At 70.2% G+C, this 56,253-nt stretch carries 52 protein-coding genes, 1 tRNA gene and 1 riboswitch (2 of these 54 running past the window's edge); of the genes, 28 read left to right on the top strand and 25 right to left on the bottom strand.

Features of this window, described 5'->3' with window-relative positions; all coding sequences use genetic code 11:
• Positions 1–236 carry the 3' end of a LytR C-terminal domain-containing protein gene (locus AC4D12_RS14320; RefSeq protein ID WP_490950604.1) on the top strand. It extends 427 nt beyond the left edge of the window, so 236 of the gene's 663 nt are visible here — the last part of the coding sequence; its start codon lies off the left edge, out of view; the stop codon is at positions 234–236.
• Between the two features lie 370 nt (positions 237–606).
• Entirely contained in the window at positions 607–2,241 is a 1,635-nt protein-coding gene (groL, locus tag AC4D12_RS14315; RefSeq protein ID WP_490950603.1) for a chaperonin GroEL, read from the top strand.
• A gap of 116 nt (positions 2,242–2,357) precedes the next feature.
• Here the strand turns inward: groL and AC4D12_RS14310 are convergent, their stop codons facing one another.
• The 6 genes from AC4D12_RS14310 to AC4D12_RS14285 all read right to left on the bottom strand — a co-directional run bounded on the left by AC4D12_RS14310 (position 2,358) and on the right by AC4D12_RS14285 (position 9,542).
• Positions 2,358–2,648: a WXG100 family type VII secretion target gene (locus AC4D12_RS14310; protein ID WP_490950602.1), complete on the bottom strand. Its 291-nt coding sequence runs from the start codon at positions 2,646–2,648 to the stop codon at positions 2,358–2,360.
• 63 nt (positions 2,649–2,711) lie between these two features.
• Positions 2,712–4,298 (bottom strand): sensor histidine kinase, encoded by a 1,587-nt coding sequence (locus AC4D12_RS14305; RefSeq protein ID WP_490950601.1) that lies wholly within the window; start codon positions 4,296–4,298, stop codon positions 2,712–2,714.
• An 8-nt stretch (positions 4,299–4,306) separates the two neighbouring features.
• Entirely contained in the window at positions 4,307–5,017 is a 711-nt protein-coding gene (locus AC4D12_RS14300; RefSeq protein WP_490950600.1) for a response regulator transcription factor, read from the bottom strand.
• Positions 5,018–5,076: 59 nt separating this feature from the next.
• Positions 5,077–6,732: a DNA repair helicase XPB gene (locus tag AC4D12_RS14295; protein WP_490950599.1), complete on the bottom strand. Its 1,656-nt coding sequence runs from the start codon at positions 6,730–6,732 to the stop codon at positions 5,077–5,079.
• A complete protein-coding gene (locus AC4D12_RS14290) occupies positions 6,725–9,181 on the bottom strand; it encodes a helicase-associated domain-containing protein (protein ID WP_490950598.1) in 2,457 nt (818 codons plus the stop codon). The genes AC4D12_RS14295 and AC4D12_RS14290 overlap by 8 nt, the downstream gene beginning before the upstream one ends.
• A gap of 70 nt (positions 9,182–9,251) precedes the next feature.
• Positions 9,252–9,542, bottom strand: coding sequence for a hypothetical protein (locus AC4D12_RS14285; RefSeq protein WP_490950597.1), 291 nt, complete (start codon positions 9,540–9,542; stop codon positions 9,252–9,254).
• A gap of 195 nt (positions 9,543–9,737) precedes the next feature.
• Here AC4D12_RS14285 and AC4D12_RS14280 point away from each other — a divergent pair, with 195 nt between their 5' ends.
• The 3 genes from AC4D12_RS14280 to AC4D12_RS14270 are packed head-to-tail and all read left to right on the top strand — an operon-like array spanning position 9,738 to position 12,111.
• A complete protein-coding gene (locus tag AC4D12_RS14280) occupies positions 9,738–10,121 on the top strand; it encodes a cold-shock protein (protein WP_490950596.1) in 384 nt (127 codons plus the stop codon).
• Positions 10,122–10,130: 9 nt separating this feature from the next.
• Complete coding sequence (locus AC4D12_RS14275) at positions 10,131–10,796, top strand: DUF3027 domain-containing protein (RefSeq protein WP_490950595.1); 666 nt, start codon at positions 10,131–10,133, stop codon at positions 10,794–10,796.
• A gap of 31 nt (positions 10,797–10,827) precedes the next feature.
• On the top strand, positions 10,828–12,111 hold the full coding sequence (locus AC4D12_RS14270) for an MFS transporter (protein WP_490950594.1): 1,284 nt from the start codon (positions 10,828–10,830) through the stop codon (positions 12,109–12,111).
• Positions 12,112–12,122: 11 nt separating this feature from the next.
• Here AC4D12_RS14270 and serC read toward each other — a convergent pair whose 3' ends face one another.
• Complete coding sequence (gene serC / locus AC4D12_RS14265) at positions 12,123–13,289, bottom strand: phosphoserine transaminase (RefSeq protein WP_490950593.1); 1,167 nt, start codon at positions 13,287–13,289, stop codon at positions 12,123–12,125.
• Positions 13,290–13,510: 221 nt separating this feature from the next.
• On the opposite strand from serC, the gene AC4D12_RS14260 reads away from it, so the two are divergent.
• The 7 genes from AC4D12_RS14260 (at position 13,511) to AC4D12_RS14230 (ending at position 19,153) form a co-directional block, all read left to right on the top strand.
• On the top strand, positions 13,511–14,209 hold the full coding sequence (locus AC4D12_RS14260) for an iron-dependent transcriptional repressor DtxR (RefSeq protein WP_490950592.1): 699 nt from the start codon (positions 13,511–13,513) through the stop codon (positions 14,207–14,209).
• Between the two features lie 159 nt (positions 14,210–14,368).
• Positions 14,369–14,521: riboswitch (cyclic di-AMP (ydaO/yuaA leader) on the top strand.
• Positions 14,522–14,526: 5 nt separating this feature from the next.
• Positions 14,527–15,351 (top strand): NlpC/P60 family protein, encoded by an 825-nt coding sequence (locus AC4D12_RS14255; protein WP_490950591.1) that lies wholly within the window; start codon positions 14,527–14,529, stop codon positions 15,349–15,351.
• A 23-nt stretch (positions 15,352–15,374) separates the two neighbouring features.
• Positions 15,375–16,211, top strand: a complete 837-nt coding sequence (locus tag AC4D12_RS14250; protein WP_490950590.1) for an NlpC/P60 family protein — start codon at positions 15,375–15,377, stop codon at positions 16,209–16,211.
• A gap of 245 nt (positions 16,212–16,456) precedes the next feature.
• Positions 16,457–16,954, top strand: a complete 498-nt coding sequence (locus tag AC4D12_RS14245) for an HNH endonuclease (RefSeq protein ID WP_490950589.1) — start codon at positions 16,457–16,459, stop codon at positions 16,952–16,954.
• Positions 16,951–17,598, top strand: coding sequence for a molybdenum cofactor guanylyltransferase (gene mobA / locus AC4D12_RS14240; protein ID WP_490950588.1), 648 nt, complete (start codon positions 16,951–16,953; stop codon positions 17,596–17,598). Before AC4D12_RS14245 ends, mobA begins: the two co-directional genes overlap by 4 nt.
• 17 nt (positions 17,599–17,615) lie before the next feature.
• Positions 17,616–17,900 carry a DUF6457 domain-containing protein gene (locus tag AC4D12_RS14235; RefSeq protein WP_490950587.1) on the top strand — a complete coding sequence of 95 codons (285 nt, stop codon included), beginning with the start codon at positions 17,616–17,618 and terminating at the stop codon, positions 17,898–17,900.
• Positions 17,897–19,153 (top strand): molybdopterin molybdotransferase MoeA, encoded by a 1,257-nt coding sequence (locus AC4D12_RS14230; protein WP_490950586.1) that lies wholly within the window; start codon positions 17,897–17,899, stop codon positions 19,151–19,153. Before AC4D12_RS14235 ends, AC4D12_RS14230 begins: the two co-directional genes overlap by 4 nt.
• On the opposite strand, the gene AC4D12_RS14225 is transcribed toward AC4D12_RS14230, so the two are convergent.
• A complete protein-coding gene (locus AC4D12_RS14225) occupies positions 19,150–21,474 on the bottom strand; it encodes an FdhF/YdeP family oxidoreductase (RefSeq protein ID WP_490950585.1) in 2,325 nt (774 codons plus the stop codon). The genes AC4D12_RS14230 and AC4D12_RS14225 overlap by 4 nt on opposite strands.
• An 89-nt stretch (positions 21,475–21,563) precedes the next feature.
• Here AC4D12_RS14225 and fdhD point away from each other — a divergent pair, with 89 nt between their 5' ends.
• Complete coding sequence (fdhD, locus tag AC4D12_RS14220) at positions 21,564–22,391, top strand: formate dehydrogenase accessory sulfurtransferase FdhD (protein ID WP_490950584.1); 828 nt, start codon at positions 21,564–21,566, stop codon at positions 22,389–22,391.
• Positions 22,392–22,447: 56 nt separating this feature from the next.
• Here the strand turns inward: fdhD and AC4D12_RS14215 are convergent, their stop codons facing one another.
• The 3 genes from AC4D12_RS14215 to AC4D12_RS14205 all read right to left on the bottom strand — a co-directional run bounded on the left by AC4D12_RS14215 (position 22,448) and on the right by AC4D12_RS14205 (position 24,747).
• Entirely contained in the window at positions 22,448–23,212 is a 765-nt protein-coding gene (locus AC4D12_RS14215; protein ID WP_490950583.1) for an amino acid ABC transporter ATP-binding protein, read from the bottom strand.
• The gene (locus AC4D12_RS14210; protein WP_490950582.1) at positions 23,199–23,858 is read right to left on the bottom strand and encodes an amino acid ABC transporter permease; all 660 of its coding nucleotides are present in this window, start codon (positions 23,856–23,858) and stop codon (positions 23,199–23,201) included. The genes AC4D12_RS14215 and AC4D12_RS14210 overlap by 14 nt, the downstream gene beginning before the upstream one ends.
• A gap of 67 nt (positions 23,859–23,925) precedes the next feature.
• Positions 23,926–24,747 (bottom strand): amino acid ABC transporter substrate-binding protein, encoded by an 822-nt coding sequence (locus AC4D12_RS14205; RefSeq protein ID WP_490950581.1) that lies wholly within the window; start codon positions 24,745–24,747, stop codon positions 23,926–23,928.
• Positions 24,748–24,963: 216 nt separating this feature from the next.
• Between AC4D12_RS14205 and AC4D12_RS14200 the strand changes: the two genes are divergently transcribed.
• Positions 24,964–26,865, top strand: coding sequence for an ABC transporter ATP-binding protein (locus tag AC4D12_RS14200; protein WP_490950580.1), 1,902 nt, complete (start codon positions 24,964–24,966; stop codon positions 26,863–26,865).
• Here AC4D12_RS14200 and AC4D12_RS14195 read toward each other — a convergent pair.
• From AC4D12_RS14195 to AC4D12_RS14170, 6 genes are all read right to left on the bottom strand, one after another.
• A complete protein-coding gene (locus AC4D12_RS14195; RefSeq protein ID WP_490950579.1) occupies positions 26,862–27,281 on the bottom strand; it encodes an NUDIX hydrolase in 420 nt (139 codons plus the stop codon). The genes AC4D12_RS14200 and AC4D12_RS14195 overlap by 4 nt on opposite strands.
• Positions 27,278–27,688 carry a hypothetical protein gene (locus AC4D12_RS14190; protein WP_490950578.1) on the bottom strand — a complete coding sequence of 137 codons (411 nt, stop codon included), beginning with the start codon at positions 27,686–27,688 and terminating at the stop codon, positions 27,278–27,280. Before AC4D12_RS14190 ends, AC4D12_RS14195 begins: the two co-directional genes overlap by 4 nt.
• 2 nt (positions 27,689–27,690) lie before the next feature.
• Positions 27,691–29,322 (bottom strand): WXG100 family type VII secretion target, encoded by a 1,632-nt coding sequence (locus AC4D12_RS14185; protein WP_490950577.1) that lies wholly within the window; start codon positions 29,320–29,322, stop codon positions 27,691–27,693.
• Positions 29,319–30,098, bottom strand: a complete 780-nt coding sequence (locus AC4D12_RS14180) for a hypothetical protein (protein WP_490950576.1) — start codon at positions 30,096–30,098, stop codon at positions 29,319–29,321. Before AC4D12_RS14180 ends, AC4D12_RS14185 begins: the two co-directional genes overlap by 4 nt.
• 79 nt (positions 30,099–30,177) lie before the next feature.
• Positions 30,178–30,251: transfer RNA gene (locus AC4D12_RS14175), tRNA-Arg, on the bottom strand.
• A gap of 32 nt (positions 30,252–30,283) precedes the next feature.
• Positions 30,284–30,907, bottom strand: a complete 624-nt coding sequence (locus AC4D12_RS14170) for a hypothetical protein (protein WP_490950575.1) — start codon at positions 30,905–30,907, stop codon at positions 30,284–30,286.
• 120 nt (positions 30,908–31,027) lie between these two features.
• Between AC4D12_RS14170 and AC4D12_RS14165 the strand changes: the two genes are divergently transcribed.
• The 8 genes from AC4D12_RS14165 (at position 31,028) to AC4D12_RS14130 (ending at position 41,548) form a co-directional block, all read left to right on the top strand.
• Positions 31,028–32,584, top strand: a complete 1,557-nt coding sequence (locus AC4D12_RS14165) for an alanine/glycine:cation symporter family protein (RefSeq protein WP_490950574.1) — start codon at positions 31,028–31,030, stop codon at positions 32,582–32,584.
• A 121-nt stretch (positions 32,585–32,705) separates the two neighbouring features.
• The gene (pcrA, locus tag AC4D12_RS14160) at positions 32,706–35,174 is read left to right on the top strand and encodes a DNA helicase PcrA (protein ID WP_490950662.1); all 2,469 of its coding nucleotides are present in this window, start codon (positions 32,706–32,708) and stop codon (positions 35,172–35,174) included.
• 85 nt (positions 35,175–35,259) lie between these two features.
• Positions 35,260–35,934 carry a hypothetical protein gene (locus AC4D12_RS14155; RefSeq protein ID WP_490950573.1) on the top strand — a complete coding sequence of 225 codons (675 nt, stop codon included), beginning with the start codon at positions 35,260–35,262 and terminating at the stop codon, positions 35,932–35,934.
• Positions 35,935–36,079: 145 nt separating this feature from the next.
• Positions 36,080–37,246, top strand: coding sequence for an ADP-forming succinate--CoA ligase subunit beta (gene sucC, locus AC4D12_RS14150; protein ID WP_490950572.1), 1,167 nt, complete (start codon positions 36,080–36,082; stop codon positions 37,244–37,246).
• Between the two features lie 10 nt (positions 37,247–37,256).
• The gene (gene sucD, locus AC4D12_RS14145; protein WP_490950571.1) at positions 37,257–38,159 is read left to right on the top strand and encodes a succinate--CoA ligase subunit alpha; all 903 of its coding nucleotides are present in this window, start codon (positions 37,257–37,259) and stop codon (positions 38,157–38,159) included.
• Positions 38,160–38,424: 265 nt separating this feature from the next.
• Entirely contained in the window at positions 38,425–39,846 is a 1,422-nt protein-coding gene (locus AC4D12_RS14140; protein ID WP_490950570.1) for a sugar porter family MFS transporter, read from the top strand.
• Between the two features lie 73 nt (positions 39,847–39,919).
• Positions 39,920–40,975: a zinc-dependent alcohol dehydrogenase family protein gene (locus AC4D12_RS14135; protein ID WP_490950569.1), complete on the top strand. Its 1,056-nt coding sequence runs from the start codon at positions 39,920–39,922 to the stop codon at positions 40,973–40,975.
• Positions 40,976–41,080: 105 nt separating this feature from the next.
• Complete coding sequence (locus AC4D12_RS14130; RefSeq protein WP_490950568.1) at positions 41,081–41,548, top strand: SRPBCC family protein; 468 nt, start codon at positions 41,081–41,083, stop codon at positions 41,546–41,548.
• Here the strand turns inward: AC4D12_RS14130 and AC4D12_RS14125 are convergent.
• Positions 41,545–42,642: a VIT1/CCC1 transporter family protein gene (locus AC4D12_RS14125; RefSeq protein ID WP_490950567.1), complete on the bottom strand. Its 1,098-nt coding sequence runs from the start codon at positions 42,640–42,642 to the stop codon at positions 41,545–41,547. The genes AC4D12_RS14130 and AC4D12_RS14125 overlap by 4 nt on opposite strands.
• Positions 42,643–43,025: 383 nt before the next feature.
• Between AC4D12_RS14125 and AC4D12_RS14120 the strand changes: the two genes are divergently transcribed.
• Entirely contained in the window at positions 43,026–44,756 is a 1,731-nt protein-coding gene (locus tag AC4D12_RS14120) for a long-chain-fatty-acid--CoA ligase (protein ID WP_490950566.1), read from the top strand.
• Positions 44,753–46,126 (top strand): AI-2E family transporter, encoded by a 1,374-nt coding sequence (locus tag AC4D12_RS14115; protein WP_490950565.1) that lies wholly within the window; start codon positions 44,753–44,755, stop codon positions 46,124–46,126. The genes AC4D12_RS14120 and AC4D12_RS14115 overlap by 4 nt, the downstream gene beginning before the upstream one ends.
• A 62-nt stretch (positions 46,127–46,188) precedes the next feature.
• On the opposite strand, the gene AC4D12_RS14110 is transcribed toward AC4D12_RS14115, so the two are convergent.
• The 6 genes from AC4D12_RS14110 to AC4D12_RS14085 all read right to left on the bottom strand — a co-directional run bounded on the left by AC4D12_RS14110 (position 46,189) and on the right by AC4D12_RS14085 (position 50,873).
• Positions 46,189–47,196, bottom strand: a complete 1,008-nt coding sequence (locus AC4D12_RS14110; protein ID WP_490950564.1) for a hypothetical protein — start codon at positions 47,194–47,196, stop codon at positions 46,189–46,191.
• A 45-nt stretch (positions 47,197–47,241) separates the two neighbouring features.
• On the bottom strand, positions 47,242–47,595 hold the full coding sequence (locus AC4D12_RS14105) for an LPXTG cell wall anchor domain-containing protein (RefSeq protein ID WP_490950563.1): 354 nt from the start codon (positions 47,593–47,595) through the stop codon (positions 47,242–47,244).
• 138 nt (positions 47,596–47,733) lie between these two features.
• A complete protein-coding gene (locus AC4D12_RS14100; RefSeq protein WP_490950562.1) occupies positions 47,734–48,303 on the bottom strand; it encodes an NUDIX hydrolase in 570 nt (189 codons plus the stop codon).
• 43 nt (positions 48,304–48,346) lie between these two features.
• The gene (locus AC4D12_RS14095; protein WP_490950561.1) at positions 48,347–48,883 is read right to left on the bottom strand and encodes a hypothetical protein; all 537 of its coding nucleotides are present in this window, start codon (positions 48,881–48,883) and stop codon (positions 48,347–48,349) included.
• Positions 48,880–49,332, bottom strand: coding sequence for a hypothetical protein (locus AC4D12_RS14090; RefSeq protein WP_490950560.1), 453 nt, complete (start codon positions 49,330–49,332; stop codon positions 48,880–48,882). The genes AC4D12_RS14095 and AC4D12_RS14090 overlap by 4 nt, the downstream gene beginning before the upstream one ends.
• 29 nt (positions 49,333–49,361) lie before the next feature.
• On the bottom strand, positions 49,362–50,873 hold the full coding sequence (locus AC4D12_RS14085; RefSeq protein WP_490950559.1) for a sodium:solute symporter family protein: 1,512 nt from the start codon (positions 50,871–50,873) through the stop codon (positions 49,362–49,364).
• A 92-nt stretch (positions 50,874–50,965) separates the two neighbouring features.
• On the opposite strand from AC4D12_RS14085, the gene AC4D12_RS14080 reads away from it, so the two are divergent.
• Entirely contained in the window at positions 50,966–51,541 is a 576-nt protein-coding gene (locus AC4D12_RS14080; RefSeq protein ID WP_490950558.1) for a cupin domain-containing protein, read from the top strand.
• A 7-nt stretch (positions 51,542–51,548) separates the two neighbouring features.
• On the opposite strand, the gene AC4D12_RS14075 is transcribed toward AC4D12_RS14080, so the two are convergent.
• Positions 51,549–53,501 (bottom strand): amino acid permease, encoded by a 1,953-nt coding sequence (locus AC4D12_RS14075; RefSeq protein WP_490950557.1) that lies wholly within the window; start codon positions 53,499–53,501, stop codon positions 51,549–51,551.
• A gap of 200 nt (positions 53,502–53,701) precedes the next feature.
• Between AC4D12_RS14075 and AC4D12_RS14070 the strand changes: the two genes are divergently transcribed.
• The 3 genes from AC4D12_RS14070 to AC4D12_RS14060 all read left to right on the top strand — a co-directional run.
• The gene (locus AC4D12_RS14070; RefSeq protein WP_490950556.1) at positions 53,702–54,508 is read left to right on the top strand and encodes a hypothetical protein; all 807 of its coding nucleotides are present in this window, start codon (positions 53,702–53,704) and stop codon (positions 54,506–54,508) included.
• 89 nt (positions 54,509–54,597) lie between these two features.
• Positions 54,598–55,608 (top strand): agmatinase, encoded by a 1,011-nt coding sequence (gene speB / locus AC4D12_RS14065; RefSeq protein WP_490950555.1) that lies wholly within the window; start codon positions 54,598–54,600, stop codon positions 55,606–55,608.
• Positions 55,608–56,253, top strand: partial view of a thiamine pyrophosphate-binding protein gene (locus tag AC4D12_RS14060; RefSeq protein ID WP_490950554.1) — the 5' end (the start) only. The gene runs 1,046 nt beyond the window's last position; the window shows 646 of its 1,692 coding nt (coding positions 1–646); the start codon lies at positions 55,608–55,610; the stop codon falls past the right edge of the window. Before speB ends, AC4D12_RS14060 begins: the two co-directional genes overlap by 1 nt.

The raw sequence follows: 56,253 nt of genomic DNA, 5'->3' as shown, positions 1-56,253 counted from the left end.
GGTCGCCCGGACTCGCCACCGTCGCCGCCGGGCGGCTCGCGGCGGCCGGCTGGACGTCGGCGGTCCCGGGCAACTGGGCCGGAGCGCCTCTCGACACCTCGGTGGTCTTCTACAACGGCGAGGTGCAGCGCGCAGGTGCGGAGGCCGTGGCCGAGGATCTGGGGATTACCGACGTGGTCGACAGCCCCGATGTGTCGCCGGACATCTCCGTGGTGCTCGGGCCCGAGTTCCAGTAAGCCCTGATCGTCCGGGTCGGGGCCACGACGGTTGGTCCTGCCGAGGAACCCCGCAGCGAGGCCCCATAGGGCACGCGCCGAGCACGTCCCGCGGGCCCTCGAGCAGGGGAGTGGACGCGTCCGTCGAGCGTCGCCCGAGCGCATGAGGAGGTTGCACTCGGTGGGTGTGAGTGCTAATTATTGAGTTAGCACTCGCGCGCGCAGACTGCTAAGGCTGAGCGTGACGGGTGAAGCAGCGAACCTCTGTGGTGGGGGTGCGTCCGGAGCGTGAAAGAGATCGCCCCGGATTCATCCGGCCGTCGCGGGCACCACGCACAGGCGAGCAAACACGAGCTTCAGATGCAACCGTCCCGAAAGGACCTACGCCGTTATGGCCAAGATCATTTCTTTTGATGAAGAGGCCCGCCGCGGCCTCGAGCGGGGACTCAACATCCTCGCCGACGCCGTCAAGGTGACCCTCGGCCCCCGTGGCCGCAACGTGGTGCTCGAGAAGAAGTGGGGTGCCCCCACCATCACGAACGACGGCGTCTCCATCGCCAAGGAGATCGAGCTCGACGACCCGTTCGAGAGGATCGGCGCCGAACTCGTCAAGGAGGTCGCCAAGAAGACGGACGACGTCGCAGGCGACGGAACCACCACCGCCACCGTGCTCGCCCAGGCCCTCGTCAAGGAAGGCCTGCGCAACGTCGCGGCCGGAGCGGACCCCCTGAGCCTCAAGCGCGGCATCGAGAAGGCCGTCAAGGCCGTCATCGACGAGCTCCTCGCCTCGGCCAAGGAGATTGAGACCAAGGAGCAGATCGCCGCTACGGCGTCCATCTCCGCCGGCGACACGCAGATCGGTGACCTGATCGCCGAAGCGCTCGACAAGGTGGGCAAGGAAGGCGTCATCACCGTCGAGGAGTCGAACACCTTCGGCCTCGAGCTCGAACTCACCGAGGGCATGCGCTTCGACAAGGGCTACATCTCGGGGTACTTCGTCACCGACGCCGAGCGCCAGGAGACGGTCCTCGAGGATCCGTACATCCTGATCGTCAACTCGAAGATCAGCAACGTCAAGGATCTCGTCGCGGTCCTCGAGAAGGTCATGCAGTCCGGCAAGCCGCTGCTGATCATCGCCGAGGACGTCGAGGGCGAAGCCCTCGCCACGCTCGTGGTGAACAAGATCCGCGGCACCTTCAAGTCCGTGGCCGTCAAGGCCCCCGGCTTCGGTGACCGCCGCAAGGCACAGCTCGCCGACATCGCCATCCTCACCGGTGGCCAGGTCATCGCCGAGGAGGTCGGACTCAAGCTCGAGACCGCCACCCTCGACCTGCTCGGTACCGCACGCAAGGTCGTCGTGACCAAGGACGAGACCACGATCGTCGAGGGAGCCGGCGAAGCCGACGCCATCGCCGGCCGCGTGGCCCAGATCCGCGCCGAGATCGAGAACTCCGATTCCGACTACGACCGCGAGAAGCTGCAGGAGCGCCTGGCGAAGCTCGCCGGCGGCGTTGCGGTCATCAAGGCCGGAGCGGCAACGGAGGTCGAGCTCAAGGAGCGCAAGCACCGCATCGAGGACGCCGTCCGCAACGCGAAGGCTGCCGTCGAGGAGGGCATCGTCGCCGGTGGTGGCGTGGCCCTCATCCAGGCCGGCGCCAAGGCGTTCGCCAACCTCGAGCTCACGGGTGACGAGGCGACGGGCGCGAACATCGTCCGCGTCGCCATCGACGCCCCGCTCAAGCAGATCGCCTTCAACGCCGGCCTCGAGCCCGGCGTCGTCGTCGACAAGGTCCGCAGCCTCCCGGCCGGTCACGGCCTCAACGCCGCCACCGGTGTGTACGAGGACCTGCTGGCCGCCGGCGTCAACGACCCCGTGAAGGTCACCCGCTCGGCCCTGCAGAACGCAGCGTCGATCGCAGGCCTCTTCCTCACCACCGAGGCCGTCGTGGCCGACAAGCCGGAGAAGGCAGCACCTGCCGGCGGCGGCGACGACATGGGCGGCATGGGCGGGATGGGCGGCTTCTAGCCCCCACCTACCGCTGACCGCGCACGTCCGCTCAGCACGACACAGCACGACAAGGGCGGCACTCCCGGAAGGGGGTGCCGCCCTTGTGCGTTCGGCGACGGGCGTCGGCGGACGAGTCAGCTCATGAACATCCGGGCGTTGCTCTGCTCCGCCTCGGCGTACTGCTGCGTCGCGACGTTCAGGGACTCGTTGATGCCCGTCAGCGACTCCTCCACCTGCTGCTGGGTGGCACGCCACTGCACGATGAGCTGCTGGAAGTTCGTGGCCGCCTGACCGGTCCACAGGCCCTCGAGCTCCCGCAGTCCGGCCTGCATCGAGTTCACCTCCGCCTGCAGGCGCGCGATGGTGCCCTGGACCTGGGTGCTCTTGGCGGCCAGGCTGTCGGTGTCTACGTTGAAGAAGGCCATGATGTACTCCCGTGTGCTCGCGGTTCCTTGACGCTTCCGACGCTAGGGCACCCGCCGCGCGGGTCAGCGGCTGTCGGCTCTTCTGTGGATAATCGGGCGCGACGACGGAGGCTGTGGAGGAGTGATGCCCCCGGCGGTGGGAGGCCGCTGGTCCGTCGCCGTGCTCCCGCCGGATGCGGACCGGACACCGTCGCCCGTCACGGCGCCCTCTAAGACGGGCGCCTCGGGAGGCACGTGCGGCAGCCGGATGGACAGGGTGGCCCCGCCGCCGGGCGTCTCCTCGAGCCGCACGGAGCCGTCGTGCTGGGCCACCAGGGCCGCCACGATGGCGAGTCCGAGTCCCGTTCCCCCGGTCTCGCGCTGCCGGGAGGTGTCGGCGCGGTAGAAGCGCTCGAAGACGCGTGCGCCGTCCTCCTCGGAGATGCCGGGGCCGTGGTCACGCACCTCGAGGACCGAGTCGCTGTGACCGTGGAGCACGGGCGCCACGCCGACGGCGATCTCGATGGGCGTCCCCGGAGGTGTGTAACGCAGCGCGTTGGTCATCAGGTTGGCGACCACCTGCCGCAGACGGGCCTCGTCGCCCATGGTGGGTGCGCTCGAGGGTTTCCCGCCGTCGAGCCCCACCACGGTGACCGAGCGGTCCGGCGCCGTCGCGCGGGCATCGAAGGCCGCATCGTGACCGAGGGCCAGAAGGTCCACGGGCCGCACTTCGGGGGGCCGCTGCTCGTCGATCCGTGCGAGGGTGAGCAGGTCCTCGACGAGCTGGCCCATCCGGATGGCCTCGCTCTCGATCCGGCTCATCGCCGCGGCGACGTCCTCGTCCTTCTGTAGCGCGCCATGCCGGTAGAGCTCCGAGTAGCCCCGAATGGTCACGAGGGGGGTGCGGAGTTCGTGCGAGGCGTCGGCCACGAAGCGGCGCATCTTCGTCTCGGACGCCGTCCGGGCGGCGAAGGCGCGTTCGATGTGCGCGAGCATCGCGTTCAGTGACCGGGAGAGCCGTCCGATCTCCGTGGCGGGGCGTTCCACCGTCACGCGCCGCGAGAGGTCCCCGGCCGCGATGGCCGACGCCGTCCTCTCGACGCGCGCCAGCGGCGCGAACTGACGCGTCACCAGGCCGAAGGCGATGAGGGACGCGAGGGCGATGGTCACCAGCCCGGAGGTCGTGACGATCTCACCTGCCTCCTGCAGGGAGTCGTTGACCGTGCTGAGACGGGAGGCCATCACGAGGTGACCGTCGGTGTTGCTGAACGGGAAGACCCGTACGCGCCACCCCTGGCTCCCCGGGGCCGTGCCGGCGACGTCGAAGCCCGCGGTGTCCAGCTCGTCGATCCGCTGCTCGGAGAGACCGTCGAGGTTCGGCGCATCCTCGGACCCGGAGGGCTGGCTGGTGAAGACGACGCCACCGTCGGCGTCCACCACGGCGGCGTAGAACCGCAGCAGGGAACCGTCCGACGGCGTCTCCTCGCGGTAGATCTCCCGCGCGACGCTCTCGGCGTTGCTCTCGAGGTCCTGGTCCAGCCGGTCGATCAGACCGTCGCGCAGGAGTGAGACCGTCGCGAGACCGGTGACCCCCACGGCCACAATCATGAGCAGCATGATGATCGCGACGAGCTGCGAGCGGAGCGATGCCGCGTTCCAGCGCCTGATCAAGGCCGTGGCTACCGCTTGTCGGCGGTGCGCAGGAGGTAGCCCACTCCACGCTTGGTCTGGATCAGGGCCACGGCGTCCGTGGCGCGGTCGATCTTGCGGCGCAGGTAGGAGATGTAGGACTCGACGATCGACGCGTCGCCGTTGAAGTCGTACTCCCACACGTGGTCGAGGATCTGCGCCTTCGACAGCACGCGGTTCGGGTTCATCATGAGGTAGCGCAGCAGTTTGAACTCCGTCGGCGAGAGATCGATCACCTCGCCGCCACGGCGGACCTCGTGGGCGTCGTCGTCGAGCTCGAGATCGTCGACGCGGATGACGGCGTCGTCCTCCTCGAGCGGATGCGTGCGGCGGAGGACCGCCCGGATCCGCGCGACGACCTCGTCGAGGCTGAAGGGTTTCGTGACGTAGTCGTCGCCGCCGACGGTCAGGCCGGTGACCTTGTCGTCGGTGTCGTCGCGTGCGGTCAGGAAGACCACGGGGAAGTGCTTGCCGGCCGCCCGGAGCCTCCGGGTGACGGTGAAGCCGTCCATGTCGGGCAGCATGACGTCCAGCACGGCGAGGTCCGGATTGTGGGTCTCGGCTGCGGCGAGGGCGTCACGGCCGTTGGCGGCGGCGACGACGTCGAAGCCGGCGAACCGGAGGGAGGTCGAGAGGAGCTCTCGGATGTTCGGTTCGTCGTCGACGACCAGCAGTTTCGCTTCGGGGCCAGTTTTTTTCACGCTGTCAGTATCCGCACGTTGTCTGTGAATTGTCTGGACCCGCCCTTCACGTGTCCTCTCTAGTCCCTGGGTTCGAGATCGCCGATCGAGGAGGCGTCGAGGATGCGGTAGGCGTACCCCTGCTCGGCGAGGAAGCGCTGCCGTTTGGCGGCGAAGTCCTGGTCGAGCGTGTCCCGTGCCACGACGGTGTAGAAGCGCGCCGCACGCTTGTCGGCCTTGGGTCGCAGCAGCCGCCCGAGGCGCTGCGCCTCCTCCTGCCTCGATCCGAAGGAGCCGGACACCTGGATGGCCACGGAGGCCTCGGGCAGGTCGATGGAGAAGTTCGCCACCTTCGAGACCACCAGCACGGTGATCTCACCCGCCCGGAAGGCGTTGAACAGCCGCTGGCGTTCCTTCACGGACGTCTCACCCTTGATGACGGGCGCATCGAGCCGTGCCGCGAGATCGTCGAGCTGGTCGATGTACTGGCCGATCACGAGCAGTTGCTCGCCCGCGTGTGCCGCGACGAGCTGCTCGACGACGTCGGACTTGGTGTCCGACGTCGCGCAGAGGCGGTACTTGTCGCCGTCCTCGGCCATCGCGTAGGCGACCCGCTCGTCCCGCGGCAGGTCGACCCGCACCTCGACGCAGTCGGCGGGGGCGATGTAGCCCTGCGCCTCGATGTCCTTCCAGGGGGCGTCGTAGCGCTTGGGGCCGATCAGCGAGAAGACCTCACCCTCCCGGCCGTCCTCGCGCACGAGCGTGGCGGTGAGCCCGAGCCGGCGGCGTGCCTGGAGGTCCGCGGTCATCTTGAAGATCGGGGCGGGCAGCAGGTGGACCTCGTCGTACACGATCAGGCCCCAGTCGTTGGCGTCGAGCAGTTCGAGGTGCGGGTAGAGGCCGCCGCGCTTCAGGGTGAGGACCTGGTAGGTCGCGATGGTCACCGGGCGCACCTCCTTCGCGGCGCCGGAGTACTCGCCGATCTCGTCCTCGGTGAGCGAGGTCCGCTTGAGCAGCTCGTCCTTCCACTGCCGCGCGGAGACGGTGTTCGTCACGAGGATCAGGGTGGTGGTCTTGCTCGTGGCCATGGCGGCCGCACCGACGAGGGTCTTGCCGGCCCCACAGGGCAGGACGACGACGCCGGATCCGCCCGACCAGAAGTTCTCCACGGCGAGCTGCTGGTACGGCCGGAGGGTCCAGCCGTCCTCCAGCAGCGCGATCGGGTGGGGTGTGCCGTCGACGTAGCCCGCGAAGTCCTCGGCGGGCCAGCCCAGCTTGAGCAGCAGCTGTTTCAGCTGCCCGCGCTGGGAGGAGTGCACCACCACGGTCTCGCCGTCGATCCTCGGACCGAGGAGCGGCTGGATCTTCTTGGCGTGCATCACCTCCTCGAGCACCGGGTAGTCCGTGGTGCGGAGCACGAGCCCGTGCTGGGGATCCTTCTCCAGCCGCAACCGGCCGTACCGCGACATGGTGTCCTCGATGTCGATCAGCAGGGCGTGCGGCACGGGGAAGCGCGAGTACTTCAGCAGGGTGTCCAGCACCCGCTCGGCATCGAGACCGGCAGCCCGCGCGTTCCACAGACCGAGCGGCGTCAGGCGGTAGCTGTGCACGTGCTCGGGAGCGCGCTCGAGTTCCGCGAAGGCCGCGATGGCGTGGCGCGCCTCGGTGGCCAGCTCGTGGTCCACCTCGAGCAGGATGGTCTTGTCGCTCTGGACGATCAGTGGTCCGTCAACCATCGGCGGCACTCCCTTCGAGGATCTCCACGTCCATGACGCGGTGCACGGACACTACTTTCTCCACCTGGTGGTCGGGATCGAACACCCGCAGCCTGCCGCCCGACACCGAGAGGGGAACGAGAACCTGCCGCACCTGATTCCCGTCGCTGTCCGCCGTGCCGAGCCGGATGCGGCTGCGGGTGCGGATCGCGGAGCGCAGGGTCTCGAGCCCGAGGAGGGTCTCGCTGTCGGCGGCCGCCGCGGCGTCGACGAATCCGGTGCGGGCGGAGCGGAGCGTGACGAGCTGCGCGTCGATCTCCTCCTCCGCGACCGACCACGGGTTCAGGCGTGAGCGGAGCCGGTCCGGCGCCACCCGGCCGGCCTCGGCGGGCACGGGCGGCACCGGGGCAATGACGCCGGTCGTCGGGTCCGTCGCCGCGGCGAACCCGAGGTCCTTGAGGAGGGAGGTCAGCTCCTGGGGGGACGCGGGAGCCACGAGGACCGTCGGCGCGATCTGGACGACGCCGAGGAGGTCCGCTCTCGGATCGGCGAGCACGGCGGCCACGACGGCGTCGTCCTCGGTGCGGAGGTAACTGCCGGCGCGTCCGACGCGCACGCTGCCGTAGCGCGCCGCGGTGTCCTCCACGAGGTACGTGAGCGCCTGGGGGATCTCGGTGGCGGAGTGCGTGCCGAGGAACGCGAGGATGGACGCCGCGTCATCACCGGCGTCGAGCGCGGAGCGGATGGACGATGCCGAGAACCGGTACGTGGTGGCCGGGCCCTGGCCCTCCGGCGTGGCCATGCGCGCGAGCCCGCGGGCGACGTCCGGCGTGAGGTAGCCGGGCGCGACGGCGGTGAGATCGGCCTGCAGCACCACGCGCGAGACGGGCTCCGGAAGGGCTTCGCGGACCCGTGCCGCGGCGTCCTCGAGGTGCCCCTCCCCGACGAGGCGACCGGGTTCGGTGAGCGCACCGCCGCCTGTCAGCCCGAGCGCGGCCGCTTCCCGCAGCATTCCCGGGACGAGACGCGCGAAGCGCCGGTGCAGCCGGGGCTGGTGCCAGCCGGCGACGTCGATCAGGGACTGCTCCGTCAGGACGGGCACCGAGCCGGCCTGCGCCGGACCCGCTGGCACCGAGCTCGCCGCCGCCGAGCCGGTCGGCGCCGCGGACGTGCGGTCCCCGGCGTCGTCGGGGGAGGAGAGGTGCAGCGCCACGGCGATGAGGCGCCGGCGGACGAGCGGCGCGTCGGGGCGCGAGGCCTCCGCGGCGAGCGCGTTGATCGCCGACCCGTCGGGCGTCCTCGACCCGACGAGCGCCGGTGCGCGGTCCACCGCGAGCCAGCCCTCGACGAGCAGGAGCCACTGGGCGTCTCGTTCGAGCGCTTCCCACACCCCGAGGCGCGTGGCCTTCCAGCGGGAGTCGTCCGGGTCGAGCGTCAGGAGGCCGGCTGCGGCGGCGAGCTCGAGCAGCCAGGCCGCATCGATGTCGCTGCTGCGCAGGACCTCGCGGACGCGCCGCAGTTCGCGCACGCCCACTCCTCCCGATCGCAGCGTGGAGATCGGCTGCCCCGCTGCGGAACCGAGCAGCGCCGTCATCATCCGGAGCGTCTCGGCGATGGAGCCGTACGCCGCGTTGTCACGGAGGCTCTGCCGCGTGGTTCCGCCGTCTGCCCGTGGCGGCGTGGTGTCGAGCTGTCCGAACACGGCATGGCCGCGCACCGCCATGCCGACTCCCCGCGGCAGTTCCACATGGAGGGCGTCGAGCGGTGCCAGGAGGCATCGGTCGAGCAGCCAGCGCACGGCGGGGGACGCCGCGCCGTCGCCCCCGGTGGCGGTGGAGCCCACGGGGCTGTCGCGCAGGCGGGTCAGCAGCGGTACCACGCCATCGGGTGCCTCGGCCAGGAGGTCGGACCACGCTGCCGCGTCCGCCGTCACGCCCTCCAGCAGGCGCGCCGCAGCCGGGGGCGTGAGCGCGGGGGAGGCGGAGCCGGGCAGCAGGACCGCGACGGCGTCCACGAGGGCCGCGCCGAAGCGTGGGATGGAGCGGGCAAGGGCGCGGAACGGCCGGCCCAGCCCGGCGGGATAGGGACCGAGGGCGTCGGACAGGGCCCCCACCGGGAGGAGGCCACCCTCTCCGTCGTCGACGACCAGAGCGCGGTCGATCACCTCGTCGATGACCTGCAGCAGGGCCTCACCGGCCGGGTCGGCGAAGGCCGAGGCGAGCATGTCCCGGGTGGGTGCGGTCCCGTGGTCCTCGCTGAGGACCACGAGGGCCTCCAGGACCTGCAGGTGCGGGCGGGCGAGGGCGTCGAGCGCGCGCTGCAGGCTGGCGCGGGTGGAGGCACGTGCCGCGAGCGCGGAAAAATCGGGCACCGGAGGGAGGACGAGATCGGGCCGGACGGTGAGGAGTCGGCGGAGATCGTCATCGCTCCGGCTCGCCACCTGGTCGGCCAGTGCTCGGATCGCGGACATCGTTGACAAGGCTACCGTTCCCCTCCGACAGAGCGCCGCCGCCGGGGTCGGAGGGGGCGCCCGGTGGGAGTCAGGACCGACGGCGTGCGAGGAACGACCGGACCACGAGGGAGACCATCAGCAGGAACGCGACGGGGAGGCAGACGTAGGTGGCGAGGACGAAACCCGGCCACACCTCTCCCTGCAGGAACGCGGTCAGGAGGATCGCCGCGAGGGAGAGGAGCCCGACGGCGGCCAGCCCGACGGCCGCGACCATCACCGCGAGGCGTACACCGGACGCGTGGTCGGCACCGCTCTGCGGGACGCCGGTCACAGGGGCCTGGTCGGGGTGGGCTCCGCCCACGGATTCCTCGGGATTCATAGCGGTCCAAGACTACAAGAGCGCCGACGGACCGACGCCGGGGAGCCTATATCCTAGAAGACCCGGACTTCACGGGAGGAGCGGCCCGTCACGGGTGACGCGGTGATCCCCGCCCCGCACCGGCGCGCTCCACCGGAGCATCAGCCCGACCCCGCCCGACACCCCGGGCGGCCCAGCCAAGAAGAGGTAGACGACGTGCCCATCGGCAAAGTCAAGTGGTTCGACACGGACAAGGGCTTCGGCTTCCTGGCCACGGACGACGGCAAGGAGGTGTTCCTGCACGCCTCCGCCCTCCCCGCGGGCGTGAGCGAGGTCAAGGTGGGAACGAAGATGGAGTTCGGTGTGGCCGACGGGCGCCGGGGGCTCCAGGCGCTGTCCGCCCGCATCCTCGAGCAGGCTCCGTCCGTGGCGAAGGCGACCCGCAAGAGCGCGGACGACATGGCCATCATCACGGAGGACCTCATCAAGCTCCTCGACGCCGTCTCCAACGGGTTGCGCAAGGGCCGCTACCCCGAGAAGTCCCACGCGACGAAGGTGGCCGCCGTGCTCAGGGCGGTTGCCGACGACCTCGACGCGTAGGCTGCCACCATGATGCCGAGCACCCGGAACGCCGCCCCCGAGACCCTGTGGGAGCCCTCAGTGGAACCTGCCACGGACCTCGACGTGCCCGCCGACGGAGCGTCGGAGACGCCCGAAGCTCCGCGCAGGCCCCGTGCCGCGCGGCGCGTGCCGAAGTCCGACGCCGTCCTCGAAGCAGCCGTGGAGAGAGCCCGTCTCGGCGTGCTCGAGGTGGCGCCCGAGGCCCAGGTGGGCCGTCACGTGTCCGCCGTCGTGGACGGTGAGCGGCTCGTCACGCACCGGTTCGAGGCCTTCGTGCCCGGGTACGGGGGATGGCAGTGGTACGCGACCGTGGCACGGGTGGCCAGGAGCAAGGACGTGACGGTCTGCGAGGTCGGTCTGCTGCCCTCCTCCGCCGCACTGCTGGCGCCCGAATGGCTACCGTGGTCCGAGCGGGTGCGGCCCGAGGACACCCAGACCGAGGATGCGCAGGGCGAGCATACCGGGCCCGAGCAGGCGGAGTCCGCGCACACGGAGGACGCGCAGCCGGCAGGCGCTGAGTCCGCAGGCGCGGAGCCCGACGGCGGGGATGTGGACACGATCCACGACGATCCGTCCGACAGCACTCCGCTCGACCGTGACCCGTCCGGCCTCGATCCGCTGCACGACGACACCGGGCGGCCCGACGCCGGGTGACCGGTCCGCGGAGCCGAGAAGGGAGCAGGGCATGGTGAGTACGTTCCGTTCCCTCGGTATCCACAACTACAAGCTGTGGTTCATCGGTGCGCTGATCTCCAACATCGGCACCTGGATGCAGCGGACGGCCCAGGACTGGCTCGTCTACGACATCCTCACGGAGCAGAACGCCTCGGCCCTCGGCATCGTCATGGCCCTACAGCTCGGGCCGCAGCTCGTGATCGCCCCATGGGCCGGACTCATCGCCGACACGGTGGACCGCCGCGCTCTCCTCATCGCGACGCAGGTCGCGATGGCCCTGCTCGGCGTGGGCCTCGGCGTGATGGTGATCATGGACGTGGCCCTCCTGTGGCACGTGTACGCCTTCGCCCTCGCACTCGGGATCGTCTCGGCGTTCGACGCACCGGCGCGTCAGGCCTTTGTCTCCGACCTGGTGCGCGACGATCACCTACCGAACGCGGTGGCCCTCAACAGTGCGTCCTTCAACGGCGCGCGCCTGGTGGGACCGGCCGCGGCGGGGCTGCTCACCGCGGGCGTCGGCCCGGGCTGGGTCTTCATGATCAATGCGCTCACGTTCGGCGCCATGGTCTACGTCCTCCTGGTGATGCGCAGGTCCGAGCTCAACCGGCAACCGCGGCAACCGGCGGGCAAGGGCCGCATCCGCGCAGGCTTCCGCTACGTGCGCGGACGTCCGGACCTCATGGTGGTGATGCTGGCCATCTTCATCGTGGGGACATTCGGGCTGAACTTCGCGGTATTCATCGCGGCGATGGCCCGGACCGAGTTCGGCCAGGACGCAGGCGTCTTCGGCGTGCTCTCCTCGGTCATGGCGGTCGGCTCGGTGGCCGGCGCCCTGCTGTCCGCGCGGCGGGAGCGGCCGCGCCTCCGCTTCATCTTCGGGGCGTCGGCGGCCTTCGGCCTGGCCTGCGTGCTGGCCGCCGTGGCACCGAACCTCTGGCTGTTCGGGCTCGCGCTCATGCCGGTCGGCCTCTTCGCCCTGACCCTGATGACGAGCGCCAACGCCTACGTGCAGACCACCACCGAGCCCGCGATGCGCGGGCGCGTGATGGCGCTCTACTTCGCGATCTTCCTCGGCGGGACGCCCCTCGGGGCGCCCGTGGTGGGGTGGGTGTCCGACGCCTTCGGTCCCCGGTGGAGCCTCGGGGTCGCCGCGGCGTCCGGTCTCCTGGCTGCGGCGATCGGGATCTTCTGGGCCTGGCGGTACCACGAGGTGCGGCTCCGGTACGACCGCACCGCCCCGCGCCGCCTCCGGATCGAGCACGAGGCGGGCGTCGAGGAGAGAGCCGCCGAGTAGGCGGCCACGGCCTACCCGAGCAGGTGCTCCACCGTGTGGTCGATGCACGCGATCAGCGCCGAGACGTCGTCCGGCTCGATCGACACGAAGGTGGCGATGCGCAGCTGGTTGCGGCCGAGCTTGCGGTACGGCTCGACGTCCACCACTCCGTTGGCGCGGAGGATCGCGGCCACACGTGCGGCGTCCACGGTCTCCTCGAAGTCCACCGTGACGATCACGTTCGAACGGTCCTCCGGCCGCGTGACGTAGGGGGACGCGACCGATGAGGCCTCGGCCCAGGCGTACAGGCGCCCTGCAGAGTCCGCGGTGCGCGCCGTGGCGAACGGCAGTCCGCCCTCGGCGTTCAGCCACTGCACCTGGGCGTCGAGGGTCACGAGGGTGGAGAGCGAGGGCGTGTTGTAGGTCTGGTTCAGGCGGGAGTTCTCCACCGCCGTCTGCAGGTCGAGGAAATCGGGGATCCACCGCCCGCCCGCCCTGATACGCGCCACGCGGTCGAGCGCCGCGGGGGAGAAGAGCCCCAGCCACAGCCCACCGTCGGAGGCGAAGTTCTTCTGCGGGGCGAAGTAGTAGACGTCCGTCTCGGCGACGTCCACGTGCAGCCCGCCGGCCGCGGAGGTGGCGTCGATGACCGTCAGGGCGCCGTCGTCCGTCCCGTCCACGCGCCGTACGGGCGCCGCGACGCCGGTCGAGGTCTCGTTCTGCGGCCAGGCGTAGGTGTCCACGCCCGCCTCCGCGACGGCATCCGGACGAGCGCCCGGAGGGGACGTGATGATGCTCGAGGGCTCGAGGAACGGGGCCTTGTCCGTGGCCGACGCGAACTTCGATCCGAACTCACCGAAGGAGAGGTGCTGCGCCTTCGCCTCCACGAGACCGAACGCCGCCGCGTCCCAGAAGGCTGTGGATCCGCCGACGCCGAGGATCACTTCGTAGCCCTCGGGGGCGCCGAAGAAGGTCATGAGGCCCTCGCGGACGTCACCCACGAGGTTCCTGACGGGCGCCTGGCGGTGCGAGGTGCCGAGGAGCGTGCTGCCCGCGCGCACGAGGGCGTCCAGCTGCGCGCCGCGCACCTTGGACGGGCCCGCGCCGAAGCGGCCGTCGGCGGGCAGGAGGTGGTCGGGGATGCGCGGCAGGTCGGTCAAGGATGCTCCAGGTGGTCGGCGGCGGCGTGTGCCCCTCATTCTGCCCCAGCCCGGGCACGCGGCCCCTGTCCGTGACGGGCCCGCGACGGCGGCGCGGTACCCGCGCGGGACGGCGCCGCAGGCGCGCGCGCACCGGCCCTGCCCGTCGCCATGGGTTAACCTTGGGAAGCGTGGCGAGGCGCAGGCTGAGGCGGACCTGACCGCCGGCCGCGCGCGGCCCTCCAGCCGCGAACCCGCACCGCACCAAGGAGCTGAACCGCATGACGGACCTCATCGACACCACCGAGATGTACCTGCGGACCATCCTCGAGCTCGAGGAGGAGAACATCGTGGCGCTCCGGGCACGGATCGCCGAGAGGCTGCGGCACTCCGGGCCCACCGTCTCGCAAACGATCGGACGCATGGAGCGCGACGGGCTCGTGGTGGTCTCGGGGGACCGGCATCTCGAACTCACGGAGGTGGGACGCCGCCGGGCCACGGAGGTCATGCGCAAGCACCGTCTGGCCGAGCGCCTGCTCAGCGACGTGATCGGCCTCGACTGGGCGTACGTGCACGACGAGGCCTGCCGGTGGGAGCACGTCATGAGCGAGCGCGTGGAGCGCAGGCTCTACGAACTGCTGGGCAAGCCCTCGCAGTCCCCGTACGGTAATCCCATCCCCGGCCTCGAGGCGCTCGGTGGCGTCCAGACCGAGCAGTTCACCGACGGCGTCGTGACGCTCCTGGCCGCCATGGGCACGTACTCACCCGAGAGCGCCGTGACCCTCGTCCGGCTCGCCGAGCCCATCCAGGTGGACCCGGAGCTCCTCACCCAGCTCGACGAGGGCGGCCTGCGACCCGGCGCGAGCCTGAGCCTGGAATCGGTGGGCGGCTACGTGTCGGTCCGCGTCCCCGGGGTCGAGGGCGCCCTCGAACTGCCTCCCGAAGTGGCCTCGCACGTCTTCGTGTCGGTCGACGCCTGACCCTTCCCGGGAGCGCCGCACGGTGGCCGGAAAGGCAAGCAGCCTGAGGACCGTGACCAGAACGTGACATACCGCTGGTTCTCGGGTAGCCTTCATCCCGTGCCAAATTCGCTCTAGATCCGGCACCCTCCTGCAAATCGCCTAGCTCTGCCATTGCTCGAGGTCCGTTCGCACCATTCGCATGGCAGAGGCGGGGGAACCAATTTGTGGACTTCTTTCGAGAGGTCCTTGGGGTTAAGTCGCTGCTCGCAGCGGCCGGGTGACTCCCATCCGAATCCGACAGCTCACCTCGCAGGCGTTGGGAGAGGTAATCCAACGTGTCCACCAGCACCACGCTGGGCCGCCACCGCGCGCCCCAAACCGTCAGCCCGCTGACCGCACTGTCCGCCGCCGTCTCGTCCAACGCAGGATCAGTCGGCCGCCAGGCAGCCGTCATCGTCGCAGCGTCGGGTCTCGTGCTCACCGCCGGTCTGCCGGCTCACGGAGCGGCTTCCGCCGAGCGTGAGGCCCAGGCCTCCACCCTCACCGTCTCCCGCGTCGTCACCGCCGAGGTCACCGTCCCGGCCACGGCCGAGGTCGCGTTCGAGCTCGTCCCGGTCGCCGTCGAGAAGGCGCCGGAGAAGGCGCCGGAGCCGGCTCCCGTCGTCGTCGAGGCGCCCGTTGCCGCGCCGACTCCGGCACCCGTGGTCGTGCAGGCGCCGGCGCCCGTCGCCGTGCAGGCTCCGGCACCGGTCGCCGTGCAGGCTCCGGCACCCGTCGCCATCGTCGCCGCCCCGGCTCCCGTCGCCGTGGCGCAGCCCGCTCCCGCGCCGGCCGCCCCCGTCGCCGCCGCCTCCGGTGTGGCCGACGGGCTCGTCGGCAGTGCCTACGCGCAGATCGGCGTGGCGCAGGACTGCACGGCCATGGTCGAGAAGGCACTGCGCTCGGTCGGCAAGTCGGTCGGCGACCTCGCACCGGGTCAGTTCTTCCAGTACGGCGATGTGGTGGGTTCGCCCGCTCCCGGCGATCTGGTCATCACCGGCGGCCACGTCGCCATCTACGTCGGTAACGGCCAGGTCATCAGCGGCGGTCTGAACGGTATGAACACCGGTCTGCACAGCCTGTCCGACCTCCCCGGCGCCAGCTTCGTCCGCGTCCGCTAAACCCCTCATACCCGGAGACCTTCATGACACGCGCCACGATCGCCCGCCACCGCGGGGACACGCAGAGTTTCTCGGACCTCGCGAGGGCCGTCACCAGCAACGCCGGCGGCATGGGACGGCAGGCTGCGGTCATCGCCGCAGCCTCCGGTCTCGTCCTCACCAGCGGCGTCGCCGCCAACGCGGCGGACCTCCAGCCGCAGCGTGAGGTCGCTACCACCAAGCTGACCGTCACCGTCGAGCGGACCGCGGTCGTCGCGGCGAACACCACGACCGTCGCCTTCAACCGGACGCCTGTCAAGGTCCAGGCCGCTCCCGTGGTCGTCCCTCCTCCGGCACCCGCTCCCGTGGTCGAGGCTCCGGTTGCCGCCCCGGCGCCCGCTCCGGTCGTCCAGCCCGCAGCGGTTGCACCGGTCGTCGCTCCGGCTGTCGTGGCTCCTGCTCCCGTGGTCGCAGCGCCCGTCGCCGCTCCGGTCGCGGCGCGCGTCGCAGCTCCCGCTGCTCCCGCAGTTGCCCCGCCGGCCGTTTCCTCGGGAGTCGCGGCCACCATCGCCGCCGCGGCCCAGGGCCAGCTCGGCGTCATGCAGGACTGCACGCGACTGGCGAGCAACGCGCTGGCCGCCGCCGGCATCAACTTCCACGGCTGGCCCGCCGGCTACCTCTCCCTCGGCCGCACGGTCAGCGCGGGCGAAGCCATCCCGGGTGACCTCATCTACTACGCCGACGGCGGCATGGGCATGGCTCACATCGCGGTGTACATCGGCGGTGGCCAGGCGGTCCACGGCGGCTTCAACGGCAACACGACGGTGATCGCACCGGCCGAGCTCGGCTCCGGCGGTGTCTACATCCGCGTGGGCGGCTGACGCTTCCGCACCGACGCTTCACGAAAGGACCGGCCACCCGCCGGTCCTTTCGCGTTCAACAGACTGCCGTCCCGTGAGCCCGTGCATGCCGAGGGGCGGAACGACACCTGCAGCCCTGCGGAGCCGCGTGATTAGCGGCTGCCCCGTGTCCGGCTTACTCTTGCAGTGTCACTTTCGAAGCTCTTCTCCCGTCGTCCCGACTGGCAACCGGTAGCGGGGAACAGGTCAGCGATGAGGCTCGTCGAATGCGCACACTCGTTCTGAATGCTGGGTACGAACCACTTGCGGTCGTCACGTTCCGCAGGGCGCTGGTGCTTGTGCTGACGGGGAAGGCGAGTGTGGTCGCGGAGGACGACGAGCCCGTGGTCGGCCCCACGGACGTTCTCGGCAGACCCTCCGTGATCCTGCTCAACAGGTACGTGAAGATCCCGTACCGCCATGACGTCACCGCCACGCGCCGCGGCGTGCTGCGCCGCGACAACCACATCTGCGCGTACTGCGGGAAGGCGGCCTCGACCATCGACCACGTCATGCCGCGCTCGAGGGGCGGCGCCGACTCGTGGGAGAACCTGGTGGCCTGCTGCCTGAAGTGCAACAACGCCAAGGGCGACAAGACCCTCAGCAGCCTGGGGTGGAAGCTGCGGGTGGTGCCGTTGCCCCCACGCGGACCGCAGTGGCAGATCCGCGAGCTGGAGAAGCCGGCTCCGCAGTGGAGCGCCTTCCTGACCGAGACCGCCGCGTGACCCACCCCGAACCACTGTTCGATGCCGTCGTCCTGGCGGGCGGACGGTCCTCCCGCCTCGGCGGGGTGGCGAAGGCCGGGCTCGTGCTCGACGGCGAGACCCTCCTCCAGCGCACGTGTCGCGCCCTCGTCGGCGCGCGGTCGCTGACCGTCGTCGGGCCGCGACCGGACGGGGCGGGGGAGGTCGAGCTCGTGCTGCGTGCCGCTGCGGAGGACGGCGCGCGTGCGGTGCCGCGGCTGGCCTTCGTCCGCGAGGAACCGCCGTTCGCCGGACCGGCGGCGGCCCTCGCCGCCGCCTTCGCGCTCGGGGTGGGCGAGCGCTCGCCCTGGAGCGTCGTCGTGGCGTGTGACATGCCGGGCGTCCCCGGGCTGCTCGACGCCCTGCTCGAGGAGGCACGCAACCGTGCCGACACCTCGCTGGTCGCGCTCGACGGCGGCCGCGAACAGCCCCTCGCGGCGCTGTACCGCACCGGGGATCTCGTTGCCGCGATCGACGGCGTACTCGCCGGCGGCTCCGCCGCGAACCTCTCGATGCGCAGCCTCCTTGCTAGTGTGAGGACGAGGCAGGTCCCGGTCCCACCGGGCACAACGCACGACGTCGACACCTGGGCTGATGCACGAGAGCTGGGTGTCGCCGTTCCCTAGCACCCCCGGAGGATCCCATGGACGATCGCCAGAAACTGCTGCACGAATGGACGCGGAAGCTCGTCGAGGCCTTCGAGATCGAGGGGACGGACGTGGACATCGACGCCGTCCTCGCCCTGGCCGGCAAGGCGGCGCACGGGGTGGTGCGGCCAGCCGCACCGCTGACCACCTTCGTGGCGGGATACGCCGCCGGTCTCGCGGTCGGCAGCGGCCAGGCCGACGAGCAGGTGGCGATGCGGTCGGCGCTGGCCCTGGCGAACGACCTCTGCCCCAGCCCCGCGGCGGACGGCGGGAACGAGTGAGCGACGGTTCGAACGCCCGCAACGTCGACTGGGAGGAAGCCCGGCTGCTGGCCCACGAGGCCGGGCGAGCGCTTCCCGTCCAGACGGTCACGCTGGCCGATGCACTCGGTCAGACGCTCGCGGAGCCCGTGCTCGCCCTGCAACCGATGCCCCACTACGCCTCGTCCGCGATGGATGGCTGGGCCGTGAACGGCGAACCGCCGTGGCGCCTCGTCAGCCACGCCCCGCCCGAGGAGCACCCGCGCGGCAGGCCCGCGCCGCATGCCGATTCCGGCGAGGTGTCCCTCGCGCCCGGCGAGGCGACGTTCATCCTCACCGGAGGAGTGGTGCCGCAGAACGCCGTGGGTGTCCTCCGCACCGAGCACGGCGCCGTCCGCGGTGACGTGCTCGAGCGCAATGCGGCGGCCCGTCCCGACGAGCCGGCTCCGCACGAGCACGTGCGCCCGGCGGGGGAGGAGGCCGAGGAGGGCTCCGAGGCCATTCCGGCCGGAGTGGTGCTCAATCCGGCGCAGATAGCGCTGGCCGCGGTGTGCGGTCACGACACCCTCGCGGTCCTCAGGGCGCCGCGGGTCTCGCTGCTTATGACCGGCGACGAGGTGATCGACCACGGGCTTCCCCACGCGGGCCAGGTGCGTGACACGTTCGGGCCGCAGCTGCCGGGCTTCGTCGCACTGCTCGGCGGCCACGTGGACGTGGCGAGCCGTGCGAAGGACGACCTCGACGACGTCGTGGCGGCCCTCAGCGCCGAACCGACGGACGAGGCCTCGCTCATGCGGAGCTCCGGGGACGTGCTCATCACCACGGGAGGAACCGGTAGCTCTTCCGCGGACCACATCCGCCGGGCGCTCACGGGACTCGGCGCCGAGCTGATCATCGACGGCATCGCGATGCGGCCCGGGCACCCGACCCTCCTGGCGCGGCTGCCCGACGGACGCTTTCTCGTGGGCCTCCCCGGGAATCCGCTCGCCGCCATGATGGCCATGCTCACGGTCACGGCCCCGCTCCTCGCAGGCCTCCGGGGCGCACCCCTGACCGTTCCCGGGACGGTCACGAGCGCCGACGCCTTCGAGCCCCTGCCCGGCAGGAGCCGGCTCGTCCCCTACCGGCTCGAGGCCGGGCGCGCCGTACCGAGCACGCACCAGCGCTCCGGCATGCTGCGGGGACTCGCGGCGGCCGACGGCGTGCTCGTGGTGCCGGCCGATGGCTGCGAGCAGGGAGAGGACCTCCAGGCCCTCTCCCTGCCCTGGCGCTAGAGGGCCTTCTCGAGCCTCACGATCACGGACTTCGATGTCGGGGTGCCGCTGATGTCCGCCGTCGAGTCGAGGGGCACCAGCACGTTGGTCTCCGGGTAGTACGCCGCCGCGCAACCCTTCGGCGTCGAGTAGGCCACCACGCGGAAGTTCTCCGCGCGCCGCTCGATGCCGTCGGCCCACTCGGACACCATGTGCACCATGTCGCCGTCCTGGAGGCCGGCCTCGGTGATGTCCTCGGGGCTCAGGAACACGACGCGGCGGCCGTTGTGGATGCCGCGGTAGCGGTCGTCCTTGCCGTAGATCGTGGTGTTGTACTGATCGTGCGAGCGGAGCGTCTGCAGCAGCAGGCGGCCCTTCGGCACCTTGGGGTACTCGAGGGTGTTCCCGGTGAAGTTTGCCTTCCCGGTCGCGGTCGTGAACGTCCGGCTGTCGCGGGGGCCGTTCGGGAGCACGAAGCCACCCGGCGTGTCGATCCGCTTCTCGAAGTCGTCGAAGCCGGGGACCACGGCGCTGATGTGCTCGCGGATCACGCGGTAATCGGACTGCGCCGCCTTCCAGTCCAGCTGCGGTGCGTTCTCCCGGAAAGGGCTGTCCTCGCGGGCGAAGAGGCGGTCGGAGAGCTCGCACACGATCGCGATCTCCGAGCGCATCTCCGAACTCGAGGGCTGCAGGCGTCCGGTCGAGGCGTGCACGGCGCTCATGGAGTCCTCCACGGTGACGCGCTGGTCGCCGCCGGCCTGGGTGTCGCGGTCGGTCCGGCCGAGAGCCGGGAGGATCAGGCCGCGACGGCCCGTGATGAGGTGCGAGCGGTTCAGCTTCGTGGAGACCTGCACGGTGAGCCGCGTGTTGCTCAGCGCCTGCTCCGTGACGTTCGTGTCGGGAGTCGCGCGGACGAAGTTGCCTCCCATGCCCATGAAGACGTGGGCCGTGCCGTCGCGCATCGAGCGGATGGCGGCAACGGTGTCCACGCCGTGCTTGCGGGGCGAGGCGAACCGGAAGCGCTTGTCCAGGGCATCGTGGAACGGCTCGGGCATGCGCTCGAAGATCCCCATGGTGCGGTCACCCTGGACGTTGGAGTGCCCGCGGACGGGGCAGACGCCTGCGCCCGCCTTGCCCACGTTGCCCTGGAGCAGGAGGACGTTCACCACGTCGCGGAGCGTGGCCACGGAGTGCTTGTGCTGTGTGAGGCCCATGGCCCAGCAGACGATGGTCCCGGGTGAGGCGATCATGCGGTCGCCCACCTTCGTGATCTCCGCCTTGGAGATGCCGCTTGCTGTGGTGATCTCCTCCCAGGTGGTCTCGCGCAGGCTGCCGAGGTAGTCCTCGAGGCCGAGCGTGTGCTCGGCGATGAACGCGTGGTCGAAGACGGTGCCGGTCGCTTCCTCGCGCTCGAGCAGGTGCTTGCCGAGGCCACGGAACAGGGCCTGGTCGCCACCGATGCGGATCTGCAGGAAGTCGTCCGCAAGGGCGGTACCGCCGCCGAAGCGCGTTCCGAGCAGACCCATGGGGTTCTGCGGGTTCTCGAACCGCATGAGCCCCGCCTCGGGCAGCGGATTGATCGCGACGATCGCGCCGCCGTTCTTCTTCGCCTTCTCCAGCGAGGTGAGCATGCGGGGGTGGTTGGTACCCGGGTTCTGGCCCGCGATGATGATCAGCGGCGCGGTGTCGAGGTCGAGGAGCGAGACCGTCCCCTTGCCGACCCCCAGCGTCTCGTTGAGCGCGGATCCTGAGGACTCGTGGCACATGTTGGAGCAGTCCGGCAGGTTGTTCGTGCCGATACCGCGCACCATCAGCTGGTACAGGAAGGCGGCCTCGTTGGACGTGCGTCCGGAGGTGTAGAAGACCGCTTCGTCGGGGCTGTCGAGCGCCGCCAGTTCGTCGACGATCACCTGGTAGGCCTCGTCCCACGAGACGGGGCGGTAGTGCGTGCCGCCGTCGTCGAGCAGCATCGGGTGGGTGAGGCGGCCCTGCTGGCCGAGCCAGTAGTCGTCACGGGTCAGGAGATCCGTGAGGGAGTGCTCCTCGAAGAACGACGGCGGGACGGTGCGGCGCGTGGCTTCCTCGGCGACGGCCTTCGCGCCGTTCTCGCAGAACTCGGCCGTGTGCCGCTTGTCACCCTCCGGCCACGCGCAGCCCATGCAGTCGAAGCCCTTCACCTGGTTCACGGCCAGGAGCGTCTGCGCGGCCCGCACGGGCCCCATCTGGTCCACGGAGATCTTCAGCGAGTTGAGGACGGCGGGGAGCCCCACTGCCTTGGTCTTCCGGGCGCCCACTGTCAGCTGGGACTCGTCGATGTTGTCCTTCGGAGCCTTCGTTGCCACGCTATGCACATCCTCGTGTAGTCAGTGAGGTCCCGGGAGGTGTCCGGGGTCAACTAACCTCATCATAGGGCCGAGGTAAGGAGCGCCGAATGAACCGGGTCACGCAGCGACGCCGCATCACCAAGTTCCGCATCGGCGGCCAGACAGGGCGCCGCGAGGACGTCCTCGCCGGAGAGGAGCCGCTGGAGATCCGTCTGGGCGGCAGCGCGTTCACCGTCACCATGCGCACGCCGGGCGACGACTTCGACCTCGTGGCCGGGTTCCTGGTCTCCGAGGGCGTGATCTGGGAGCCGGGGCAGCTACCCAGCCTGCGCTACTGCGCCGGCGTGGACGACAACGGCCAGCAGACCTTCAACGTCGTCGAGGCCCAGCTCCGGCCGGGCGTCGAGCTCCCCGACACCGCCATGGAGCGCCACGTCTACACCTCCAGTTCCTGCGGCATCTGCGGCACGGCCTCGATCGACGCCGTCCGGAAGTCCTCCCGCTTCGACCTGCACGAGGACGTTGCGCCCGTGGACCTCGGCATCCTCGCCTCCCTGCCGGACCGGCTGCGTGAGAGCCAGGCACTGTTCGACCGCACGGGCGGGGTGCACGCCGCGGGGCTCTTCACCGCCGAGGGCGAGCTGCTGTGCCTGCGTGAGGACGTGGGCCGGCACAACGCCGTCGACAAGGTGGTGGGGTGGGCGCTCCGCGAGGGCATGCTGCCGCTGCGCGGAACCATCCTCCAGGTCTCGGGCCGGGCGTCGTTCGAGCTCGTGCAGAAGGCCCAGCTCGCCGGCATACCCGTGCTGGCCGCCGTCAGTGCGCCGTCCTCGCTCGCCGCGGATCTCGCGGACGACGCCGGCCTGACGCTCGTGGGCTTCAGCCGCGGGACGTCACTGAACTGCTACTCGCACCCGGACCGCATAGCGGCCTGACCAGCGCCTGGTCCCGGCGCGACGCCGTACCCGGCGTCGCGGGGGACGCGAGAGCCCTAGAACGGGTTCAGCAGCCGCTGCACGAAGCGTCGCGTCCGTTCCTCGCGCGGGTTGCGGAGCACCTGTCCGGGGTGGCCGTGCTCCACGACCACGCCCCCGTCCATGAACACCACTTCGTCCGCGACCTCACGGGCGAAGGCCAGCTCGTGGGTGACGATCAGCATGGTCCACTTCTCCTCGGCCAGCTCCTTGATGACCGTGAGCACCTCGCCGACCAGCTCGGGATCGAGGGCGGACGTCGGCTCGTCGAAGAGCAGCAGATCCGGCTGGAGGGCGAGGGCCCGGACGATCCCGACGCGCTGCTGCTGCCCGCCCGAGAGGTTGAAGGGGTAGTCGTCGCGCTTGGCGGTGAGCCCCACCCGGGCGAGGAGACGCTCGGCGTCCGCGACGGCGTCCTTGCGCGAGCGCCTTTGGACGCGGACTGGCCCCTCGATGATGTTCTCTAGCACGGTCATGTGCGGGAAGAGGTTGTAGTTCTGGAACACCATGGCGCTGCGGTCCCGGAGCGCGAGGGCGTTCTTCCGGGACACCGGCCCGCTGAAGTCGACGGACGGGCCGCCGCGGAAGGTGACCGTGCCGCCGTCGGGCGTCTCGAGGCCGTTGAGCGAGCGCAGCACCGTGGTCTTGCCGGAGCCGGAGGGGCCCACGAGCGCGACGACCTGACCCGCGCCGATGGTCAGGTCGATCTCCTTCAGCACCTGGGTGTCACCGAAGGACTTCGCGAGTCCCGTGGCGGTCAGGACGTTCTCAACGGGCGACATAGCGGTCCAATCGCTTCTCGAGGACGGACTGGCCGCTGGACAGGACCAGGCAGAAGATCCAGTAGATCGCCGCGGCTTCCAGGTAGATGAGCAGGAACTCACTGGAGGACGCCGCGATCTGCTGGGACGTGCGGAACAGCTCGGTCACCAGGACCACGGAGGCCAGTGAGGTGTCCTTGACGAGGCTGATGAAGGTGTTCGACAGCGGAGGGACCGACACGCGCGCCGCCTGCGGGAGGATGACGCGGCGCAGGGTCAATGCACGTGACATCCCGATGGTGTGCCCGGCCTCCCACTGGCCCTTCGGGACGGAGAGGATCGCGGCGCGCACCACCTCCGCCGCGTAGCCGCCGACGTTGAGCGAGAACGCGATGATGGCGCTCGGCCACGGTTCGATCGTCAGCCCGAGGGACGGCAGTCCGTAGAAGATGACGAACAGCTGGACCAGGAGCGGGGTACCACGGATCACCGAGACGTAGAAGCGTGCGACGGCGGACAGGAGGGGGCGGCCGCTGATCCTCATCATCGCGATCACGAGGGCCAGGGCCAGCCCGAGGACGAAGGACACGAGGGCCAGCGGGATCGTGCCGACGAACGTGGCGGACAGCATCGGCCAGAACGAGGTCCGGACCAGTTCCCAATCCATCGGTCAGCTCCTTCCGAGGTTCACGCGGCGTCGACCATGGAGGTGCACGTCCGACGTCGCCCGTGGATCACTGGCTGACGTCGGAGCCGAAGTACTTGTCGGAGATCTCGGCCAGCGTGCCGTCGGCGCGCAGCTCCTCGAGCGCGGTGTCGATGGCCTCGACGAGTTCGGGGCTCCCCTTGCGGATGGCCACGGCGCTCTCCGAGGACTCCTCGGTGGTCGCCGCGATCTTGATTCCCTCGTTGTTCTCGGTCTTCTGGTAGTCCAGGTAGGTCAGTTCGTCGTTGATCGTGGCGTCCACGCGACCCTGCTCGAGGAGGGTGACGGACTGTGCCCAGCCCTCGACCGCTTCGACGTTCGCGCCGCTCTCGGTCGCCAGCGTGTTCCAGTTGCTGGTGAGCGACTGCGCCGTCGTCTTGCCCTCGAGGTCCTCGAAGGAGGAGATGTCTGTGGCGTCCGCACGCGTGACGATGACGCCTGAGCTCACGGTGTAGGGGACGGAGAAGTCGTAGGCCGCCTTGCGCTCGTCCGTGATGGACACCTGGTTCGCGATGACGTCGAAGCGACCGGCGTCGAGACCCGCGAAGATCGCGTCCCACTGCGTCTCCTGGAACTCCGCCTCGACGCCCAGCTTCTCCGCCACGGCGGTGATGACCTCGACGTCGTACCCGGTCAGCTCGCCGCTGCCGTCCTCGTGGTAGCTGAAGGGCTTGTACGTGCCCTCGGTGCCGACGGTGAGCACGCCGGAGTCCTGGATCTCCTGCAGCGAGCTGGGCGCTGCGGATTCTCCCTCGCCGCCGGGGGTCGACGACGTCGAGCACCCCGCGAGGGCGAGGGTGAGGGCCGCGGCGGCACCGAGGACGGGGAGACGGGGTGACCTGTGTGACATGGAGATCTTCCTTCGAGCTTGGAGGTCTGTACGCCCGGTGGCGGAAATAGACGGGCGGCTCAGCGCCTTGAACGCTAGGTACCCTGCGCCGGACCGGAATCGAACACTACCGAGGTGAACACCGCGGACCGCACTTAATGTTCCGAACTGTTGCGGCGGGGGCCGGATGCCTCCGGCGACCTAAGCTGGAGTCGGTGCCCACGGAAGGAACCCGCAATGAGCATGGAAGGCGCGGCCTGGAGCTCGCTGTACAAGATCTCGACCGCGAGGGACGGCAAGCACGGCATCTCCCGCGAGTCCGTCCGGCGCATCATGACCTTCGCGGTGCCCTACAGGGCGAAGTTGATGCTGTTCATCGGGCTCTCCGTGGTGGGGGCCTTCCTCGCGGTCGCGACGCCGGTCCTCGCAGGCCAGGTGGTCGACGTCATCGTGGCCCGCGGTGAGGTCCGGACCATCGTGTGGCTCGCCGTCGTCATCGCCCTGGTGGCGGTGGCCGACGCCGTGGTGTCCCTCGTGACGCGCTGGTACTCCGCGCGGATCGGTGAGGGTGTGATCCTGGACCTCCGGACCGCCGTGTTCAACCACGTGCAGCGGATGCCGATCGCCTTCTTCACCCGGACGCGCACCGGCGCGCTCGTCAGCCGCCTGAACAACGACGTCATCGGTGCCCAGCAGGCCTTCAGCGGCACGCTCTCCGGCGTCGTCACGAACCTCGTGGCACTGATCCTGACGCTGATCGTCATGCTCAGCACCTCGTGGCTCGTGACGGTGCTCGCGATCGTCATGCTGCCCGTCTTCCTGGTGCCGGCCCGGCGCATGGGCAGCAGGCTCGCAGCCCTGCGCCGCGAGGCGGCGGATCACAATTCCGCCATGAGCACGCAGATGACCGAGCGGTTCTCGGCCCCGGGGGCCACCCTCGTCAAGCTCTTCGGCCGTCCCGACGAGGAGGCCGAGGAGTTCCGGGTACGCGCCTCCCGTGTCCGCGACATCGGGGTCCGCACCGCGATGCTGCAGTTCGTGTTCTTCACCGCGCTCATGCTCGTCTCCGCGCTCGCCCTGGCGCTCGTGTACGGACTGGGCGGGTACCTCGCGCTCGCGGGCCAGCTGGACACTGGTGAGGTGGTCACCCTGGCGCTCCTGCTCACGAGGCTGTACGCCCCGCTCACGAGCCTCGCAAATGCGCGCGTGGAGATCATGAGCGCCGTGGTCAGCTTCGAGCGCGTCTTCGAGGTGCTTGACCTCGAACCGCTCATCCAGGAGAAGCCCGACGCCGTGGTGGTTCCCCCGGGACCGGTGGCCGTGGAGTTCGACGACGTCCGCTTCGCCTACCCCTCTGCGGACAAGGTGTCCCTCGCGTCCCTCGAGGAGGTCGCGACGCTCGACACCCGCGGCGGCGAGGAGGTGCTGCACGGTGTCTCCTTCCGGATCGAGCCGGGTCAGACCGTCGCGCTCGTCGGCACCTCGGGTGCGGGCAAGTCCACGATCGCCCAGCTCCTCTCGCGCCTGTACGACGTCGACAGCGGCGCCGTGCGCCTCGCCGGCACGGACGTCCGCGACGTCACCTTCGCCTCGATGCGTCACACGCTCGGCATGGTGACCCAGGACGGCCACCTGTTCCACGAGACGATCCTCTCGAACCTGCGGCTCGCACGTCCCGAAGCGTCCGAGGACGAGGTGTGGGACGCCGTCCGCCGCGCACGGCTCGAGCCGCTCATCCGGTCCCTGCCCGACCAGCTGGACACCATGGTGGGCGAGCGCGGGTACCGGCTCTCCGGTGGTGAGCGCCAGCGCATGACGATCGCCCGGCTCCTGCTCGCGCAGCCGCGCGTCGTGATCCTCGACGAGGCGACGGCGGCACTCGACTCGACGTCGGAGGCCGCGGTCCAGGCGGCTCTCAGCGAAGCCCTCGAGGGCCGGACCGCCATGGTGATCGCACACCGTCTCTCGACCATCCGCAGCGCGGACCTGATCCTCGTGGTGGAGGAGGGGTCGATCGTGGAGCGCGGTACGCACGAGGAACTGCTCGCGGCGGGTGGCCGGTACGAGGAACTCCACCGCACGCAGTTCGCGGTGCAGAAAGCCGTCGCTGTGGACGAGGAAGCGCTCAGCGGGTCCTAGTAACGCCGGCGGAGCATCGGCAGGACGTACTCGGTCAGCAGGGGAGCGAGGTCCTCCCGCCGGTGCGCGTCGTCGAGGTCGAGCCACTCCACGGTGTCGATCTCGGCCGCCGCCACGGGCTCGCCCTGCAGCGGACACAGGAAGACGGTGGCGTGGAGCAGGGTGTCCGCCTCGTTCGCTGCCGGGCCCTCCCAGGTGCCGAGCCGCGTGAGGTCCTCGGCGGTGACCTCGAGGCCGAGTTCCTCCCGCAGTTCGCGGACACCGGTCTGCTCGGGTGTCTCGCCCCGGGCGGGTTTACCGCCGGGCTGCATGAACATCGAGGTTCCGCGCTTCCGGACGAGCAGGAGGCGCCCGTCGCCGTCGAGCAGGCAGAGGGCGGTGACCGTGATGACCGGCGGTCGATGATGCGGGGTCATCCTTCGGCAGCTACCTCGTCACGCAGGCTCTCGATCGTCAGGTCGTCCCACCCGATGCTCGCGGGGTTCAGGCCGGCGGTGCGGTCGGATCGCCAGACCTCGAAGTCGATGCCGAAGACGCTCATCTCCTCCGACGCGACCACGAACTCCCGGATGGACTCCCGGAGGATGCGCTCCAGTTCTGCAGGGTCGTCCGTCTCCGTGTACACGTCAACTTCTGCTTCCTCCCCGTTCGTGAACGTGCTGAATCCGACCTCTGCCGAGGTCACGCCGGGCACGGCCTCGATGGCCGTGGCCCATGCCTTCGTGTCGGCCTCGGGTTCAGTGCCGCACCCCGTCAGGGCGGTCGCGGCCGTCAGGGAGAGCAGGGCGAGAGCAGCAGATCGGAGGACTCGGGACGTGCGCATGGTCAGTGACTCCTGCTGATGGGTACGACGACGCCGGTCACCGCTGAGGGATCGTCGGTCATGAACTGACCGAAGGACGAGTTCCTGCCGTACGCATTGGCCTGCCCGCCGTCGGCTTCGGCCTCCGCGATCGACGCCACGTACGCGTTGTAGTCGTGGTTCCCGCCGAGGTCGTACCAGGAGCTCTCCTCAGGATTCGGGAGAGTCACGACCGCAGCGGCGTTGGGTGGGATGGTGACGCCGCCCGTGACCGTCACGCCTCCGAGATCGACGTGCGGAACCGCGTCCGTCGTGTGCTGGAACGCCACCACGTCGATGTCGTACGGCACGTGGGCCGTATCGACGGGCGAACCGAAGGTCATGACGTTCGTGACGTCGAACTGCTCCCGGAACCCGGCGTCACCGGCCAGCTCCATGGCGATCATGCCGCCCTGCGAGTGGCCGGACAGGAGCACGGGCGCGTCCGAGGGCACACCCGCCTCCAGCATGGCGAGGCGCACCGCTTCCGACGCCGTTGAGGACTGCCCGGACGCCACTTCGAGGTTGCCGGTCAGGTCGGCCGGGGTGGACCCGCTGGGCGCCCAGTCCTGGGTGCCGGGGATCGACACGATGTAGGAGGGGCCGTCCGGACCGTCGACCGTCGTGATCCGTACGCCACCGTCGCTCACACCGTCCTCGGACGCGTCGTCGTAGGCGGCCGCCGTGCTCCTCGCGATGGCTGCCAGGGAGTCGGGGACGACGGCAGGTCGGTGACCGCCGTCCTCGTCGTCCGGGGTGGCGCCCGGGGTGCCGACACGCAGCGGTATCGGCTCGCCCGCCTCTGCCTCCCCGTCGTCGAGGAAGTGGGGATCGTCCTGACCCACGGTCGCGGCGCGGTAGGCGAGGTTCCCGGCGCTGCCGAGGAGGAGGGTGCCACCGGCCACCACCTCCGTGATCGACGGCGGCTCACCCTGGGCGAACAACCCGCCGAAGTTCTGCAGGTCCTCCCAGACGTCCGGAGCAGATTCGGCGACCTCCCTCGGGAGCTCGCGGACACCGTCCGCGACGAACCCGCCCGCATCGTCCACCCTGTCCGATGCCCAGTCGAGAGGCCCGCCGCCGTCGTCGTCGAACAGACCCCCCGCCAGCTCCACCAGCCGGTCGATCTCTTCCTCGGTCGCTTCGGCGCCGCCGTCGAGTCGCCCTCCGACCCACGCGATGCCGTCCTCCGCCCAGTCCCCGATCTGCGTGACGCCGTCGCCCAGCGTGTCGATGGCGTCGTCGAAGGTCTCCGTGGCCGCGCCCCAGAGGTCGGTGAACGGGTTGCCCGGGGTGTCACCACCCGGGCCGCCGCTGCCCGAACCGCTCACTCCGCCGACCGCCGTGGCGAGGGAGCTGGCGTCCTCCTGCTGGTCGGCATCCGCGAGCGCCGTGCGGGCCGTCTCCTGCAGCGCCGAGCCGACCTGACGGAGAACCGGCGCGTGGCGGCTCGACCAGGAGTGGCGGAACTGCTCGGCGTCCCCGCCATGCCAGGAGACGTTCCGGACCGCGGTGCTGATGGTGGACGCCGTGTCGTCGAGTGCCCGCGAGGAGGCGTCGAGCAGACGGGCGAGTTCACGCACCTGCTCGGGGTTCATCCCGATGATGCCGGTCACGCTGCGCCGCCGCGGGAGCCGGAGAGACCGGGCACGCTGAGTGCCCCGACCAGGGCGAAGCCCACTTCACGTGCCACGTGACCTGCCTCCACCGGGACGACGACGGGTTTCACGTCTGTGCCCCGACCTCGTGTCCGGATGGAGTAGAGCTGGTCCTCGTGCACGGCCCACATGCCCACCCAGCCCTTGAGCGCGCCCCCGACGCCGGTGGCGAGCTCGGCGGTCACCTGTGCGGAGAAGTTCGTGGCGACGTCGGTCGCCTCGACCTCCTGAAGGCCGTCGCCCTCCTCCAGGACCGAGGAGATCTGCCCGGCACCCGCCCGGAGTTGGGGGAGTGGGGGCAGGACCCGCCGGACCCCGTCCCAGAAGGTGTCCAGCGAGAAGAGGCTGACCTCGACGGCGGGTTCCCGGCCCGTGATGTGGACGGCTCCTTCGGCCGAGCGGTCCACCGATCGTCGCCGGTTGACGCAGACCACGCGCGGCCCGGAGATGCTGAGCGTGCTCTGGCCGGAGATGCCGTTGTACACGGCGGTGATGCGGAGCACAGCCTGCGGTGCGGCAGCGGTCCCCAGTGCGCGCTCCCACGCGGTGGTCAGTTCGCCGCCGGAGGTGATGCCGGCCCTGTCGAGCTCCTGCAGGACCGTCTGCCCGGCGGGTTCGGGAACCGGAGGCTGCCCGACGTCGTGCCGAGGTGTCCCGCCCAGCGATTCGGCGTACTGCCAGGCTGCTGCTGAAAGGCGCACGAGGCGCGCCGGTACTGCACTGATGGTCCCCATGGCGACCAACCTACCTGCCGGAACGCGAACGAGGGATGGGCAGGAGTGCCCATCCCTCGTTCGTCGTGCAAGCCGTACGTGCCCCTGGCCGGAATCGAACCGACGACCTTCCCTTTAGGAGAGGGACGCTCTATCCTACTGAGCTACAGAGGCTCGGACCGGGGTCATCGACCGTTCCGGCGGTCTCAGCTTACCCGCTCCTCCCCGGAGGCGCCGCGCTCCCTACCGGCGCGGAAACGCGGCGGCAGGAAGACCGCGACCGCTCCCGCCACGAGGCTCAGCGGGAGCAGGATCCAGCGCAGCACCGTCAGGGTCGAGGCGAGCGCCACCGCTCCGGGCTCCGGATTGGCCAGCGCGGTGTCGATCGCGACGTTCTCCCACAGGTCCGCGACGACGAAGAGCATCACCGGGCTCCACAGCACCCACCGCAACCACCGTCGGCCCGCGTTCAGCTGGACCAGCAGGAGCCACGCGAAGGCGAAGATCAGCGGGAAGAGGGTGCCTGCGGTCCTGTGGAGGTAGCTGAGCTGACCCCGGGCGTCGTCGTCCATCGCGCCGCGGAGCCGCTCGAGGTGGGCGACGTCGTACCCGCCGACCAGCATGTCCGGCATGGTCAAGCCGTCCGAGAGCTGGGTCATCTGACCGAGCGTGAGCAGGTGGAAGTACCAGAAGAGGAAGAGGGAGGCGACGGCGGCCGCCACGAGGACGAGCGTCCCGTTGGAGCGCTGGGGGCGAGGCGCTACGGGCACCGCGGCGGGGGTTGCTCCGGTGCTGTGCTTGCGCGCGATCTGCGCCCTCGTCTTGGCCACGTCCCCAGTATCGTCGATGAGCCCCGCAACAGGGCGCGCTCCTGTTTCAGTCGTGTGAAGGTTTCTCCCTCAGGTCCCCGATGAATTGCGCACGGCGCGCCGAGGGCGTCTAGTAGTGGGATGACAATCACACTTCCACGCGCCGTCGCGGACGACGTCGGCTGGCTCGCCGCCGTCGACGAGGCCATCAACAACGCCTTCGCGCGGCCCACAGAGATCTTCTCGAGCATCGTCTTCTTCCCCATCACCATCGGCGACGTCAGCTTCCCGGCCGTTGTCGCGTGGCTGATCCTTGCCGGAATCATCTTCACGATCTACTTCGGGGTGCCCCAGCTCCGCGGCCTGAAGGTCGGCTACGAAGTGGTCCGTGGGCGGTACTCCTCCAAGGACGATCCGGGCGAGGTGCCGCACTTCCAGGCACTCACCTCGGCGCTCTCCGGGACCGTGGGCCTCGGTAACATCGCCGGCGTGGGCGCCGCGATGGCCCTCGGTGGCCCGGGTGCCACCTTCTGGATGATCTGCGCGGGGCTGATCGGCATGGCCACGAAGTTCGCCGAGTGCACGCTCGGCGTCAAGTACCGGGAGGTGCACGAGGACGGCACCGTCAGCGGCGGTCCGTTCAAGTACCTGCCCATCGCGTTCCAGAAGCTCGGCTCCATCCCGGCGAAGATCCTGACCGGGATCTTCGCCGTCGCGATCCTCATCTTCGGTGTGGCCGGCGGCAACATGTTCCAGGCCAACCAGACCTTCGCGCAGGTGCAGAACGTCACCGGCGGCGAGGAGGGCCCGCTGGGCAGTGCAGGCGCCGCGCTGATCTTCGGCGTCGTGCTCGCGTTCTTCGTCGCCATCGTGATCCTGGGCGGCATCAAGTCGATCGGTGCCACCACCTCCCGTCTGGTTCCGGCGATGGGCGGCATCTACGTGCTGGCCTGCCTCTTCGTGATCATCGTGAACATCGACCAGGTGCCGGCCGCGTTCGGCGCGATCATCGGTGGGGCCTTCAACCCGCAGGGCATCGCCGGTGGCGTGCTCGGCGTCCTGATCGTCGGTTTCCAGCGTGCATCCTTCTCCAACGAGGCGGGCGTGGGCTCGGCAGCCATCGCCCACTCGGCCGTCAAGACGCGCCGCCCGGTCAGCGAGGGGTTCGTGGCGCTCTACGAGCCGCTCGTGGACACCGTGCTCATCTGCACCATGACGGCCCTCGCGATCGTGATCGCCGGGGCTCCGAGCCTCCAGGCAGGCATCGACCAGGTCCAGGGCGGCGGTGACACGCCCGACGGCGTCATCCTCACCTCGGACGCGTTCGCCACGGTTCTCCCGTGGTTCCCGATCGTCCTCGCCATCGCCGTGGTCCTGTTCGCCTACTCCACGCTCATCACGTGGTCCTACTACGGGCTCAAGGCCTGGGAGTACCTGTTCGGGCGCGGCAAGGCGGCCGAGGTCACGTACAAGGTCATCTTCCTGTTCTTCACCGTGGCGGGTTGCGTGCTGACGTTCACACAGGTCATCAGCTTCGCCGACGCCGCCCTGTTCGTCTGCGCCTTCGTGAACCTGCTCGGCGTGTACTTCCTCCTCCCCGTCATCAAGAAGGAGATGCGCGAGTACCTCGCGGACCGGAAGAGCGGCAAGCTCCTCATCCTCGGTATCGAGAAGGACGAGCTGCAGACGGAGAAGTAGTCCGTCCGCCCTGTCCCACCCCCACTGCCCCCATCGGTTCTCCCGGTGGGGGCAGTGCCGTCCGCGGCTCCGTCGACCCTCGACTGTCGGGGGCAGCACCTAGACTTGACGCACCATGGACATGCTCTTTGATCCCTACGTCACCGCCCCCACGGCCGCCGAGAAGAAGCGAGCGCGCGAGGCCGCGATGGCGGGGACGGCGTCGTCGACGGCGGACCCGGCGGATCCCGCGACGGCCCACGTTCCCTCCCGCGTCGGGGTGGACGAGGACCGGGCGCGCGAGCTGCTCGTCGGCATGAACCCCCAGCAGGAGGAGGCCGTGAAGCACGGCGGCTCCCCGCTCCTGATCGTCGCCGGCGCCGGCTCCGGCAAGACCCGCGTGCTGAGCCACCGCATCGCGTACCTCCTGGCGACCGGCCGCTCCCACCCGGGACAGATCCTCGCCATCACCTTCACGAACAAGGCCGCCGCGGAGATGCGCGAGCGTATCGAGGGGCTCATCGGCGACGTCGCCAAGCGGATGTGGATCTCCACGTTCCACTCCTCCTGCGTGCGGATCCTGCGCCGCGAGGCCGCGTCGGTGGGCCTGAACTCGAACTTCTCCATCTACGACTCCGCCGACACGCTGCGGCTCATCACGCTCGTGGCCAAGGGGCTGGACCTCGATCCGAAGAAGTTCGCGCCCAAGGCCATCCAGCACAAGATCTCCGCCCTCAAGAACGAGCTGATCGACGAGGAGACCTTCGCCTCCGACGCCGACCTCTCGGATCCGTTCGAGCAGGCGGTCGCCGAGGTCTACACCGGGTATGCGCAGCGCATGCGGCAGGCCAACGCCATGGACTTCGACGACCTCATCGCGCAGACGGTGTTCATGTTCCGGGCGTTCCCCGGCGTGGCCGACTACTACCGCCGGCGCTTCCGGCACGTGCTCGTCGACGAGTACCAGGACACCAACCACGCGCAGTACGCCCTGGTCCGCGAGATCGTCGGCGTGCCCGGCGAGTCCACGGACGATCCCGCCGAGCTGACCGTGGTGGGCGACTCCGACCAGTCCATCTACGCGTTCCGCGGTGCGGACGTCCGGAACATCGTCGAGTTCGAGAACGACTACCCGAGCGCCCGGACCATCCTGCTCGAGCAGAACTACCGGTCCACGCAGAACATCCTCAGCGCTGCCAACGCCGTGATCTCGCGGAACCCGAACCGGCCGGAGAAGCGGCTGTGGACCGCCGAGGGCAACGGCGAGAAGATCGTCGGCTACGTAGGAGAGAACGAGCACGAGGAAGCGCGCTTCATCGCCGAGGAGATCGACCGCCTGCAGGACGACGAGGGCGTCCGCCCGGGTGACGTTGCGATCTTCTACCGCACGAACGCACAGTCACGGTCCGTCGAGGAGATCCTGCTGCGCGTCGGGCTGCCCTACAAGGTGGTGGGCGGCACGCGCTTCTACGAGCGCAAGGAGATCAAGGACGCCCTCGCGTACCTGCGGGTGCTCGTGAACCAGGACGACGTCGTCAACCTGCGGCGCGTCCTCAACGAACCCAAGCGCGGCATCGGCGACCGCGCCGAGTACGCCATCGCCTCGCTCAGCGAGCGTGAGCGCATCAGCTTCATGGAGGCCCTGCGGAAGGCGGACCAGGCGCCGGGCATGGCCACGCGCTCCGTCAACGCGGTGCTCGGTTTCGTGAAGCTCATCGACGACCTCGCCGAGGTGGCCAGCGGCTCGGGAGCCTCCGCCGCGCTCGAGGCCGTGCTCGAGCAGACCGGGTACCTCGAGCAGCTCCGCACCAGCAACGATCCCCAGGACGAGTCGCGCGTGGAGAACCTCGCGGAGCTCGTGGCGGTGGTGCGTGAGTTCGAACGCGACAACCCCGAGGGCACGCTCGGGGACTTCCTCGAGCAGGTGTCGCTCGTTGCGGACGCCGACCAGATCCCGGACGCCCCAGACGGCTCCGCGGCCGACGTGCAGCGAGCTGTCGAGGAGGCGCGCAGGCAGGGCGTGGTGACGCTCATGACCCTGCACACGGCCAAGGGCCTCGAGTTCCCCGTGGTGTTCCTCACCGGTATGGAGCAGGGCATCTTCCCCCACCAGCGCTCCGCCACGGACCCGAAGGAGCTCGCGGAGGAGCGGCGCCTGGCCTACGTAGGCCTGACCCGCGCGCGCCAGCGGCTCTACATCACGCGGTCTGAGGTGCGCAGCATGTGGGGTCAGAGCCAATACAACCCGGCCAGCCAGTTCGTGAGCGAGATCCCCGAGGAGCTCATCGACTGGAAGCGCGAGGGTGCGGCCAAGCCGGCCTGGACGACGTCGGGCAGTATCAGTGGTCCCCGCTTCAGCGGCTCCTCCTGGGGCGCGGGCGGCGGTGGCTTCTCGGGGGGTGCCGCGCCGGCGAAGGCCGTGGGCCGTGTGCAGCCGCAGAAGGAGGTGGTCTCCGTGGCTGTGGGCGATCACGTGAACCACTCCAGTTTCGGCAACGGCACGGTACTCTCCGTCGAGGGTGCAGGTGACAAGACGGTCGCCAAGGTGCGGTTCGACGTCGGGGAGAAGCGTCTGCTGCTCCGCTACGCACCACTGACGAAGGTGGCATGACGGGCCCGGAGCAGCGCTGACGGCTCGCGGCATGACAGCGGGCAGAGGATGACAGCGGGCAGGTGAGGGGCAGGGGGAGCACATCATGGTCCGGAGATTCGACGGTCGGCGAGGCGCCACGGCAGCGGCACTGCTCGCCGTGCCCCTGCTGCTCTCGGGGTGTGTGCAGCTCCCCACCGGGGACGGCGCGACCCCCACGGCGGTGACCGATCTCGAACCCCTCGCGGAACTCGAGGCCATGGAGCTCCGCGCCCCGGAGGAGCTCGGCCTGCAGCCGGACGCGGAGTCCCTCGCCGTCCTGGCCGCCGACCGCAGCGCCTACTGCGCCATCAGCACGAAGCAGGGCGGGATCTTCGACAACCCGGTGGATCCGATCATGGCCGCGGGCGAGCGCGACGACACCCAGCTCGAGGTCGACGCCGCCTACTGCGAGTTCGCCGCCTACCCGGCGCCCACGGAGATCACGGCGGACTGTTCGGGGACCAACCTGGGATTCAAGGGGGGCACCGTCATGCTCACTGCCGACGCGCTCGCCTATGGAGGGTGCCGGATCGGCATGACCACCATGGAGGCGGAGTTCGCGGCTGGAGTCGAGGCCGGCGCAGGGGTGATCGCGAAGCTGCCGCTCCTCGAACGCGGACAGGCCGTCGAACTGCGCGGGTTCCGGTGCGGGCTGGGACGGGACGGCATGATCTGCGCGCATCTCGGGACGTCCGAGGGCTTCCTCGCGAACCGCGACGCGGTCACCGCCATCGGGTGACATTCCTCAACGACCACGGGCCTTTGTTCTACCGCAGATAGAACTGTGGCCTTACTCACGAAAGGGATAGTCTGAGGAAGGCCTCACGCCCGAAGGGATACAGTCCCTTGTGTAAACCTACTTCGACGTAGAAGGACTCTCACCCGTGGACCTGTTCGAATATCAGGCGCGCGATCTTTTCGAGGCACACGGGGTTCCCGTGCTGGCCGGCATCGTGGCGCACACACCCGAGGAAGCAAAGGCGGCAGCCGAGACGATCGGCGGTGTCGTCGTCGTCAAGGCTCAGGTCAAGGTGGGCGGTCGCGGCAAGGCGGGCGGCGTCAAGGTCGCCAAGACCCCCGACGAGGCCTTCTCCTACGCCTCCGACATCCTCGGGATGGACATCAAGGGACACACGGTCCACACGGTCATGATCGCGCAGGGCGCGGACATCGCCGAGGAGTACTACTTCTCCGTGCTGCTCGACCGGTCCAACCGCAACTACCTGGCCATGTGCTCGGTGGAGGGCGGCATGGAGATCGAGCAGCTCGCCGTCGAACGCCCCGAGGCGCTGGCGCGCATCGCCGTGGACCCCGGCACCGGGATCGACCAGGCCAAGGCCGAGGAGATCGTCGACGCCGCGGGGTTCGCCCCCGAGGTGCGCGACGGCGTCATCCACACGATCCTCAAGCTCTGGGACGTCTTCGTGCAGGAGGACGCCACGCTCGTCGAGGTCAACCCGCTCGTCAAGACCGGTAGCGGGGACATCGTCGCCCTCGACGGCAAGGTCACCATCGACGAGAACGCCGAGTTCCGTCACGCCGACCACGCAGCGCTCGAGGACAAGGCCGCCGCCGATCCCCTGGAGGCGAAGGCCAAGGAGAACGACCTCAACTACGTCAAGCTCGACGGCGAGGTCGGGATCATCGGCAACGGTGCAGGGCTGGTCATGTCCACGCTCGACGTCGTCGCCTACGCCGGCGAGGCCCATGGCGGCGTGTTGCCCGCCAACTTCCTCGACATCGGCGGTGGAGCATCCGCCGAGGTCATGGCCGCCGGTCTCGACGTCATCCTCGGCGACAGCCAGGTCAAGAGCGTCTTCGTGAACGTCTTCGGTGGGATCACCGCGTGCGACGCCGTGGCGAACGGGATCGTCAAGGCCCTCGAGATGCTGGGCGACGAGGCCAACAAGCCCCTCGTGGTCCGCCTCGACGGCAACAACGTCGAAGAGGGCCGGCGCATCCTCGCCGAGGCGAACCACCCGCTGGTCACCCTCGCCGACACCATGGACGAAGGCGCCGACAAGGCTGCCGCGCTGGCCTACGGAAAGTAAGGGAACACCCGTGTCTATCTACCTCACCAAGGACTCCAAGGTCATCGTCCAGGGCATCACCGGAGGCGAGGGCACCAAGCACACCGCCCTCATGCTGAAGGCCGGCACCCAGGTGGTCGGCGGCGTCAACGCCCGCAAGGCCGGTACCACCGTCACGCACGGTGACGTCACCCTCCCCGTCTACGGGACCGTCGAGGAAGCCATGAAGGAGACCGGCGCCGACGTGTCGATCGTCTTCGTCCCGCCGGCCTTCACGAAGGACGCCGTCGTCGAGGCGATCGAAGCCGGCATCGGCCTCGTCGTCGTCATCACCGAAGGCGTTCCCGTGCAGGACTCGGCCGCCTTCTGGGCACTCGCCCAGTCCAAGGTCGACGCCGACGGCACGCAGGTCACGCGTATCATCGGCCCGAACTGCCCCGGCATCATCACGCCCGGGGAGTCCCTCGTGGGCATCACCCCGGCGAACATCACCGGCAAGGGCGGCGTGGGGCTCGTCTCGAAGTCGGGAACCCTGACCTACCAGATGATGTTCGAGCTGCGCGACCTCGGCTTCTCCACCGCGATAGGCATCGGTGGCGACCCGATCGTCGGCACCACGCACATCGACGCGCTCGCTGCCTTCGAGGCGGATCCCGAGACCAAGGCGATCGTGATGATCGGTGAGATCGGCGGGGACGCCGAGGAGCGTGCCGCCGAGTTCATCAAGGCCCACGTGACCAAGCCGGTCGTCGGCTATGTCGCCGGGTTCACGGCCCCCGAGGGCAAGACGATGGGCCACGCAGGTGCGATCGTCTCCGGTTCCGCCGGGACCGCTCAGGCTAAGAAGGAGGCCCTCGAGGCCGCCGGCGTGAAGGTCGGCAAGACGCCGTCCGAAACCGCCAAGCTCCTCCGCGAGGTCTACGCCACGCTCTGATGCCGCATCGCGAACAGCCTCTCCCGCAGCTGCGGGGGAGGCTGTTCCGCGTTCGGGGCCGGGTACAGGGGTCGGGTCGAGGGGCCGAGCCGTGCGGGCACGCAGGCGGTGTCGATCGCAGCCCGGGTACCCCGGCCACAGCAGGCCGGACAGCACCGCACGTAGCGTGAGGAGACGACGGGGCCCGTGGGGGCAGGCGAGCCTGCACGGCTCCACCCCGCAGCACGATCCCAGCCGCACGACAACCTCAGGAGATGCACGGACGATGAGCAGCGCGAAGCGGAACGGGCAGGCCGACACGGCCGGGGCCGACGGCGAGCAGCAGCGGAAGTACCTGCGTCGCGTCACCTGGGTGGCCACCCTGGGCGGCCTGCTGTTCGGCTTCGACACCGGGGTGATCAACGGGGCGCTCCCGTTCATGGTGGACGATCTCCGCCTCACCCCGTTCACCGAGGGGCTCGTAGCCAGCTCGCTGGTGTTCGGCGCGGCCTTCGGGGCGCTCGTGGGCGGGCGGCTCGCGGACGCCTACGGCCGCAAGAAGATGATCATCGTGCTCGCGGTGGTGTTCCTGGTCGGGACCCTCGGCACGGCCCTCGCGCCGGACGTGACCGTCATGGTGGTTTCGCGGCTGGTCCTCGGGCTCGCCGTCGGTGGAGCGTCCGTGATGGTGCCCATCTTGCTCGCGGAACTCTCGCCCGCCGCCCGGCGTGGCCAGGTGGTCACGCGCAACGAACTCATGATCGTCACGGGCCAGCTGATCGCCTTCAGCACCAGTGCCTTCCTCGGCACCGTGTTCGGCGACAGCCACGGGATCTGGCGGTGGATGCTGGTCCTCGCGACCCTCCCCGCGATCGGCCTCTGGATCGGGATGTACTTCGTGCCGGAGAGCCCGCGCTGGCTCGCGGCGCACGGTGCCTTCGGGGTGGCGCTGAGGGTGTTGCAGCGCCTCCGCCCGCCGGCTGCCGCGCGGATCGAGTACGAGGAGGTGAAAACCCTCGCCCTCGAGGACCGCGCCCGGGATCGGGCGAGCTTCCGCGACCTGCGGGAGCCCTGGCTGCGGCGCATCGTCGTGGTCGGGCTCGGACTCGCGGTGATCCAGCAGATCACCGGGGTGAACTCGATCATGTACTACGGCACGCAGATCCTCGTGGTCGCCGGATTCGGCACGCAGGCCGCGCTCACGGCCAACATCGCGAACGGCGTGATCTCCGTGGCCGCGACCTTCGTGGGCATCTGGCTGCTCGGGAGGGTGGGGCGCCGGCCCATGCTGCTCGTGGGGCAGATCGGGACGACGTCGGCCCTGCTCGCCATCGGGCTCGTCTCGCTGCTCGTGCCCGAGGGCACCACGCGCGGGTTCCTCGTGCTGGCCCTCACCGTGACCTTCCTGGCGTTCCAGCAGGGCGCCATCTCGCCCGTCACCTGGCTCATGCTCTCGGAGATCTTCCCCATGCGCCTCCGCGGCCTCGGCATGGGAGCCGCGGTGTTCGTGCTGTGGATGGTGAACTTCGCCGTCAGCCTCAGTTTCCCGATCCTCATGGACGCGATCACCATCTCGAACACCTTCTTCGTGTTCGTGGTCCTCGGGGTCGCCGCGATCCTCTTCGCCCGCAGGTTCGTCCCCGAGACGAGGGGCCGCACTCTGGAGCAGCTCGAGCACGATTTCAAGGCCTCCACCGCGCGTCCCTGAGCCGCGCGACGGCGTGCCCCGCCCTGTGTGGGGCTTGTAGGGTTGCCGGAGACAGCCGAACCCAGGAGGAACCATGCGCGCCACCATCATCCACGGCCCCGGAGACATCCGCGTCGAGGACCGTGACTACCCGAGCATCGTCCGCCCCACGGACGCCGTGGTGCGCGTGACGGCGTCCTGCGTCTGCGGCTCGGACCTCTGGCCCTACCGCGGAGTCCGTCCCACGAAGGAGCCGAAGGCCATCGGCCACGAGTTCGTCGGCGTGGTGGAGTCCGTCGGAGACGACGTGCGGGACATCTCGGTCGGCGACTTCGTGATCGCGCCCTTCGTGGACAGCTGCGGCACGTGCCCGCAGTGCCGCAACGGCGTCACGGTCGCGTGCGACCACCTCACGGGCTGGGGGAGCACCGACGAGCACGGCGACTTCGTGCAGGGCGGGCAGGGTGAAGCGGTTCGCGTACCGCAGGCGGACGGCACGCTGCGGAAGGTCGAGGGCGTCACCGAGCCCGACGACGCCCTGACGGCCAGCCTGCTGACCCTCTCCGACGTCATGTCCACCGGACACCACGCCGCTGTGTCGGCCCAGGTGGGCCCCGGCACCACCGTCGTCGTCGTGGGGGACGGCGCCGTGGGCCTGTGCGGAGTGCTCGCCGCGAAGCGCCTGGGTGCGAAGCGCATCATCGCGATGTCCCGGCACGAGGACCGCCAGGCGCTCGCGCGGGAGTTCGGGGCCACGGACATCGTCGCGGAGCGCGGCGACGAGGGCGTGACGAAGGTCCGCGAGCTGCTCGGGGGAGTCCTCGCCGACTCCGTGCTCGAGTGCGTGGGGACCAAGGAGTCCATGGACCAGGCGCTACGCAGCACGCGGCCCGGCGGTCACCTCGGCTTCGTGGGCGTACCCGCCGGTGGCCCGGAGCTGCCGATCGGCGTCCTGTTCGCGAAGAACATCACGGTGGGCGGCGGCATGGCGCCCGCGCACACCTACATCCCCGAACTGCTCAAGGACGTGCTGGACGGCACCATCGATCCCGGCCGTGTGTTCGACGTCGTCATGCCGCTCGAGGAGGCCGCGGAGGCCTACAGGGCCATGGACGAGCGGCGTGCCATCAAGGTGCTGCTCCGCCCCTGACACCCCGGTTGACGAAGGACTCCCGCCGCGCGGGGGCCCTTCGTCGCGTTCCGGCGCCGTGCGTGAGGTCCGGGTCAGGTCCGCGCGGGCGGCAGAATGGGGCGTATGACGACGACGCCCCGCACCGGTTCCCGCTACCTCATCTCGCGCGAGCGGATCATCGCCGCCCCCGCGGAGGAGATCTTCGAGGTGCTCGCGACGCCCGCGCTGCACAGCGTGATCGACGGTTCGGGCACCGTGCGCGGGGAGCAGCCCAACGGGCCCAAGCGCCTCTCCCTCGGAGCGCGGTTCGGGATGGACATGAAGATGGGCGGTTCCTACAAGATCCTCAACCGCGTGATCGAGTTCGAGGAGGGCCGCCGGATCGCCTGGCGACACTTCTCCGCGCACGTCTGGCGGTACACGCTCGAGCCGCGCGGCGAGAGCACCCTGGTCCGCGAGGAGTGGGACGGCCGCGCGGTGCGCTGGCGCGTGGTCTTCACGCTCGCCGGTTTCACGCGCAGGCACCCCGCGAGCATCGAGGCCACCCTCGCCAAACTCGAGGACCACGTGCTGCAGCAGCGCCGCGCCTAACCGACCGTGGTGCCGAACAGCAGCCCGAGCAGGTAGGTGACGCCCGCCGCGCCGAGGCCGATCGCGAGCTGACGGAGCGCGAGGCGGAGCGGCGAGGCGCCCGAGAGCAGGCCCACCACGGCGCCCGTGGCCAGCAGGGCGAGCCCCACGAGGATGCACGCGACGACGACGGCGGTCACACCCTCGAGGCCCACGAGGTACGGCAGCACGGGGATCAGGGCGCCGGAGGCGAAGAAGCAGAAGCTGGAGGCCGCCGCCCCGAGCCCGGTGCCCACCGCCTCGTGGTCGTCACGGGTCGGCCCGTCGTCGGGGTTGAGCGAGAAACTGGGATCGCAGTCGCAGCTGTGCAGGCCCAGCCGCTCCTCGGCGCGGTGTTGGGCGGCGGCCGGCGTCATGCCCCTGGCGCGGTACACGAGCACCAGCTCGTTCGCCGCGATGTCCAGTTCCTTCGCCGCCGTGAGTGTCACCTGCGTGGGCCGGGTCGCGGAGAGCAGTTCGCGCTGGGACCGGACCGAGACGTACTCGCCCGCGCCCATGGACAGGGCGCCCGCGAGCAGCCCGGCGAGTCCGCTGAAGAGGATGAACGAGGTGGACACGCCGGTGGCGCCGATGCCCATGATGAGGGCGAGGTTGCTCACGAGGCCGTCGTTGGCCCCGAAGACCGCGGCGCGGAAGTTCCCCGAGAGGCGGTTGCGGCCCCGGGTGGCGAGGCCCCGCACCACTTCCTCGTGGATCTGCTCGTCGGCGACCATGGCGCTCGTCGCGGCGGGGTCGGTGGCGTAGGGCGAGCGGCCCTCGGCGCGCTGGGCAAGTGCCAGCACGAAGACGGACCCGAAGCGGCGTGCGAGGGCTCCGAGGAAGCGGTTCCGGAGGGACGGTTGCAGCGGCTTGCCGGCGCGGTCGCCGAGCAGGCCGATCCAGTGGGCCTCGTGGCGCTTCTCGGCGTCGGCGAGGCCGAGGAGGATCTCGCGTTCCTCTCCCGTCCGGCGCCGGGCGAGGTCCCGGTAGGTCGCCGCCTCGGCGCGCTCGTCGGCGAGGTACTGGCGCCAGCGGCGGACGTCGTCGGGTGAGGGGTTCAGGTCGGGGGGTGTCACTGGGGCTCCGTCGGGTGGGTGCCCGTGCGCGCCGCTCGGAGCGGGGGGGCTCCGGCCGGGGACACGGGCGTCGTGTCGGCCGAAGGTCTCGCTCGCCGGTGCGTCACCGGTGGACTGCCGGGTGCCTCGGGCACCAGTATGTCGACAGGCCGCGCGCCTGGTACGGCCGCGGAGCTACTCCCCTTCGGCGTCCATGGTACCGGACAGCAGTGCCGGCCCCGGTGCTCGAGACATGGCCGAGCATCGCCGCCGGACGGCAGGACCGGCGCACGGGCTCGAGGACCCACGGGGTCGGCCGGCGGTCCACGGCCCGCACGGCGACGTCCTCGGGTACCGTGGTCCGGCGACCCGCGCTACAGTCGAAGAAAACAGGAAGCAGGCTTATGGATCTCGCAGCCCGACCGTGGGTCGCACGCTACGCGCCCGGTGTGCCGCGCTCCTTCGAGGTCCCGGAGGGCACCCTGACCGATCTGTTCGACGCGTCGGTCGCCTCCTACGGGAGGAAGGCCGCGCTCGAGTTCTTCGGCGCGACGACGACGTACCGGGAGCTAGGCGATGCCGTCTCGCGTGCAGCCGCGGGTCTCCGCGACCTCGGGGTCGGGGCGGGGGACCGCGTGGCGATCGTGCTGCCCAACTGCCCGCAGCACATCGTCGCCTTCCATGCGGTGCTGCGGCTCGGCGCCATCGTGGTCGAGCACAACCCGCTGTACACGGACCGCGAGCTGCGGCACCAGTTCGAGGACCACGGGGCAACGGTGGCGATCGCGTGGGACCGCGTGGTGCCGCGTGTCCAGCAGCTCCCGGCGGACATCCCGGTCCGCGGGATCGTGTCCGTGGACCTCACCCGCGCCATGCCTGCGTCCCGACGGCTCGCGCTGGCCCTGCCCGTGCCCCGAGCGCGGGCCGCGCGGAAGGCGCTCACCACCACGGAGACGCTGACCGGACCCCGCACGCTCGTCCCGTGGCGTGAGCTCGTCCGCCACCGCAGGCTGCCCGCCGCGCACCCCAGACCGGCCGCCGGGGACACCGCGGCCCTGCAGTACACGAGCGGCACCACCGGCGTGCCCAAGGGAGCTATCCTCACGCACCGGAACCTCCTCGCCAACGCGGCGCAGGGCAGGGCGTGGGTCCCGGGCCTCGAAGCCGGACGCGAGACGGTGTACGCGGTGCTCCCCATGTTCCACGCGTACGGACTCACGCTGTGCCTGACCTTCGCGCTCAGCATCGGCGCCAAGCTCGTGCTGTTCCCGAAGTTCGACGCCGACCTCGTGCTCGACGCCGTCGCCGAGAGCCCGCCCACCTTCCTTCCGGCCGTCCCGCCGATCTACCAGCGACTCGCCGCGAGGGCCGCCGAGCGCGGAGTGAGCCTGACGAGCATCCGGTTCGCGATCTCCGGCGCCATGAACCTGCCGGAGGAGACCGTGCGCACGTGGGAAGCCGCGACCGGCGGTTACCTGATCGAGGGGTACGGCCTCACCGAGACGTCGCCGGTCGCCGCGGGGAATCCCATCGGCCCGTCCCGGAAACCAGGCACCGTGGGTGTCCCGTTCCCCGGGACGGACGTGCGCGTCGTCAACCCCGAGGATCCCGCGCAGGATCGCCCCGCCGGAGAAGCGGGCGAGCTGCTCATCCGCGGTCCGCAGGTGTTCCAGGGGTACTGGCGGAAACCGGACGAGACGCGGGCCGTCCTGCTCGACGGCGGATGGTTCCGCACCGGGGACATCGTGCGGGTGGACGCCGACTGCTTCATCACGATCGTCGACCGCATCAAGGAACTCATCATCACGGGCGGATTCAACGTGGCGCCCTCGGAGGTCGAGGACGCGCTCCGGGCCCACCCGAGCGTGGCCGACGCCGCGGTCGTCGGCCTCCCGCGGGAGGGTGGGGGCGAGGACGTGACCGCCGCCGTCGTGCTGGCCCCGAGGGCCCGGCTCGACGTCGATGCCCTCCGGGCGTACTGCCGTGAGGCACTCGCGGCCTACAAGGTTCCGCGCACCGTCGTCGAGGTGGAGGACCTGCCGCGCTCGCAGATCGGCAAGGTCCTCCGCCGCGAGGTGCGCACACGATTGCTCAACGATGGCCCGCGGGCCGAAGGAACAGGTGACAGTCCATGACGTCCTCCCCACTCACGGAGCACAGCTCTCCCGTCCGGAGGGGCCCCTGGGGTGACAGCCTCGGGAACGCCAGCATCCGGGCCGCGCAGCTGCTCCTGCTGCTGATCCTCGCCGTGGTGTCCGTCTACGCGCTGATCCAGGTCCGGCTCGTGGTGATCCCCATGCTGCTGGCGCTGATCCTCGCGGCGGCGATCGGCCCGTTCGTGAACCTGCTCCGCAGGAAGGGATGGGGCGCCACGACGGCCACCACGGCGGCGTTCCTCCTGCTCCTCGTCGTCTTCGGTGGCCTGATCACGGGCATCGTCTTCGCCGTGGTGGGTCAGGCCGGTGAGCTGGTCACCTCGGCCACCGAGGGCTTCGACCAGTTGTACGCGTTCGCGCAGAACGGGCCCATCCCCATCGACGACGCGCAGATCCAGCAGGCACGGGACGCGGCGGTGGATTTCGCGACCTCGAGCACCGCCGGGGCGGGTGCCATCTCCGGGCTGAGCGCCGCGGGCAACTTCTCCGCCGGCGCGCTGCTCATGGTCGTCATCCTGTTCTTCTTCCTGAAGGACGGCGAGAAGCTCTGGGCGTTCGTGCTCCGTGCCTTCAAGGGCAAGCGCCTCGTGAAGGCACGCCGCGTGGGCTACAGCAGCATGGCGGTCCTCGGTGGCTACGTCCGCGGGACGGCGATCGTGGCGCTCGTGGACTCCGTGTTCATCGGTATCGCCCTGCTCGTCCTCGGTGTGCCGCTCGCCCTGCCGCTGGCCGCGATCGTGTTCATCGGTGCGTTCATCCCACTGGTCGGCGCGACGCTCGCCGGCGTCCTCGCCGCCCTGATCGCACTCGTGGCGAACGGGCCGGGCGTGGCGCTCGCAGTGATCGTGGTGGTCATCGTCGTGAACCAGCTCGAGGGCAACTTCCTGCAGCCGGTGGTCATGGGCCGCACGCTGCAGGTGCACGCCCTCGTGATCCTGGTCGCCTTGACCGCGGGCACCATCCTCGCGGGCATCATCGGCGCCATTCTCTCCGTCCCGGTCGCCGCCGTGACCTGGGCGGCCATCAAGGCCTGGAACAAGGAGAGCGACGACGCCATCACCGGCGAGGAGATCGCCGATGCCGAGAAGCAGACCGCGCTCGACGAGACCGGCCACGGGCTCAGCTCCACCCCGAAGGAGCAGCACGAGGAGAAGAAGGCGGACGCCGCCGTCGCTGTCGACGAGGCGAAGGAGCGCCCCGGGACGCAGGGGCGGCGGGTGCGCGGACGGGACGACGACGGCAAGGGTCCCGAGAACGTCACGCGCCCGGCAGGTACCCCCGAGGGCGCGAAGGACGGCGGGCGCACGTCGAAGGACAGCAGGGGAGGCTCCTCGGCCGCCGGCCGCTGACCCCGAGGGAGGAATCACGTGATCGACAGGACCGGTTCCGACAAGCGTCGGGGCCGGTCCTGTCAGCTGTGCGGGTAGTCGGTGCCGAACGCGTCGTCGAGGAGGACGTCGACCATCCCGGTCATCCTCACGGCGACCTCCGCGTGCTGCGCGATCAGGTCCGCGCCGTCGCCGAGGGCCGCCCGCAGGGGGACCAGCGCCGGTGAGGCAGGATCGGCGGCGACGGCACACAACACCTCCAGCCGTTCACCGCGGGAGGTGTGGCCGAGGTCGAACAGCGTCCAGTGGAACAGGTGCATCAGGGCGGTGTCGCGGTCGAAGCCGACGTGCAGGGGCAGGCCCGCCTGCTCCGCTTCGGTGAGATCGGCGTCGCCCTGGAGTGCCAGGCCGAAGTCCGTGAGGAGGAGGCGGCCCTCCCGGACGAGGATGTTGCCCGGATGGACGTCGAAGTGCTGGAGGCCGTTGCTGCTCATCCACGCCGTGGCCGCGAGCAGTTGGCGCACCGCGTCCGGGAAGACGTCCGCGCCGGTGCCGTCGGCCAGGCTCCTGTGGATCCGGGCGCCCAGCGTCTCGGGAACGTATTCGAGGACGATCACCAGGCAGGAGGTGGCCGCCGTCAGCGCGGTGAGCCGTTCCCGGACCTGCGGCCACCGACGTCCCCAGCGGCGCCGTGGGGCATCGCCCTCGAACTCGCTGAGATCCACCGCGCAGGGGCGCTCCAGTACGCGCCACCCGAGAAGCAGCGGGAAGGCATCGACGAGGCCGTCCTCCACCCAGCCCGACGTCGCGCGATGACAGGCCAGTTCACGCCCGGCGCCGTGCGAGAGGCTGCTGATCCCGTAGTGCGACGCGAAGGGGAGCCCGAGATGGCTCGATGTGGCGGTGGGATCCGCGACCTCGGCGGCGGGGAGGGGGATGAGTTTCACGAAGGCGGGGGCGCCGTCGAGCAGGACCGTGGCCGTCGAGCCGCCGATACCCGTGCCCAGCGGTGAGGCGCCGTCCACAAGAGAGCGGACGGCGGCGTCGTCGAGCCCGTCGAGGACGGCGCTCAGCCTCCGCGCCTCGTCCACCCGTGACGTCGCCAGCCGACGTGCGGCCGCGGGATCGCCGACGGGTCAGCCCCCGTAGCCGATCGGGTACTCGCGGGCCTTCGTGTCGTGCGGGTTGCCGGTGCGATCCTCCGCGGTGAGCGTGTGGTCCTCGTGCTGATCGGCGTAGGTGCGGGGGCGGTCCATGTGGGCGGCGTGACGACGGCGGCCGACGGCGAGGGAGGCGCCACCTGCGAGCAGCGCGGCAGCACCGGCTCCGATGAGCAGGTACGCACCGTCGGGGGATTCGCCGGTGGCCCTGTAGGTGACGGCGTTGAGGGCATCGATCCCCATCACCACGAGGACGGCGGCGACGACGAGGACGATCCCTCCCGCGACGCTGAGGACGAGTCCTGGCTGAGCTGTGCCCTTGCTGCGCATGAGATCCCTTCGCGTGCTGTGGATGTGCGGCGGCGACCGTATGGGTCGCCTCGAACGAACCTACGCGCACCGCCGCACGGAGACCAGAGCCGGCTGGCCGGTCTCCCACACCGACGCCGATTCGTCACCGGCATCCGATCATCGGGGCGGCGTAGGCGTTGGCGTCGTCGTCTGGTCGTCAGGTCGGCGGTCGGAGTCCAGGATGCGGAGCGTGGAAGGCCACAGGGCGGCCAGGCGGGCGGTCCAGGGGTCGGCCATCCTGCGCGTTCGGAGCGGCCCGACGACCTCCTCCGGAGCGAGCCAGGCGGCACACGCCACCTCGCTCCGCTGCAGCCGTAGCGCGGTCGGCTCCCCGACGCGTGCCACGTACAGGTCGAGGAGCGCTGCGGTCTCCTGGTAGCGGCCGACGAACTGCAGTGCGGCGGGCGCCACGTCGAGGCCCGCTTCCTCGAGCAGCTCCCGCGATGCCGCGGCACGGCTCGTCTCCCCCGCGAGTGCGCTCCCGCCGGGGAACTCCCACCCGAAGGCGAACTCCCTGTCCGCTGCACGCCGAGTCAGGAGGACGGCTCCGTCCTCGCGCTGCACGCACACGGCGACCACCAGGTGGAAGCACCCCTCCGGCCAGCCCTCCGATCCCCGGCGGAAGGTCCGGCCGGTCGGCCTCCCCTGGTCGTCGAGGACGTCCCACCACTCGTCGCGATGATTCACGGAGTGACCCGGGCAGGGCTGCGCAAGCGTGCCGGGGAGGAACTCACGACCGGGTGGACCGTCTGTCGTCGGGCAGGACGAACGCGAGCCGCTGGTCCGGCGGTGACACGTAGGTGTCGTCGCACCGGTACCCGCGCAGCCAGGGCTGTCCGTCCACGACCCGGAGGTAGAACCCCTTGGGGTACTCGACGTCGGAGGTGACGGGTTCGGACGCGACGTGGAGGGCGCCGGCCGGGCTGCGACCCGCCGAGAGGACCGAGTCCGGTGCGTCCACCTGATCCATCATTGCCAGGCGGAGGTACGGTCCGGTCACGAGAGGGCACAGTTCGAGGCCCAGACTTCTGGCGGCCGCGAAGACCTCGGACTGCACCCCGCCGTCCTCGAGGCCGAGTTCCGTCACGGTCCGCTCGACGATCTGCAGGGTCCGGCTGACGGGGGAATCGAAGGCGGGGTGGGCGAGGAGGGTCTCGGCGTAGGCGTTGAGGTGTACGCCTGCCTCACGCAGCAATCGGTGGAGCTCGGAGCGCGACCGCCCACCCACCTCGACGAGCATTCCCTCACTGATCGACCCGCTGGTCATGGCTTGTCCGTCCATCGGGCGTGCGCGGCGGGGGAGCGGCGGGTCCCGCGGGCGCCGGCTTCCATGGCGGCAGCGAGGCCGAGCATCACGGCGGCGCCCGCAATGGACCCGACCCCGACGAGGACGGCCCCGACGACCCACAACCCGGAGGAGTCGACCGTGAGCGCCGTGGTGATCCACGCGAGCGTGAAACAGGCAGACATCGCGAGGAGGGCGACGACGAACCGGAGGAGTCGGTGCGCGAACCAGAAGACGACGATGCTGCACAGGAACGCCCCGACGCCCTGCCATACCTCATAGGGGCCGGACAGTCGGCCGTCAGCATTGGTCTGGTACTCGGTGTCCCACGCGAACCAGCCGTACCACAGTGCGGCGGTCAGTCCTCCGATCACCAGGACCAGGGCGACCTGCCGGGCAGGAGATCGACGAGGGTCACGGGTGAGGTGCATGCTTCACCCTAGCTCGCTGCCACGCGTGGTCAGTGGGCACCCTCGACCGCGGCGTCCTCGGGGAGCTCGCCCGCCACGCGCCGGTCCCACGCCCTCATGACCCCAGCGTCCGTCGCGGGGGTCGCGAAGGACACCGCCACGTACACGACGAGCGAGGCCGCGAGCCCGTAGTAGATGGGCTCGTTCGCGTAGACACCGGCGAACGGTTCCGCCAGGGTGATTTCCAGGTAGGCCATCACGCCGAGCGTCACGACCGTCCCGGCCGCCATGGACGCGCCGGCGCCGATCCCGTTCCCCCGGCGCCACACGAGCCCGCCGAGGATCGCGACGAGGAGCCCGCCCACCAGGATGTCGTACGCGATGGTGAGCGCGGCGACGACGTCCTGCACCAGGATGGCCAGCGCGATGGTGACCACCCCGAGTCCCAGGACCCACCAGCGGCTCGACGCCACGTCGTGGTCGGCCGTCGTGCGTTCCTCCGCCGCCGGTGCGGCGTCACGTGAGCCGAACCAACTCCGCACGAAGGGCACGACGTCGGTCCGCGCCACCGTCGCCGCCGCGATGAGGGCGCCGGAGGCGGTGGACATCATGGCGGCCACGGCCGCCGCGAGGACCAGCCCGCCGATGCCGATGGGCAGGACGTTCAGCGCCACGTCCGCGTAGACGTCGTCGCGCACCTCGACGGCGGGGAGGATGACGCTCGCACTCATTCCGATCACCGCGCCGGCCACACCGTAGAGGATGCAGTAGGTCCCTGCGGTGGCGCCGCCCCAGCGCGCGATGTCCGGCGTCCTCGACGTGAACACGCGCTGCCAGATGTCCTGGCCGATCAGCAGGCCCAGTGTGTAGACGACGAAGAAGGTGATGATGCTCTGCACTCCGATGCCGTCGATGCTGAAGAACTCGGCCCCCGCCCGCTCGCGGATGCCCTCGAACCCGCCGGCGGCGGCGAGGGAGAACGGCAGCATGAGGGCGAAGACGCCGATGGTCTTGATGACGAACTGCGCCATGTCGGCCAGCGTGATGGACCACATCCCGCCGACGGTCGAGTAGATGAGCACGATCCCGCCGCCGACGGCGATGGACAGCGCGCGGTCCCAGCCGAAGAGCACCACGAAGACGGTGGCGTAGGCGCCGGTGGACGTGGCGCAGAGCATCAGCGTGTAGGCCAGCATCACGATGCCCGATATGCGCGTGGCCCCGTGGCCGTAGCGGAGGGACAGCATCTGGGAGACCGTGTAGATCTTCAGCTTCTGGATGGTGGGGGCGAAGAGCAGGCTGAGCAGGAGCACGCCCGTACCGATCGCCACGACGAGCCACATGCCGGAGATGCCGTACTGGTACCCGAGGCCCACGCCGCCCACCGTGGACGCACCGCCGAGCACGACGGCGGCCATGGTGCCGGTGTACAGGAGGGGCCCGAGCCGCCGTCCTGCGACGAGGTAGTCACTGGTGTTGCGTGTCCGGGACTTCCCCCACCATCCGAAGCCGAGCATCGCGACGAGATAGGCGACCACGATGGCGATGTTGAGTGTCTGCATGGGTCAATCATGGCAAGCTCGTGTGACGAGCCCGTGACAGACGCGTTCGCAGCTCGTGGCGGCGCTCGACCGGCCACGGGAGGAGGACACGCATGAAGGCCCTGCCCGTCGAGCCCAGCAATGCGCCGGTGGCCATCGGGTCGCGCATCCGGACGGCGCGGCAGACCCAGCGCATGACCATCGAGCAGGTGGCGGACGCGACGGGGCTGACGAAGGGCTTCCTCAGCAGGGTGGAGCGGGACCTGACGTCGCCGTCCGTGGCGTCCCTCGTGACCCTCTGCCAGGTGCTGTCCATCACGATCGGCGACCTCTTCCTGGTGCCGGAGACCCATGTGACGCGGCTGGCCGACGCCCCGAGGATCAACCTCGGTGGCGAGGGCATCAACGAGCGACTCGTGACCGCGCGGTCGGAACGGCGCCTGCAGATGATCCGCGCCGTCGTCGAACCCCATGGCCGCGGCGAGGACGAGCTCTACTCGGTGGACTGCGAGGTGGAGACGCTGCACGTCATCGAGGGCCGTTTCGTGCTCGTGTTCTCGAACGACCGCTACGAGTTGGCCGCAGGGGACACCGTGACGTTCCCCGGCCGGGAACCCCATACCTGGCTGAACCCGGGAGGCGAGCGCGCCGTGGTCCTCTGGACGCTCGTCCCCGCCGCCTCCGGCTGAAGGGCGGTCAGCCCACGTGCACCCAGGGGCGCTTGGTGACATCCGGCTCGGCGGCCCGCAGCACCTCGCGGGTGACCGGAGCGATCTCCCCCTCGCCTGTGAAGAGGAACTTGAAGAGGTTCGCCACGGGATCGCCCTCCGTCCAGCGGAAGTAGACGTGCGGCATGAGGCCCGTGACGTCCCGGATGTGGAGCATCACGGCGGCGATGGTGTTCGGCACGTTGGAGGAGTGCACCTCGAGGATGCGGTACCCGTGCCGCACCACGCCGCGCACGCTGAGCTCGGTCTCGAAGTCCGAGGAGTCGTCCACCGTCACCTCGATGAACAGGGGCGTGGCCCCGTTCGGGATGTGCGAGACGGCGCAGGCGTGCTGGTGCTTGTGGCGGTAGGCCGAACCGCTGAGGCGCTTGGGCTCGTGCGCGATCAGGAGGATGTCGCCGTCGTCCTGGGAGCTCACGAAGCTGAGTGCCTTCTCGTCGAGGCGGATGCTCGTGGCGCGCAGCTCGAACGCGCGGCGTGAGCGGGAGACGAACGAGACGACGATGATGCCGAGGATGAAGAACGAGGCGATCTTCAGCCCGTCCGGTCGCTCGACCATGTTGACGACAGTGGTCAGCACGAAGACGGCCGTGGCGATGCCGAAGCCGATCGTGCGGCCCCGCTGGCCCTTCCGCCGCGCCGAGAGCGTGACGGCCACGGAGGCCGAGGTGATGAGCGCGAGGACGCCGGTGGCGTAGGCGCCACCCTGGGCGTCGACGTCGGCTTTGAAGAAGAACGTGACGACGACGGCGATGAGCGTGATCACCAGCACGAGGGGACGCACGGCCTTGGCCCACGCGGGCGCCATGCCGTAGCGGGGGAGGTAGCGCGGTACGAGGTTCAGCAGCCCCGTCATCGCCGAGGCGCCCGCGAACCAGAGGATGCTGATGGTCGAGAGGTCGTACACGGTGCCGAAGCCGTCGCCGAGGTAGAGGTGGGCGAGGTACGCGAGGGCGCGACCGTTGGCCTCGCCGCCCTCCTCGAACTGCTCGGCCGGGATGAGCAGTGTGGTCACGAAGCTGGAGGAGATGAGGAAGCCGCTCATGATCAGTGCGGCGGAGGTCAGGAGCTTGCGCGCCCCGGCGATCCGACCGGCGGGGTTCTCCTCCGTGTCACCGGGCTTGCCGTCGATCTGCGGCATGACCACCACTCCGGTCTCGAAGCCGGAGAGCCCCAGGGCGAGGCGGGGGAAAATGAGGATCGCGAGGCCCACCATGACCAGCGGGTTGCCGTGCTGGGTGGTCAGTGCCGTCCACCAGTTCGTCACGAGGCCGTCCTGCGCGACGATCTGCGCGACGGCGACCACGACCACCACGAGGTTCAGGACGAGGAACACGGCGACGATCACGACGGCGATGCCGATCGCCTCACGGAAACCGCGGAGGAACACCGCCGCGAGCAGGGCGAGGAAGACGACGGTGATGAGGACTTCCTGTCCGTGCAGCCAGCCCGGGGCGAAGGGATTCTCGACGAGGTGCGCCGTGGCGTCCGCGGCGGAGAGCGTCATGGTGATGAGGAAGCTCGTGGCCGCGAACCCGAGGAGCACGAGCACGAAGATCTTGCCGCGCCACTTGGGCAGCAGCTTCTCCAGCATGGCGATGGAGCCCTCACCGCGAGGGCTCTCGGAGGCGACGCGCTTGTATACGGGGAGCGCGCCGAACAGGGTCACGGCCACGAGGATCAGGGTTGCCAGCGGCGAGAGTACGCCCGCGGCCGCAGCGGCGATGGCGGGCTGATAGCCGAGGGTGGAGAAGTAGTCCACACCCGTGAGGCACATGACGCGCCACCAGGACTGGGTCCTCTCCGGCTCCGGCTGGTGCGACGTCGGCTGGCTCTCCTCGTTCAGGAGCCAGCGCTGGACCCGGTGGGTGCGGGGGGAGGGGGCCTGCGGACGGGACGGCGTACGGACGGAGGAGGACACCGATCAACGGTAGGTCCGCCGGTTCTGCGCGGACGGCGTCTTAACACTTCCTTTACGATCCTGTTCCGCGCGATCCCGACCGCAACTGGTGCCGAAGCGTGATCGCCGCGCACCGGGTCGGGAGGGAGCCGGATCTAGGGTGAAACCAGCGGCGCGCAGCGATCGGCGAGCGCCATCATGCATCCGCTGGGGGATCATCCGTGAGGAACGTCGATCTCACCTGCCTTGCCTTTGCAGCAGTCCTCGCACTGTCTGCCTGTGGCGCCGACTCGACGGACGCAGGCAGGGCTACCGAGGAACCGGTGACGGCGGCCTCCACCACGCCGAGCACCACGCCGAGCGTCACATCGCAGCCCACATCGCAGCCCACACCGACCCCCGCCGCTGCCACGCCGTCTGCGTCCGCTGCGGCGACACCAGGTCCCGTCACGGCACCGCCCGTGGGACCCTCCCTGATCGATCCTGCGACCTCGCTCTTCACGACTTCGGACGGCCCGTACTCCTTCGTCATGCCGGCCGCCTGGACGGCGATGCCGGTGCCACCGAACGACGCCCCCGACTACGGGGTTCCGATCAGCCGCACCGCGTACTCCATCCGGGATGCGGCCGGCACGGAACTCGCGCTGTTCCAGGGAGGGATTCCCGGCGATGGAGCAGCCGTCCCGCATCCCGGTCATGTGCTGCTCGACAGCGAGGAGCTGCCGGCTCTCTCGGCCCAGGTGGAGGCGGGGCCGGCGGAGATCACATTCGTCTTCGACTACTACCCGGACTACGCGACCGGTGGCCTCGAGTACAACGCGCGTCTGCACCAGGGGGCGCTACCGGCGGACGGCACGTACAGCCAGTTCTTCCCGCTCATCTCGGTCGGCACCAACGGTCAGGTCTCCTTCACCGCCACGTTCGACGAGACCCGCTTCGCGGACCCGGCGGACGCAACGGCCTGGCTCGGGACCGAGGACTATGCAGCCCTGCGCGACATGCTGTGTTCGTTCACCGTCAATGGTTGACCCCTCGGGACGCCCCGCATAGCCTGATGCAAAACATTTGATGCATATAGGGCAACCGCGAGGGCGCGGTCCCGGAGGGAGCCACGGCCATGGAAGAACTGCGCGTCACGGGAGGCGGCCATCTCGGGCCCGTCGACTCCGCCCGCATCCCGCGCTATGCGGGAGCGGCCACCTTCGCAAGGCTGCCCCGGCTCGACCAGGTGGACCGCGCGGACATCGCGGTCGTCGGTGTCCCGTTCGACTCCGGGGTGTCCTACCGGCCGGGCGCCCGCTTCGGCGCCAACCACATCCGGGAGGCCTCGCGCCTGCTGCGCCCCTACAACCCGGCCCTCGACGTCTCGCCCTTCGAGCGTGTGCAGGTGGCTGACGCGGGTGACATGGCGGTGAACCCGTTCAACATCGGCGAAGCCATCGAGACCGTGCAGCAGAACGCCCTGGACCTCATGGCCGACGGCGCGCGGCTCGTCACGCTCGGCGGGGACCACACCATCGCCCTGCCGCTCCTCCGGGCCGCGGCGGAGCGCGCGGGTTCCCCAGTGGCCATGCTGCACTTCGACGCGCACCTCGACACCTGGGACACCTACTTCGGCGCCGAGTACACGCACGGAACACCCTTCCGTCGCGCCGTGGAGGAGGGCATCCTCGACACCGAGGCCATCTCGCACGTCGGGACGCGCGGGCCGCTCTACGGGGTCCGCGATCTCGAGGACGACCGCAGGTTCGGCTTCGGCATCGTCACCTCCTCCGACGTGTACCGCAAGGGCGTCGACGAGATCGTCGACCAGCTCCGCGCGCGCATCGGGAACCGTCCGCTCTACGTGTCCGTGGACATCGACGTGCTCGACCCCGCGCACGCACCCGGCACGGGAACGCCCGAGGCCGGCGGTATCACCAGCCGCGAGCTGCTGGAGATCCTGCGCGGTCTGCGCGGCCTGAACCTCGTCGGCGCCGACGTCGTCGAGGTGGCCCCCGCCTACGACCACGCCGAGATCACCGGTGTTGCCGCCTCGCACGTCGCCTACGATCTGGTCACGCTCATGGCCGACACCATGGCCCCCGCCGCATCCGCCACGCCCGCTCCGACCACCGAGGACCACTGATGGAGATCACCGACGGCGCCGCATCCGCGCCGCCCGCACCCCTGACCGGCCAGCGGAACGGCGGCGACCTCGTGATCGAGACCCTCGCCGCCCTCGGCGCGACGACGGTGTTCGGCATCCCGGGCCAGCACGCCCTCGGCCTCTTCGACGCGCTCTCCCGCTCGGACCTGCGCTTCGTCTCCTCCCGCGTGGAGAACAACTCGGCCTTCGCCGCGGACGGTTTCTCCCGGGCCACCGGGGACGTCGGCGTGCTGTTCCTCTCCACCGGCCCGGGCGCGCTCACCTCGCTCGCCGGTCTCCAGGAGGCGTACGCCACGGGCGTCCCGATGGTCGTCGTCGCCAGCCAGATCCCGCTCGAGGGCCTCGGCGCCCGACGCAAGGGCATGCTGCACCAGCTCGACGACCAGAAGGCCTCCGCCGCCAACGTCACCAAGAGCCAGCGCCTGATCCAGCACGCCTCCGGCATCCCGTCAGCCATTCAGGACGCCTGGACCGAAGCGGTGTCCTCCCCGCAGGGTCCGGTGTGGGTCGAGGTGCCGCAGAACGTGCTGCTGGACCCGGTCATGGTGCCCAAGGTCGAGGACGCCCTCGCCGAACCGTTCGACAACCCCCCGCGCATCGAGCTCACGCGTGAGGCCGTCGCCT

The organism is Arthrobacter sp. TJ-266, assembly GCF_058269115.1.
This window is presented reverse-complemented; position numbering and strand designations above follow the sequence as displayed.

Excerpts from the sequence above, each read along its gene's own strand:
- AC4D12_RS14155 (WP_490950573.1), top strand. The coding sequence starts at position 35,260 with ATGGTCCGGAGATTCGACGGTCGGCGAGGCGCCACGGCAGCGGCACTG.
- AC4D12_RS14275 (WP_490950595.1), top strand. The coding sequence starts at position 10,131 with ATGATGCCGAGCACCCGGAACGCCGCCCCCGAGACCCTGTGGGAGCCC.
- AC4D12_RS14210 (WP_490950582.1), bottom strand. The coding sequence starts at position 23,858 with ATGGATTGGGAACTGGTCCGGACCTCGTTCTGGCCGATGCTGTCCGCC.
- AC4D12_RS14130 (WP_490950568.1), top strand. The coding sequence starts at position 41,081 with ATGACGACGACGCCCCGCACCGGTTCCCGCTACCTCATCTCGCGCGAG.
- AC4D12_RS14310 (WP_490950602.1), bottom strand. The coding sequence starts at position 2,648 with ATGGCCTTCTTCAACGTAGACACCGACAGCCTGGCCGCCAAGAGCACC.
- fdhD (WP_490950584.1), top strand. The coding sequence starts at position 21,564 with ATGAACCGGGTCACGCAGCGACGCCGCATCACCAAGTTCCGCATCGGC.
- AC4D12_RS14260 (WP_490950592.1), top strand. The coding sequence starts at position 13,511 with ATGACGGACCTCATCGACACCACCGAGATGTACCTGCGGACCATCCTC.
- AC4D12_RS14190 (WP_490950578.1), bottom strand. The coding sequence starts at position 27,688 with ATGCGCACGTCCCGAGTCCTCCGATCTGCTGCTCTCGCCCTGCTCTCC.
- serC (WP_490950593.1), bottom strand. The coding sequence starts at position 13,289 with ATGAGGGGCACACGCCGCCGCCGACCACCTGGAGCATCCTTGACCGAC.
- AC4D12_RS14250 (WP_490950590.1), top strand. The coding sequence starts at position 15,375 with ATGACACGCGCCACGATCGCCCGCCACCGCGGGGACACGCAGAGTTTC.
- AC4D12_RS14200 (WP_490950580.1), top strand. The coding sequence starts at position 24,964 with ATGAGCATGGAAGGCGCGGCCTGGAGCTCGCTGTACAAGATCTCGACC.
- AC4D12_RS14140 (WP_490950570.1), top strand. The coding sequence starts at position 38,425 with ATGAGCAGCGCGAAGCGGAACGGGCAGGCCGACACGGCCGGGGCCGAC.
- AC4D12_RS14205 (WP_490950581.1), bottom strand. The coding sequence starts at position 24,747 with ATGTCACACAGGTCACCCCGTCTCCCCGTCCTCGGTGCCGCCGCGGCC.
- AC4D12_RS14245 (WP_490950589.1), top strand. The coding sequence starts at position 16,457 with ATGCGCACACTCGTTCTGAATGCTGGGTACGAACCACTTGCGGTCGTC.
- pcrA (WP_490950662.1), top strand. The coding sequence starts at position 32,706 with ATGCTCTTTGATCCCTACGTCACCGCCCCCACGGCCGCCGAGAAGAAG.
- AC4D12_RS14270 (WP_490950594.1), top strand. The coding sequence starts at position 10,828 with ATGGTGAGTACGTTCCGTTCCCTCGGTATCCACAACTACAAGCTGTGG.
- AC4D12_RS14115 (WP_490950565.1), top strand. The coding sequence starts at position 44,753 with ATGACGTCCTCCCCACTCACGGAGCACAGCTCTCCCGTCCGGAGGGGC.
- AC4D12_RS14195 (WP_490950579.1), bottom strand. The coding sequence starts at position 27,281 with ATGACCCCGCATCATCGACCGCCGGTCATCACGGTCACCGCCCTCTGC.
- AC4D12_RS14215 (WP_490950583.1), bottom strand. The coding sequence starts at position 23,212 with ATGTCGCCCGTTGAGAACGTCCTGACCGCCACGGGACTCGCGAAGTCC.
- AC4D12_RS14295 (WP_490950599.1), bottom strand. The coding sequence starts at position 6,732 with ATGGTTGACGGACCACTGATCGTCCAGAGCGACAAGACCATCCTGCTC.
- AC4D12_RS14085 (WP_490950559.1), bottom strand. The coding sequence starts at position 50,873 with ATGCAGACACTCAACATCGCCATCGTGGTCGCCTATCTCGTCGCGATG.
- AC4D12_RS14235 (WP_490950587.1), top strand. The coding sequence starts at position 17,616 with ATGGACGATCGCCAGAAACTGCTGCACGAATGGACGCGGAAGCTCGTC.
- AC4D12_RS14080 (WP_490950558.1), top strand. The coding sequence starts at position 50,966 with ATGAAGGCCCTGCCCGTCGAGCCCAGCAATGCGCCGGTGGCCATCGGG.
- speB (WP_490950555.1), top strand. The coding sequence starts at position 54,598 with ATGGAAGAACTGCGCGTCACGGGAGGCGGCCATCTCGGGCCCGTCGAC.
- AC4D12_RS14095 (WP_490950561.1), bottom strand. The coding sequence starts at position 48,883 with ATGACCAGCGGGTCGATCAGTGAGGGAATGCTCGTCGAGGTGGGTGGG.
- AC4D12_RS14285 (WP_490950597.1), bottom strand. The coding sequence starts at position 9,542 with ATGAATCCCGAGGAATCCGTGGGCGGAGCCCACCCCGACCAGGCCCCT.
- groL (WP_490950603.1), top strand. The coding sequence starts at position 607 with ATGGCCAAGATCATTTCTTTTGATGAAGAGGCCCGCCGCGGCCTCGAG.
- AC4D12_RS14180 (WP_490950576.1), bottom strand. The coding sequence starts at position 30,098 with ATGGGGACCATCAGTGCAGTACCGGCGCGCCTCGTGCGCCTTTCAGCA.
- AC4D12_RS14165 (WP_490950574.1), top strand. The coding sequence starts at position 31,028 with ATGACAATCACACTTCCACGCGCCGTCGCGGACGACGTCGGCTGGCTC.
- AC4D12_RS14290 (WP_490950598.1), bottom strand. The coding sequence starts at position 9,181 with ATGTCCGCGATCCGAGCACTGGCCGACCAGGTGGCGAGCCGGAGCGAT.
- AC4D12_RS14135 (WP_490950569.1), top strand. The coding sequence starts at position 39,920 with ATGCGCGCCACCATCATCCACGGCCCCGGAGACATCCGCGTCGAGGAC.
- AC4D12_RS14090 (WP_490950560.1), bottom strand. The coding sequence starts at position 49,332 with ATGCACCTCACCCGTGACCCTCGTCGATCTCCTGCCCGGCAGGTCGCC.
- AC4D12_RS14120 (WP_490950566.1), top strand. The coding sequence starts at position 43,026 with ATGGATCTCGCAGCCCGACCGTGGGTCGCACGCTACGCGCCCGGTGTG.
- AC4D12_RS14105 (WP_490950563.1), bottom strand. The coding sequence starts at position 47,595 with ATGCGCAGCAAGGGCACAGCTCAGCCAGGACTCGTCCTCAGCGTCGCG.